This is a genomic window from Microbulbifer maximicatervae (SeqCode), assembly GCF_052468295.1.
The window spans coordinates 4,228,597-4,285,721 of the sequence record NZ_CP174340.1 but is presented as its reverse complement, the minus strand read 5'-3'; the positions used below and the strand labels follow the sequence as shown (position 1 = coordinate 4,285,721).

The window sequence follows — 57,125 nt, the reverse complement described above, 5'->3', positions numbered from 1 at the left end:
GTCGTAAATACCCTCAACCGTGCGCTGGATATTGGCCTCGTGAAGTTCTATGGACTTCTCCTCAAAGGGATAGGCCTGTTCCTCCAGTAGAATTTCGTATTGTTCCAATTCCAGCTCGTTTAGGTTTTTAGGGCGCTGTGAGTCCATCAGGTCACGGCTGAGCTGTCGGTACACTTCTGCGAGGCGATAGTTTGCTTGAGGGGTGAATTCTGCGATGCCAAATTCCAGGACTTTGCGGTAATCTGCCACGGTGGTTTGCATGGCCCGCTTTTTATTAGCGAGACTGGTCTTTAACGGCAAGCGCAGTGCCAGTTCAGCAAATTTCGCATAACTTTGTTCCGCCAGTTCACTTTGAGAATAAGCGGCCAGGTAACGCCCGCGGGGTGACTGCAGCGAGTTCTGTGCAAGTTGTTGTAGCCAGTAATTCCGCTTGGTGGGCTTTTTGGTCTGAGCGTAGATTTCGACCAGCTGAAATTGCGCTTCCAGACGTTGCTCAGCGGGCTCTGGCCACAATTTGCTGTAGTTGCGATAGCTTTCAATAGCCCTGTTGTACTCACCGGCTTTTTGCAGGTTTTCTGCTGCCATAAACAGGGATTGACGGCGAACTTCCCGATCCGGATCTGTAGCGGCTAATTGCAGTAATTCTGAGGCGGCGGCCGCTGGCATTTCCAGAGCTTCAAAGATAACGATGGCTTTGGCAGCCAGTGTCGGCGTCAAGGTATGCGCGGGATAAAACTGGCGGAAATCAGCGAGTTCTGTGCTGGCGCGCTGCCACTGCCCTAATTGAATAAGAAAATTAATCGCATCGTATTGGGCGGTGGCCGCAACCTCTGTGCGCCCGCTATCGCGGATACGCAGCAGGTGATTGAGGGCTTCCTCACTGGGAGCGGCATCTTCACTCTCGCGCTGGGCCAAAATGATTTCTGCCTGGCGATAGATGGATAACTGCAATTGGCGCAATGCGTCTTTGCGCAGCTTATCGTCTGGCTGGTAGCCGAGCGCGCGGGTATAGGCAGCCTCTGCCTGGGGATATTGTTTCAGGGAAAAATGGCTGTGGGCCAGTATTATTGCAATACTTAGTTGCTGTTGCCTATTGGCTGGCGGTTGCCATTGATCGGCGTGCTCGGCAGCGGCGATGGCTTCGGCAAAGCGCGATTGTTGTAACAACTTATCGGCAGCGGCCAGCTGTACTGGCAGAGCTCTCGGGTCTTGGGGCCAGCTCTGTGCAAATTTCAGGCTCGCTTCGATATTGCGATCGAGCCACAGGATTTTCTGTTCCGACTCTTGATCCGGAATTTGTTCATACACTCTGGCTGCACTGAGGATGGCTCCGTAGCCGGCTTCGGCAGCATACTTGGGATCTTGGTATTCCCAGGCGACCTGGCTGTAAGCGCGCCAGGCGGCGGGGTGATCTGCAGCCTGCTCAAGACACTCCGCCATCAGGAAAACCATGGATGGTGTGCGTGGATCTTGTGGAAAAGTCTGCGCGTATTCCTGATATAACGCGGCGGCGCTGCGATAGGCACCCAGTGATTGTGCGCTGACAAGGCGACGTTCTTTCACCTTATTCGCGGGTAGTTTTGTGACTTGCTGAGCCAATTCCTGAGCGCGGGCGTGGTCAAACTGGGCCAATTCATACAGCCATGGTTGCAGGGTTTTGGCCAACTCCTGTTGTTGAGTTTCACCTGCTGCTTGCCAGTAATCACTGTTCACACCATAGCGACGCACAAAGTCCCGCTTCGTGGGCAGAACTTCTTTGTGTAGTCTCCCCGCTTGTAAGGTTTCAACGGCGAGAAGATGAAGCTGTGGGGCTTGCTGGGTTTGTGGGTAGTGATTGACGAATTGTAAAAAGGTATCGGCACTATTGCGGAACAACTCTTTTTCCCGATACCAGGTACCGAGTGCACTGTATAGCTGGTGCTGATAGGGACGTGGCTCTCCATTGAGGTTAAAAGACTCAATGGCTTCAGCACCTCCCAGGTAGCTGAAGTTTAATGCGAGCCCGCGCAGGCTGTCTTCACGCAGGCGCTGCCGCCCAACAGGGAGTTCCTCCCCCTGTTCCTCACTGTGCAAAATATCCAGCGACTGGAGAAAAATATCTGTGGATGCGCGGTAATTGCTCGATTTAAATTCTGACCAAGCCAGCATATAGCGAGCATTATCCGTAAATGGACTCTGCCCCTGCTTGAGCAATGCACGGAAATCTCGGGCGGCACTGGGGTAGTCTTTGCGATTGAATGCCGCCTCGCCACGGCGGAACAAGACTTCGCCGATAAACGGTGAGTCCGGTGCGCTACCGGCTATCTTTTCCAATGCCTGTAAGGCCGCGGGCATTTCCCCATCCAGTGCCCGCGCGCGGGCTAAGCGATAGAGAATGTAATCATCTTTTGGGCGCTGTGCAGAGAGACTTTGGTAATAATCGACCGCGCTGGAGTAGTCGACAATGGTATCCGGATTGTCGGACTGTTTTTGCTCCAGTCGTTCCATTTCCAAGTCAGCCAGGCGCAGATGGATTTGTTGCCGAACCTTGGGATCGGCGTGGCTCTCCAGTGCCGTGCGGTAACTTTGCACCAGGTTTTCCAACGCGATAGCGGTTTGCACGGGCGGACTTTGCGGTGCCTCTTCCTGGGAGCTGGGCGGGTTGGCACGGGGCAGGTCAGCCAGGGTTTGTACCGGTTGATTGCCGCAGGCTGTCAGGGCACAGCAAATACCAATAGCCAGGGAGCGCAGGGTAAACACAGCTGCCGGATGCGGGGCGTTATTCATTGTCTGAGGCCCCGGTATTATACGTGTCACTGTCAGCCTGAGAGGTTGCGGGGATCGCCTGCATTTCAGCGTCTTGCAGACGTGCGATAGCCAGGCGTGTGTGGGCCATATAATTGTGAATTTGCTGCTGCTCCCTACCCAGCTGGGCGATAACCTCTCGGCGCAGGTCGGCTTCAATCAATTCGCTGGCTCGACCAATCGCCGCTTGCTGAGCTGGAATTTCGTCACCGGCGGTGACCACCCGATAGGCTAGTTGGCGCAGTTGTGGCCCCCGCTGTGCTTCGGTATCTGTTTTCTTGCGTTGTTCCCGCCCCCTGCGTAACTGATCTTCGAGCAGCTGTAGGGATTTTCGCTGCTGCCACAACTTCTCGTGATACTGTTCGCTGGCTTGCCAAAGCAAAATCCCCCGGGCTTTCGCCAGGGTTTCCGCTTGTTGTTGGCTGGCTTTGCCGCTGTCCTGGATTTTTTTAAGACGTTCTTGAGCGCCGGTGAGAATTTCCAGTAATTCGAGGGTTTCACTTTGTTCATTTGGAGTGGCGGTGGTCGCCAATAAAGTGAGTGCGTCGCGCTCCTGTTCAATATGCTCGAGAGCTGCCCTCAAATGATCATATTGCTGTGTTGCCATCTGCAACTGCTGGTCAAACTGGGCGCTATTGTAGTTATCAATAATCGTTGTACGGCGCAGGTGACGCTCTTCGATAAGGTCGGCAAATTGGGGTAGTTTATCTTGCCAGGTCTGTAGGACCTGGGTGAGCTGCTGCAGATCGCGCAGCTCGGTGAGCCGCAATTGGAAGTGGTCACTTTGTAGGATTGGCCGCAGAAAGTGTTGGTTATCGCGCAATAGGGGAGAGGCCTGGGCCAGTTGTAACCAGCCATAGCGCCATGCCTCGCGCTGAACAGGATCATAGGCCAGCGGTTCCGTCGCCAGGTCTTGTTGTAACTGGTGTAACTCAGTAAGCGTTTCCAGGTAATAAGCTTCAGCGCTTTGATATGCTCTGAGGGCTACAGAGCGATTTTCCAGTTTTTCGTAACCATAAGGCAGGGCTACCATCGCTTCCCGTGCGGCGGGACTGTAGCGGTGCTTATCCAGTAAAAATTGCAGCGCGTCTATGCCCGCTTGGTAGTCTTCACCATTGATAGAGGACCAAGCCATCCCCAGGAGTGCGCGAGTTGCCCAGGGCGTGTTGAGGCGAACCCTGGAAAAGGCTTCTTTAGCTGCGCTGTGTTGCTCCGCAAGAGCCAGGGCGTACCCCATACCAATATGGGCTTTATCAATGAGTATGGGGATTTCAGATGAAGGAATATCAATTGTTTCTGCAAAATCAACAGCGACTTGATATTCGTGAATTGCTGCAGGCAATTGGCCGGACCTGGCAAAGGCAGCGCCTAAGTTGATATGTCCCAATAACTTTTCTGCAGGGTATAAATCACTGGTTTCCAGTAATTTTTGAGCCGTGGTGAGGTCTTTATTGCGCAGCGCTAAGTTGAGAGGTAGAGAGGACTCCTCGGCAACCCCTGATTTTTCCAAGTGTGCTGCTGCGCTGGCAAAATCACCGTTCAGGTAATTTAATTCGGCCAGCTTTAACCAGGCAGTGCGGCGATATTTTGGTGCAGCCGCGACATTACTCTGCTGCTCAAAAAGTTCAGCTGCTCGTCTATGTAAACCAAACCCGAGGCTGATCCCGCCCTCTATCAATGCGGCGTTATCCCGGTGAATTTGAATTGAATCCCGCTGCTGAGCAACCAGCAGTGTGCTCAGGGCATCAAAGTAATTCCCTTGAAAATACTCGTAAAGCGTAGCGCCATAAGCGAGGTCTTGAGCCCTTTGGTATTTTTGTGGGGTTCGCTGCTCATTGCTGGGACCGCTTGTTTCGGCCACAGTATCAGCTTCCTGAGCGCAAAGGTTACTTGCGGCAAGAGTGAGCGCCAGGGATAGGATGCGGGTAAAAGATGGGTAGTACATGGCTAATCAGGGCGTTGGCCACTGCACCAACTCAAACTCCGGCTGTTGTTTTCCGGAGTTGTCTGAGATAACCAGTTCAATAACGGCGGGCTCATCACTTTTATTCAATTCCAACTTGGCTGCCCGCTTGTATTCGCGCCCTTCGGGCCCAAGGCCAGTTATAAAAGCAGAAATAGTGTAATCACCGGATTTTAGGTTGCCTTTGTAAAGCGGTTGAATACCACCGCGAATCAACGCTTCCCGCTGATGTTCCGTATACAGATGACTTGCACTTAACTTGTTATCGATGTGTAGCTTTACTGCATCCAAAGTAAAATAGTGGCCTACATCCATAGACACATAAAAGGCGATTTGGCTCTGTGCGGGATAGAGCAAATCTTCTTCAAGAATCAATAAATCCCTGTTTAATTTAAGTACATCGCGCTTTAATTCTTCCAATTTCTCCGCAGAGAAATCGCTTTCCTGAGCCTGCACAAACGCAGAGCCTAAAAGGCCGATAAATAAAATAAAGCACTGAAAGGGGCGTCTCATGGCAGACCTTTTGATAGGAATTGGCATTATTCTTTGGTCGGCGCAAATTATGTCAGGGGATCAACGATCTGATGTGATCTTGTTGGCAAATTTTCTATGAAGATAAAACGGATTACTCAAAGATTCTCCAAACCGCGACTGAAAAACAACTTCCGGTTACTATCTATAACTACTGCTTCAAATTGGGGCAATCGATTAATAAGTGCCAAGCCTTTCTCTTTTCCCAGAACAAACACACTGGTAGAAAGGGGGTCGGTATCAAAGCCGCGGGGGCCAATAATGCTGACACTAATCAACTTATCAGTGTCTTTTGCAGAAGTTTCCGAGGGTTTTCCTGTGGATGGATTAAAAATATGGTGCACTCTATCCTGCTGCTCATCAATAAAATAACGCTCGTAATCACCTGAGGTAGAGATAGCAATATCACGCAGGGGGATAACCGCAGCATTTTTACTTTTTTCACGGGGGTGGCGAATACCCACTAACCAGGGTTGCCCCTGTTTATCTCCCAGCATGCGTGAATCGCCACCGGCACTGACACTGGCGCAGCAAATGTCTGCCTGCTTGAGGATCTCAATTGCCCGATCAACTGCATAGCCTTTGGCAATTCCCCCTAAATCTATTTTTGTGTTTTCGTGGCCAAAACGGAGTGTATTGGCCTTTTTATTCAGTTTTAAGTGGCGGTAATTCAACGCTTCTAACAACGAGTCCGTCAGCTGGGCGTCTGCCTGTTTCTGCTGGCGAAAATCATAGTGCTTGCCCAGGGTGGCATAGCTGATATCGAACGCACCATCAGTGAGCTGACTAAACCAAAGGGATTTATCAATCAGGTTGGTGAGTTCTTTGGATATATTGACGTTCCCCCGGCCAGCTGTGCGGTTGACGAGAGATAGTTCACTGTTTTCCTTATAGGGTGAGAGCTGATCGTCAAGGCGATGGAACTCTGTCATGACCTCTTCAATAAGGTGCTCGGCTTCATTGCCGTCCTCGTGCCAAAGTTGCAGGCGAACCTGAGTCCCCATAATTGCACGTTCAGCGTAGTGCCACTCGGCCACAGAAGGAATCGCGCAAAGTGTGGCACCGCACAGTAATAGTGATTTAAAAAAGCGGAACATCACTTATCCAACTTAAATAATGGGGGCGAAGGCAGTCATGCTGTCTTGTAAGTTACTATCGCCGAGGCCATGGTTGGGAAATAAGGTGGAGAAATTACCTTGCTCTCCGTGCAGGGCCATATAATTGAGCACTACAGTTTCCACCAATAAATTGACGTTGTTAGCGGCGGGGGTGGATGTTGTTTCTACGTCACCGGAGCTGCGCATATAGCCGAGTTGCTGGTGGATCGCCTGTTCGTCCGCCGTGCCACCGAGTAATTGTGGTCGGCCCGCCGGGTTGTATACCAGGAAAAATGAGGCGGCTGTCTGTTGATCATCGCCAGTCCAGACGCCTTTGCCACGGCCCTCTACCGAGTCGTCCAGCATTCCGTTGGAGAAAACGGAACCATCACTAAAAACGTAAATCATCAGGGGCTGGTTGCGGCGGGCGGCATACTCCAGGCAAGCGCCAATACAGCGCCCAGCGCGCAAATCGCGAATCTCTCCTGTGGCGCGGTCTCCGGTATGGTAGTCATAGCCACCCATGGTAATAGTGCCTGCACCGGCATATCCATTGACGACCAGCTTCATCACTGAGGCGGTCTTTTGGAACTCTCTGTCTCCACTTAATTCTGAGCTGGTAAATACACCGGATGGCCCGACGATATCAGGATCGGATTCGGGATTTAAATCGGCCGGGTTGCCAAAGCGATCAGCCAGGTCAGCACTTTTCATATAGCCGCAACGCACCAGGTCTTTAATAACTGCATCGGTGCTGACTTTAGTATTCACGTTGCTGAGTTTCGCTTCGGAGATACGGTACATGGACTCCATCACTGCGACAGTATCCTCCTGGCTGAGCAGCCCCACCAGGTCTCCTACATCTACAAGGCCGGTAACGTCGGAAGAGCGATCCACTTTGGTGGGGCGAACTTCGGGGTTGATCATGGCGGAAGGAGCCATGGAGTTGCCACCGGAATCACTGGAGCTGGAACCGATCAGGGCCAGCAGGGAACCGTTGGCTCCCGCCTGGTTAATACCGTACATGGGATTGTGTGGGTTGTTGCCGGTGTCATTTTCTGAGCGAGCGGGAATAACTGCACCGTTGGTCGCCGATGCTGTGCCAGCAGCGATTTTTTCCAGAATGCCTCGCAACATACCGCTGTCACTATGGAAGGCGAGACCCAGGTCAGTATTGATAAATTCATCGCCCAGGGAGGGAACCATATCCCCGGGGAGGCCTTGCTTGTTGTAGCCGGCTGTGCCGAGAAAATCCATTTGTCCGCCCTCTTTACCTACCAGCACATTGGAGCCTGCGATATTTGCACCGCCGGCGAGATCGAAACAAATAAAAGGAATTTTACCGGCACCGAATGCACTGACGTCACAGGGCCCGCCATTGGTTTTTCGCAGTGCTTCCAGGTCTGAGGAAAGGGCTGCATGGGCACTACGGGGATTGGCAAACAAGCTGAAGACAGAGCCGCCCAGCACTGTTCCCATACCCGCTCGGAAGCCTTGAGCGAGAAAGTCGCGGCGTGTTACCGGGCGGTGGTGGTCCGGGTGCCGTAGGGGCTGGTCCAGATCAAAGTGTTTTTTCTTGCTCATAATATTCCCGGATATAGTTTTCGGTGTGCCGGCTCTTTATTGTGGAGGGGCTCTACCGGCGAAAGTTTTGCCGACAAAGCCGCTAGTCTTTTTTATGCGATCAGTGAATCAGGATCATGGCACTGCCCATGGCGGCAGCACATACGGCTTTCACCGTAGTTTCTGTGCGACCTGAATCGCAGCTGCTGCCACAGGCGGTCATGGTGTCGATAAGCGTGTCCAGTTCTGTCTCTACAGAGGCCAGGTCCGGGGCGCTGGCAAGCTGCGAGACGCTGCCGTCATGCCAGTTCATCTCGTGGCCAAGCAAACCTTCCATGAGCGGATCAATTATCTGCGCGCGTTTGCTGGCGCTGTCGAAGGCGGTGTCTGCGGAAGCGCTGAAGTCAAGTCCACTGAAGTAGCTGCTGCGCTCACTGGAGTCCACCAGGGTGCTGCAATACTTCACTGCCAGCTGGGTAATACCCATTTGCTGTGCAGCGAGGAATCCTTCAATGTCACTTTCAACCGGAAGCTGGCGTTTCACAGTTTCCCAGGTTTCATAAATATCCGGGTGGGACATGGAGACTCCGGTCGCCTGGGACAGGCTTGCATGGATTTGTTCAAATCGGCGCAGACCTATGCGCGATTGCGCTTCCAGATCAGCGGCATCCGCAGGTTCAGCTGGAGTGGCCTCAACCCGGTTATAGGTTTCGCTGCCGATTTTTTCGAAGGTCAGGAAAAATTCATCATCGAGGGGGCCCTTATCCAGAGTGATAATGGTCCCGAGCCTGGAAAGCTGCTGGCCCTCACCTGCTACGTAGCTATTGTCGACTGCAGTGGATAACTTGGACCAGGCCTGGCCCACCTCCGCTTCGCGGCCATTAATACCGATACGCATTCCCTCAATGGCGATTCCAGATGGATCGACACTGTCGTCGAGGCTGACAAAGGTGGGTTCACTAAACAGATAGGCATAATTATCAAATTGCTGCACAGTAAACATGACATAGCTTTCGGCAATGCCTGTGTGCTCTTCAACTTTGAATAACAGCAGATATTTTTCACCGACGCCGACTTCGTAGTTGGTAGCAATATCCTCTTCCGATAGGGCGCGGGAGTGAATTGCCAAAAGGCGAATGGAGCCTTCCCAACTGTTGCCGTTACTGACTTCGCTGCCTACTGCGAGAGCAAAGGTATCGTCCCAGGTAGAGAGTAAACCGGATTCACTTGGGTCTGGCTCCCCGGTATTTGCACCGTTAACGTAAAGCTTGCGTCCGTTAATTGGATCGTAAGTGGCCACCACATGCTGGAGACTGGCTTGTACAACCTGGTCGGCATCATCGGTTGCCAGGGCAGGCATACCGTCCGCATCGGTGTTGTCATTGCGGTTTTGCACGGTGTAACTGTATTGATCCTGGCCGAGAGTGAAGTTGCGAATATCATCGCCACCGGAATAGGTGACGATACGCGCGGGCCCATCCTGTGAGACGTTGGCGGGTGCCGCCCAGATTTCAATTGAGTATTCACCGGTGGCTGTGAGGGTATCGTAAAGTTTGCTGCTGGTTGCAGTAGCCCCCTGTGCTTTACCCCCCTTCAATTGCAGCCCCCAGGAGTCGATCCACTCCACATCGCCAGATAGGGCGAGATCAATTGCAGGGTTAACTCCGGAGGTATCGTAGGCAGTGGTGCCGCTGCCAGTTTTAAATTCATAGAGAGCAATTGCATTGCTCTCTATACGGCCGCCACTACTCGCAACAATGCCATCTGTGAGGCGCAGTGCCTTACTGATAACCCAGTCGGGGTCTACCTCGGTGACACTGATAGTGTCGGAAAAGGCTTGGATCGCATCAGTCATTTCCGCTTCGTTATCTGAGCAGTCATCCCAGCAGTTGTGAAATTCACTGCCCAGGCGCACAGAGAAACGGGAGTCGGCCGGAGAATCCAGGTTAATTTTACTGACCGCAGATGCGTAGGCGAGATCGACATCAGAGCTGGCAAAGTAGGGGGTTTGTGCCGTTGTCGCATCTTCACTGTGACAGTTGGCACAATAGCTGCGCAACAGAGGGTAAACTGTAGTGCTAAAGCTGCCGCTGGATTCGGGGAAACTTTTACTGGCACCCACCTCACGCTCGACAGGTGCGACAAGGGTGATTGTATTGCTTAGGCCGCCGCTAGCCCGAGCCCATTCCTCGATATAGTTGGTAATAATTTCCGCACAGGCATCATCGCTGGAAAGCCAACAATTGTGCCCACCACCAACCTTGGTTACCAAACGGGATTCATCGGGAACTGATAAGTTAATTAACTCACGCCCGGCATCGTAGGCAGCATTGATATCATCGCCGCGGACAAAATGTGGGCTCTGGTTATTTTCAATATGACAGCTGCCGCATCGATTTGTCGCCGCCAGGTTATCCCAGATGTACTGTTTATATTGATTGACATCATCGGTTTCAGGATCCGGTCCGGAATAGGCAGCGGTGCCATCGTTGTCGCTGGTATCCGGTTGGCTTTCGGTGCCCTCTCCACTGCCACCACTACAGGCACTGATTGCCAGGGCAGCACAAAACAGTGAAGCGATACGAAGCGTGCGAACTATCAGTGTATTTTCTATCACTGGGAGACTTTTATAGGTTTTCATTTTTTAATCTCCCGCGCAGTAAACCGCAGTGTCTGCGTATACCTGCTTAAGTTTGTAGCCGGTATTGCTGAAGTCATCGGTAATAGTTTCGATTCGGTTGCGGTCGGTAGAATCTTCCGGCTCGCGCAGACAAACTTGGCGAAACACCTTAGTTACTTGGCATTTGGCGAAAGCTCGGCTGTTAGACAACTCCTCTCCCAGGGATTTGATGCCGTTGCCGTTGCCGGATAAGGTGTCGCTCCAGCCCAGATGCATATTTATGCCCTCGCGCCAGTAGTTAACCCAGCTGTCGTCGGGAATAATAAAACCGTGGGGAAAATTGCCGCTGTTGATCAGATTTTTGGCCTTAACACGGCTGCCGGTTTCTGGATCTATATCACCGGCTGCGTTGTAATCCAGGGCTCCCTCTTCTCCATCGGGATCATTGTCTGCATCGTATACATAGTCGTAATAAGCGAATGCCTGTGCCATGGGGTCCATGCCGCTGTGGCAACCGATACAATTATTTTGGAATACCCGACTGTCGCCCCCAGGGCTGCGGCTTACATCCTGGCGAATACGATCCGGTGAGCGGGAAGTATCCTGCACCTGCTCCATGTCGTTACACAGGTGATTGAGCATGGTAAAGCGAAACATGGCGCGATTGGTTCCCGCACTAAAAAAAGCCTTGGCGGCGGCGCGGCTGGTAAGAATGCCGGCGGTGGCATCTGCGGGGAGACCATTGAGAGAGGATTGGGCTTCCTGCACCAGATTGTCCTGCAGGGAATAACCCCCGGCTTCCAGTGTCTCGTAGTGGTCGTTATTTCCCGTGTTGTAGGAGGGCAGGCCAGAAATATCACCGGTGTAGAGAATATTTGCCGAGAGCAGTTGGCGGAAGTCCATATCGTCCCGAACCATGCCGATTACCGTCGCAGTGTAGTCATTTAATGGTTCAAATACGTCCTGCTCCTCATTGGTCCAGGGAGTGGCCAGATTTTTTAGAGTGACATTATAGAAGGCGTCATTCTCCATTGCCGTATACGCCGCAGCGGTGGGATCACCGTTTTCTATATCCTCTGCCATATCCAGCAATACGCTCTCGCTGGGAATGGTTCCGGTGATACGGCTGTGAATTTGGAGAGCTTGGTCCTGCGATGCTGACAGGGCAGAATTACTCCACAAACCTACTCCGAGCAGTGCGGTTACCGTGGTGAGCCGGAGTACACGCGCTCGAGACGAATTATTTTTCATTGGACTATTTTTGTCGGTGAGATCACTGGGATGTGGCAAAGCAGTCTAAAAGCAGATTTCAACAATGTCAGAATGACTTTTAATATTTGCGTCCCAGTTGGCAAACTTTTTGTGCGCAACTTGCGAGAATTAGCCTCAGCGGTCAAAGCCGTATAAAAAAGTTCTTAGGCTAAGAGCACAAAAAAGGCGTGTGCTGCTCGTGCCAAACCCGGGTGGATAACAAAAATGAAATGTTTGCGTGCGCTACCGCTTTTATTATTGGTGGCGGCCTGTAGTGGCGGTGGCAGTTCCAGTGGTGGTGAAGACCAAGCCGAAGATCCCGTGGTGGAAGACTATCCTGTTGCTTTTGTACTTCGTCAATTAAGTAGTGACGATGATGGCAGCCTCCTTCAGGATAATATTTATGAGCCCGCGGAATTTTTTGCCGGAGCCCAACTGATTTTAAAAGACCGTGCAACCGCCAGTGCTGCAGAAACTGTCATTACTGCAAATATATTTGACGGTGATTACGATGTAAAAGACCTGAATACTTCAGCAGATGGCAGCCAGCTTATATTTGCGATGCGGGCACCTGAAATAGAAGACGCTGATGACGATGAGCAGCCTACCTGGAATATTTGGGTATACAACACCGAAACAGAAGAACTCAATCGGGTAATTGAGTCAGATTTAACTGCTGAAGAAGGCCAGGATATCGCTCCCGCTTTTTTACCCGATGGACGCATAATTTTTTCTTCTACCCGCCAGCGGCGCTCCAGAGCTCTTCTACTGGATGACGGTAAACCGCAATTCTCAGCCCTGACTGAAAATCGAGAGGAGCCGGCATTTGTACTCCATGTAATGGAAGCGGACGGGACCGATATCACTCAGATATCGTTTAATCAGAGCCATGATTTAAATCCAGTTGTACTGAGCGATGGACGGATCCTGTTTAATCGCTGGGACAATGCGGCAGGTATCGATAAATTAAGCTTATATACAGTAAATCCAGATGGTTCGGACCTGGCGGTTTATTACGGTTATCACAGTCAAAATACGGGTACAGAAGAGACTGAGGCCGCCTTCAATCGACCGCACGAAATGCCGGATGGCCGCCTTTTGGTAACGTTGCGCGCTCCCTCTGGGCTCACTTATGGTGGCGATCTCGTGACTATCGACGGCATTGTTTATAGCGAAGCCTACAGTGAGCCGGAGCAAAGTGGTGAAATGGTCGGGCAGGCTTCTATCACTGTCGGAGAAGTCACTACCGACGATACTATTTCTCCCCACGGTACTTTTGCTTCCGCATGGCCATTCTACGATGGGACAAGTCGTTTGCTGGTAACCTGGAGTGAATGCCGGGTTATCAATGAAGAAACCGAGCTGCTGGAGACCTGCCCGGATACTCTTGCCGAAGATGAAGAAGTTCAATTGGCGGACCCACTCTACGGCCTGTGGATTTACGATTATATCGCCGGCACCCAGCTTCCTATTGTGGTTGTGGAAGAGGGAGAAATGATATCCGAAGGGGTTACTCTGGAGCCTCGCACTGAGCCCACCTATATTCCAGACCCCGTCCCGGGAGTCGATGTCGATGCGGATCTGGTGGAGGAATCTGTCGGAATCCTGGATATTCGCAGTGTTTATGATTTTGATGGTGAAGATATTGCCGGAATCGAAACCTTGGCGGATCCCGCCCAAACCACAGCAGATTTTCGGCCTGCACGATTCCTGAAAATTTCCAAGGCCGTGGGCATTCCCGATGATGATGTTCTGGACTTTGATGGGGCAGCATTTGGCCGCAATGGTAATCAGGGCATGCGTGAAATATTGGGTTATACCCCAATTCAGCCCGACGGCTCCGTAAGGGTAAAAGTTCCCGCAGATATGCCCCTGGCAATTTCCGTTGTCGATGCAGATGGAAAACGCATTTTCGATAGTCATAACAACTGGTTACAGCTACAAGCGGGTGAAGTGCGCAGTTGTAACGGTTGTCATACTAGCGATAGCGAAGCTCCTCATGGCCGCACGGATATGCAGTTGGAATCAGCTTGGGTTGGAGCGCCGACCTCGGCAGCACCATTTGCCAATACTGAGCCCGCGCTACTGGCGGAAATGGGCGAGACTATGGCTCAATTATTGGCCCGTTATATTGGTGAGGCTGAACTTGAAGGAGATCTGCACTTTACCGATTTATGGACTGATCCTGCGGTACGGACTAAGGATGATGAGTTATTGCTTTCATACGGTGATTTGAGTACGGATGCACCGGTGGAATCCACTTGTTTAACAGAGTGGGAAAGTAATTGTCGAATCGTCATTCACTATGAACAACATATTCAGCCGCTCTGGGATTTCCCCCGTGAAGTATTGGATAGTACAGGAGCAGTAATAGCTGATTATACCTGTACAGTCTGTCACTCTCCTGTTGATGCTGCTGGAGCAACTCAAATACCCGATGGGCAATTAGATCTCACAACCTCGGCTTCCTCTGTTAATGATGCTTGGTTTGTTTCCTATTCCGAGCTGGTGGCCGATCGCGCTGAATTGGAGTTATCCAGTGGGGTGCTAACACCGCGGCTTGTACAGGAATTTGATGATGATGGAAATCCTGTTTACGAGGTTGATGAGGATGGTGAATTAGTTCTCGACAGTAACGGTGATCCGATTCCGGTAATGGTTACCGTCAATATTTCCTCTCCCTTGACGAGCTCTGCTCTTGAGAGCTCGTTTTTTTCTCTCTTTGAAAGTGGTGGCGCACATCAAGGGTACTTAGAAGATGCCGAGTTGCGCTTGATTGCCGAGTGGTTTGATATTGGCGCTCAATACTATAACGATCCTTTTGCGGCGCCGGCAGATTAAAGCATGTTGAAGTTACACCAAAATTCTATTGGCAGTTTCGCGGTATTTGTATTGCTGCTACTTTTTTCTGGGCAGGCTTCTTCTGGACAAACTTTGATGGAATCTGATTCTTCAGATGATACCCCACAAGAAGAATTGGTTGAGACTGAGACTGAGACTGAGACTGAGACTGAGACTGAGACTGAGAAAAAATATAAAGGCCTTGAGGATGCAGAGCCGGTTACAGTCGGTAATGCATTTATTAATATTTACCGAGGCCCGGGGCGCGGTTACCCGATATTCTATGTCGCTGAGTATGGTGAACAAATTTGGCTGCTTAAACGCCGCACCGACTGGGTAAAAGTGCTTACTTCACGCAATAAAAGTGGCTGGGTAAAAGTTGACGACTTACGTGAAATCTACGGAGAAAATGGAGAAATTGTTCGAGTTCCTCTGCCGGATTTTTCCGATGTTGACGACGGTTACTTTTACCTAGGTATGAATTACGGTGATTTTGCTGGAGCGGACTCTCTGGGAGTTAGCCTGGGCTACCAATTTACTGTCAATCTGGCTACTGAAATACGTGCAACCCAGGCGGTAGGTTCCTATTCAGACAGCCAAGTCTATCAGGTGGCAATGGTCCACCAGCCATTTCCACGTTGGAAAATATCCCCTTATTTTGTTTTGGGAGCCGGGATAAATGTTACCTCTCCAAACGCAACTATCGTTGCCACCGAAGATCGGCAAGATACAACGATGTTGGCGGGCGTAGGGTTGCGTACTTACTTATCGCGCCGTTTTGCCATCAGGGCTGAATACACAAATCACTACTTGCTTACTACGCAGGAAAATAATCAGGAGATAGTCGAGTGGAAACTTGGTTTCGACGTATATCTGTAGGCTCTGCGGCGCTTTCCGCACTGGTGGGGACCCAGGTATGCAGTGCTCAGCAGGATGATGAAGTACTTGCGGATATTGTCGCACCTGAACTGGAGCGGCGAGAGATACGTGACGCCCTGATAGATAGTGAAAATATAGAAATTGGTTTGTTTGCTGGTGTTATCAATGTCGAGGATTTTGGCTCAAACTCCCTGTACGGCACTTCAGCGGCCTACCATATCAGCGAAGATTTCTTTATTGAGGCCACCTATGCCCAGACTGAGTTGGGAGAATCCAGCTTTGAAAGATTGAGCGGTGCCGCACCGCTGTTGACTGATGAGCAGCGTGAACTCAGTTATTACAATACCTCTGTGGGCTGGAATATTTTCCAGGGTGAGTACTTTGTATTTGATGACTGGGCTTTTAATGCCAATTTTTATGTTGCGGGAGGTGTGGGAAATACCTCGTTTGCTGACGAGGAACACTTCACTTACAACTTTGGTGCAGGAGTGAGAATGCTTGCCAACGATTGGCTCGCAGTGCGCCTGGATGTTCGCGACCATGTTTTTGAGCATGAATTATTTGGCGAGGCCCAAGTCACCAATAATCTGTCTGCCCAATTGGGACTTACCATCTTTTTTTAATTGATCATCAAAAAATAACAAGGACTCTTCCATGAAATACCTGGCTGCTTTCCTGACGCTGCTTTTATCGATGTCACAGGCTTCCGCCGCAGAGCCCTCTAAGGATTTTACCTTGAGTTCCAACCAAGGCGGAAATTTGAGGCTTGCAGAGCAGCGCGGCGATGTCATTATGCTGAATTTCTGGGCTTCCTGGTGTGGCCCTTGTCGTCAGGAAATGCCGCTGTTGGATCAGCTACATGCTCGCTATGAAGCTGCTGGCTTCCAGGTTTGGGGAGTCAATGTGGATGCACAGCGTAAGGATGCGGACTCGCTATTAGCGAAAATTCCAGTGGATTTTCCGATTCTTTTTGATAGCAAAGGGGAAGTGAGCAAAATGTATGGTGTTGCCGCTATGCCCAGCACCGTATTTATTGATCGTGATGGCAACGTTCGCTATATCCATAAAGGTTATCGTGATGGGGATGAAGCTGCCTATAAAAAAATGATTAAGGAATTGATTCGGGAGTAGTGTCATGCGTGCACTATTGCTAGTTTGCACTTTCTTGATGAGTACAGGTTGCACTGTTAACCCGTGGATTGCACCCTACGAACGGCAATTTCTTGCGGATCCTATTATGGGCTTTGAGCAGGATCCGGTAGCTGCTCGCTATATGAATCACGTGTATGAAGCTCGCGAAGCTGCGCGTGGAGCTGAAGGAGGCAGTGGAGGTGGATGTGGTTGTAACTAAGCTTCTATCTCGCTGGGGCGGGTTGGCATTTTTGGCACCGCTCGCTGCCGTGGCCGCAGTGCTTCCCGAAGAGCGGGCAGATAATATGTATCACGCCTATAGCGGTGGTGGAGTGACCATTGATGGGCCTTCAGTATTGATTCGCCAGAATGTTGGCAACAATGTTTCCCTGTCTGCCAATTACTATGTGGACATGATTTCCGGGGCCTCTATTGATGTGGAGGCCACGGCCAGTGAGTATTCGGAGCAACGGGATGAGTACTCTTTGGGCGCTGACTACCTGGTGGATAAAACTACGATCAGCGTGGGGTACACCAACAGTTCTGAGAATGACTACGAGGCACAAACCGTTGCTTTCGGCATCAGTCAGGGTTTTTTTGGCGATTTAAGTACTATCGACCTGCGGGTTAGTTACGGAAGTGATGATGTGTTCCGCAATGGCGACGATAATTTTGCCGAGGAAGCGCAACACCGTCGCTACGCATTTAGTTGGAATCAGATTCTCACGCAAAAGCTGATTGCAGAGGTGAGTGTCGAAACTGTATCGGATGAAGGGTATCTCAACAACCCTTATCGCAGTGTTAGGTATCTCGATCAAGCATCTGGAACAGGATTTAGCTATCAGGCCGAGGTTTACCCCAGAACTCGTAACAGTGATGCGGTTGCCCTAAGGGCCAAATATAGATTGCCCTATCGCGCAGCGATTAAAGGGGAGTATCGACACTATGCGGATAGTTGGGGAATCGTTGCAGACAATGTAGAGTTTCGCTATACCCATCCTTGGAAAGAACAAGACGAGTGGGTTTTTGAAGGAAAGATCCGTTACTATCAGCAGAGTAGTGCAGATTTTTACAGCGACCTTTTTCCCTATCTCAACGCTACCAACTTTCGTGCTCGTGATAAGGAATTGAGCAATTTCACAACCTTGGCCCTTGGCCTGGGAGTTTCCTATGAGTTGCCACGGCGCTGGTCTCTATTAAATCGCAGAAATACAATTAATCTTTACTGGGATCATATTCTATTTGACTACGATGACTTTCTTGATGTCACAGTACACGGTTCAGCTACATCTATCAGTCCCGGTGACGAACCCGCTTATAGTTTCTCTGCCAATGTAATTCGATTATTTTGGTCGGTCCGTTTTTAGGAATGGGGGCCTCTGCGTTCTGTTTTTCAGTAAAAGAACAAGATGCAGAGGCTTTATAGTTTGAGTCAAATTTGACTGTTGATTTATTGCATAGAGTAATCCCGAAGAATTTTTCCAATCCTTATACGATAGTTGTCAAATAGTTGTTTTTTGCCTAGGTGTTGTGCATCACAATGAGCCTTGTGATTTTTCCAACTCACTACAGATTCTTCATCCCGCCAAATAGAGAGTGACAAAATTTTTTCTGGCTGATTGAGGCTTTGAAATCTCTCGACTGAGATAAATCCATCGAAGCTGATTAGGTGTTCTTTTAGATCCGCTGCAACGGCCAGATATTTGTCTTTTCCTGAAGATTTTGGTGTAACTTCAAATATGACGGCGATCATCAGTGACTTTCCTGTGGGAATTTCAGGTAGGTTTCTGGCACAGCATTTAAAAAGCTTCGCTTCTCTTCAAGAATAAACTTCTCTCTCGTCGCAAACTGAAAATTTTCACTGCCCTGAGGAGACTGCTTAAGCAGTTTTCGATATTGTTCATAATGAGCCAAGCTATCGAAATTAATAATACCAAAGGCCTGAAAGTTGGTGCCCTCAGAAGGTAGAAAATATCCTAATAGTCGTCCGCCACAATTGGGAATGATCTTGCCCCAGTTCTCAGCATACTGCCGGAAAGCATCAAGCTTAAACGGATCGATCTTGTATTCAATAAAACAGGTTACAGTCATCTAAGTTGCCTCTATTCATAATTTGCTGGCATTCTAGATGGTTTAATTTTCTATACTTCGGTGGTCAGCGAACTGTTGCGGGGGTAACCATGGAACCTGACATTTCGGTAATATCCAGCTTGATTGGGGATCGGGCACGCTCAAAAATATTGATGGCGCTTTTGAGTGGAAAAGCACTGACAGCAACAGAGTTAGCCTGTGAGGCTGATGTGACTGCACAGACTGCAAGTAACCATCTGTCCAAGCTGGTAGATAGCAAGCTGCTGATAGTTCGCAAGCAGGGTAGGCACAAGTACTTTCAGCTGGGGAGTCATCAAGTTGCCGAAGCGCTAGAGGCACTGCTCAATCTGAGTAGCACCCTGGTACCTCAAAAAGTTACCACTGGGCCCGCAGATCCAGATTTAAGGAAGTCCCGCATCTGCTATGACCATTTAGCAGGAATGACTGGTGTTCTATTGTACGAGGCCCTCTTGGCTAGTGAGTTGCTCTCCGAGCAATCACAGCAAGTTTCCTTGACTAAAGAGGGTGAAATATTTTTTCAGGAGCAAGGGGCAGCCGTAGCTAGCTTTAAGCAGCGTAAGCGCCCTGTTTGCAAGTCATGCCTAGACTGGAGCGAGCGAAAAAGCCACCTTGCAGGCAGCTTGGGTCAATGGATACTCGAAGATGCCTTGGCAAAGCAGTGGGCGGTTAGAAGAGCGGACTCCAGGGCGATTACTTTCTCCCAGAAGGGGCTTTTACTGTTCTCGAAGCGTTATCAGATTGATCACTCCAAGTTGCTATAAAATTATTTGTCAGCTCGTTATCAGATTAAAGGAAAGCCCCGTTAACCATATCAACTGTGCTCCATAGCTGAGTCGTTGGTGCAGACCGGGGTTGGTTTTTTCTTCGTAGGCTTTTTTTAAGGTAACAGTAAAATAGATAGAAGCGAGCAAGCAGGCTGTACTAAATAGCCTGAATTCTATTGAGAAGTAACTAATGAAAGTACTTAGCAATGGCGCAATGAGTAAAGACAACAACATAAGCATCCCCGCCCAGGAGTGTATCTGGCATTCAAGACTAGGGGTTTTTGTATAGGGATCTGCATCCATAGGAAAATAACCCGCAACCCAGGTTCCAATACCGTGGATGATAATTAAAACTCCAATGATGGTAAGTACAACTGGGGCCTGTTCAATTTGAATTATATGCAGGCCAAATAAGAAGAATAATATGCCAAGTGGGTAGTTGTTAATGAGGGGGGAGAGCTTCTGGGTTGGGCTTCCAACGGCTCCTAGTTCGCTACAGAATTGTCTTGAATGGCTATAGCCAGAGTATTTTGCTCCTGCCAATGTAACACCTACAACCATCCATACCAGCGAGATAAACCCCAAGTAAGCAAACACTGTATGAGCCCCGACTGGTTATGTTGGGGCAGAAGATAGCACTAGATAAAAAGTCCTTTCAAGTTAATCCTTGTCTTCAAACGTGCCAGGTTTATTGCTATTTCAACTTTATCTAAAAGCGATTCTTGCCATAAAGATAGGTGTTTTTGTCCTTATTGTTCATATCGTTTTAATTAATTTTTTATTAGTTTAAGTCTAATAGAGTAATTAATTTTTTATACTAGATCAGGTGCTGGAAAAGGAGTTGAGGGGGCGAAAATGGATAATAATGACAGCAAAAATTTTTCTAATGCCATAGAAGTACTATCCCTGGCAGCGCGGTACGCTGAGGAGTATGTTTCCGATATTCGCGATCGCCGCGTAAGTCCGTCCGCCTTTGATATTGATCAAATGCAATTTTTTAACAGCGACTTGGCCCGGGCTGGGGAACCGGCAGAGGCTGTTGTCGAGAGCCTGCATCGTTATGGTTCTCCGGCAACAGTTGCCAGTACCGGTGGGCGATTTTTCGGATTGGTGGTAGGTGGGGCTACGCCAGCTTCTATGGGCGCGGCGGTAATGAACGCCGTTTGGGACCAAGTGGCGGTTCTGGAGGCGTCGGCGCCTTCTGCAATTTATCTGGAGCGTATTGCGGCAAACTGGATATTGGAATTGTTAACCTTGCCGGTGGAAAGTAGTGTGGGTTTCACCACAGGGTCATCTATGGCCAATATGGTATGTTTGGCTGCTGCGCGAAATACGCTTTATCAAAAGTTAAATATTGACCTGGCAAAAAGCGGGCTAGCCGGTGCGCCGCTACTGCGTATTGTTGTTTCTGAACAGTCCCATGTCACAGTTCACAAGGCGCTCTCTATTCTTGGGTTTGGTATGGACCAGGTGATTAAAGCGCCCTGTGATGAACAGGGGAGGGTGCGTGCAGATACTTTTCCCGAGGTTGATGAAACCACCATTATTTGCCTTCAGGCGGGCAACGTAAACTCCGGCAGTTTTGATCCGTTTGTAGACATAATTCCCGAAGCTAAATCCAAAGGTGCCTGGGTACATGTCGACGGTGCCTTTGGTTTGTGGGCAGCGGCATCTCCAGCGAAATCAGTGTTGACTACTGGAGTAGAACAAGCAGATTCCTGGGCTGTAGATGCTCATAAATGGCTAAATACGCCTTATGACTGCGGTTTGGCAATTTGTCGAAAGCCGGGGTCTGTACACAATGTGATGACAACCCAGGCGCCATACTTGCAAGTGGGATCGCTGGTGCCCCCCAAGGATATGGTGCCAGAATTCTCACGCCGGGCCAGAGGGGTGGAAGTGTGGGCGGCGATTCAGGAGATGGGCCCGAAGGGAGTAGCGGCGATGATTGATCGCTGCTGTATCCATGCCCAGCATCTGTGCGAAGGCTTGGCAGAAATGGGCTATGAGATCCTTAACGATGTAGTGTTAAACCAGGTGGTGGCAACTATTGGCACTGCGGAAGACATTCAAGAGATAGTCAGGACCATACAGGAGGAGGGCGTATGCTGGTTTGGAACGACTACCTGGAGAGGAAAAACGGCCCTGCGTATTAGCATCTCTTCCTGGGCGACTACCGATAATGATATTGCCCTCACCCTGGATGCTATTTGCCGGGCGACGGAGGCTCAGATGTCCAGATAACCCTTTGTGTGACATGAAATACTAGAGGCCTTCTAAAGTAAATAGCACTTAATATTTGCATTTTTTAGGTTAGGCAGGGATATTGGTGAATTACTAAGAGGTTTTCTTTTTTCTACCTTTGGGTGTAGCAGCCAGTTTCAGTGGCGAGCGCCGTCTATCCTTGTTGAATGGGCGCGGATCTGGGCCATTATTTTCAAGCTTTTGCTTGCGGTATTACTATTTCCGCCAACTCAGCCACTTTTTCAGCACATAAAGGTGAGGGGCTCGGGTAGAACGATGACTTTTTGGCTGGTTTTAATTCTTTTTTTAATTCTACTCTGGCTTCTGTGGATGGCGTTTTGTAGTCCCAGTTTAAGTCGCAATGAGCTACTGAAATTCTCTTTTAATCAACTTACGCTGGCTGGTGGTTTATCCGTTAATTATCGCGAGATGGGGCCTGTTGATGGCGTTAATATACTTTGTCTTCACGGTGGTGGTGATTCACTGAGCGCCTGGAATGCCTGGGCGACAAAATTGGCAGAAAAATATCATGTTATTTTGGTGGACTTACCTGGGCATGGATTGACCGACCCGTTACCAGGAGGCACTTATACACCTAAGCATTTTGCCGATTTTATTGCAGAATTTGTCGCAACCCTGAAACTTAGGGACTATGTGATCGCTGGCCATTCATTTGGTGGAAATGGGGTTTTACGCTATTTAACAGGACATCCGAATATACCCAAGGCCGCTATTCTTGTCTCTCCCGGTGGTTATAAATGTGGCAAGGGACTGGAAATGCCTGCTGGTATTGCTCGATTTGCCACCAGCCATTGGGGGCGAAAAATGGTTGCGCACATTGGTAGTCGTGGATTATTGAGAAAAATGCTGGCTTCCAAATTTTTCTACAATCCGCAGGCTCTGCCGGGGGAAATGTTGGAACGAATCTATTTGCTTTCCCGCTATGAAAAGAATCGCGGTACAGCGATCAATTTGGTTGCTAATGCCACAATCAATTTCCAGCCGTTGCCGGACTTGGAGACTATAAAAATTCCAGTTTTATTTATCTGGGGGGCAGAAGATCAAATTATTCCCTTGTCCGTAGGAAAGTATTTCTCTGACAAGTTGCCTAATGGAGAGTTAATCGTGTATCAGAAGATGGGGCATATGTCCCATGTCGAAAATGCTGAACAAAGTGTCACCGACGCAATGGAGTTTTTGCAGCGTCAGGGGCTGTGACAATACAGTGGAAAATTTAAAAAAGAGGCCGCAGTGCGGCCGAGTTTGGGGGGATGAAAATCAAGAGCGCCTAATTGATGACAACCAGGCCGGCTTTCACTATGTCGTAGTGACTGAGTTCTGGTACCTGCTGGTGTAGGTCGCTTTCCAGTCGATCGATGGATTCCAGTTGTGTACACAAGCGGTTTGCAGACTGCTCAATACTTTTACCGCGCTGTTCCAGTAAGCGCTCCGCCTCTTCAGTGGCCTGTTCCTCAATGCTATCCCCGCCGGTAAAGGCAGCTTTGAAGGCATGCCAGGCAATAGTTCCCGCGGACTCCATAGCGAGGCGTTCGATACGGGGTTCAAACTCTTCGGAGATGGTTTTCTCTATATAGTTACCCATTTCCTCGTTTCCCAGCTGGTAGATCTCGCCCTCTCGATTGAGGCGGTCCTCAGTGCGCTGGATCAGGTCGGCGGAAAACTGTTGGAGTTCGAGGATATCCGGGTGGTCCGGCCCGGCGAGGGTGCTGATGGCAATGGATAGGCCATCCATTGCGATATCGACCGCCTCAAGGGTGAGTACCAGTGTGTCACGACCGGCGATGTGAAGCTGTTGACGGTACTCCTGAAGCAGTTGCTCCTGCTGAGAATTGAGGGGCAGCAACTCACCATCCACTGATAGCTGGTTGGGCAGCTGAAATGTCACCAGTTTTCCGTCTTCCCCATCGACGGTGAAAAAGTCCGGGCCTACTTCAATGGCGTAATCTGTGGACACGTTGCAGTCGTTGGTATCGACATGAAAAGAATCGTGGGCCATTGCCTGGGTACTGATACCGAGGCCTATCAGGGTTGAAAGTGCGATTGGCTTCCACATATGCCGGTTTCCTATTGTGTGTCTTTTCAATGTGACGCGCCTGAGTCGCCGAACAGATGCAGGCAGCTTGAAATATTTTTCATTTTTTCCTGACGCAGGCCCAGGGAGTGATGGCCAAGCGTGGATGTTCCAGCGGGTATTCTGTATTTTTAGCCCATAACACTTAATAAATTGAGGGTATTCAATGTCCATAAGCAGGCACATTGCCGCACTGTGCTTCTTGATAGTCAGCACAATGGCACAGGCCGGGAGCATCGCGGAGTACACCGCAGGCATGCATAGGCACAGCGGCTTCCACGACTTTTACTGGGACGAGGCTAACGGCCGGGTGTTGCTGGAGATCGATGAGTTTGAGCGCGAGTTGCTCTTGCTCACCGGGCTGGCCCAGGGACTGGGTTCAAACCCGGTGGGCCTGGATCGGAACCAAGTGGGTGAGAGCCGCTTGGTGAAGTTCCAGCATTCGGGTAATAAGGTATTACTGCATCAGGTGAATCTGAAATACCGTGCCCAATCAGCAAATGCGGCTGAGCGCCGCGCGGTTGAGGAAGCTTTCGCTTCGTCCGTACTCTGGGGCTTCAAGGTGCTTGCTCAGAGCGATAAGGCAATACTGGTGGACTTTACGTCCTTCCTGTTGAGCGATCAGCACGGCATTGCTACACGTCTCAAGGGCGCAGAGCAGGGCAGTTACAGTGTGGATAAGAGCAAGTCAGCAGTTTATCTGCCCCGCACAAAAAACTTTCCCAAGAACAGTGAGTTTGAGGCCCAGTTAACTTTTGCTGGATCAGCTCCGGGAAACTATCTGCGCGAAGTGGTTCCGACCCCTACATTGGTGTCCCTGCGCCAGCATATCTCCCTGATTGAATTGCCAGATAACGACTATGAGCCCCGCCGTTTTCACAGCCGCAGCGGCTACTTCCCGTTCGCTTATCGAGATTACGCTACAGCGATTGAAGAGCCCCTGGACCAGCGTTATATCTACCGTCATCGACTGGAGAAGAAGGCGGGTAGCGATGAGGTTGTGGAGCCGATTGTTTACTACGTAGATTCTGGAGTGCCTGAGCCGGTGCGCAGCGCCCTGATCGAAGGGGCGAGCTGGTGGGACCAGGCATTCGCTGCAGCAGGATTTAAAAATGCGTTTCGCGTAGAGATTCTGCCGGAGGGCGTCGATCCTTTGGATGTTCGCTATAACGTGATTAATTGGGTACACCGCTCCACTCGCGGTTGGTCCTACGGTTATTCGGTTTACGATCCCCGCACCGGCGAAATTCTAAAAGGCAATGTTACCTTGGGGTCCCTGCGTGTTCGCCAGGACTTTCTGATTGCTCAAGGGCTTGTACAGCCCTACCGCGGCGACACCGTCAGTACTGAGCAGCTAAAGAATATGGCCCTGGCCCGTATCCGCCAGCTATCCGCTCACGAAGTAGGCCACACCCTGGGGCTGGCGCACAACTTTGCTGCCAGTAGCGAAGAGCGCGCTTCAGTAATGGATTACCCGGCTCCGCTGGTCTCTCTGCTGGGAGGTAAGTTGGACCTGACAGATGCCTACGCCACTGGCATCGGCAGTTGGGATAAGTTGGCGGTTCGCTACGGCTATGGCGAGAGCGATGATGAAAAAAGTTATCTCGACAGTGTTATCGCTGAGGCCGGGGAACAAGAGCTGCGCTTTATTTCAGACCCGGACTCCCGCACCATCAATAATGCTCACGCAGTCTCACACCTTTGGGACAACGGCACCGACCCATTGATGGAATTCCAGCGGATGGTCGACTTGAGGCGTCATGCCCTGGATAACTTCTCTGCGGCGGCAGCGCCGTTATCCGCGCCCCGCTCTGACCTGGAAGAGACCCTGGTGCCTGTGTACTACGGTCATCGCTACCAGGCGGAGGCTGTGGGCAAATTGATTGGTGGTTTGGACTATGACTATGTCTACAACGGTACTGATCAGAATAGCTATACCCTGGTGCCCGCAGAGCGACAACAGCGGGCAATTGATGCACTGTTGGATACACTTTCGCCGCAGTTTCTCACCTTGCCGGAGCAGGTCTTGCAGCTGATTCCGCCCAAGTCCTATGGCTACGAACGTACTATCGAGAGCTTCCCCTCATATACAGGGGTAGCTTTTGATGGGGTGGCTCTGGCGGAAGCGGCTGCTGGGCATACGCTATCAATCCTGATGGACCCGCAGCGCGCGGCGCGAATGAATCAACAGAGTGCCCGCAGCAGTGAGGTACCGGGGTTTGCTAGCCTATTGCAGCGTTTGAGCGCACTGGCTCTGCAGGGTGAGGGTTATACCGGTCTGCAGGCGAGTGTGCACCAGCGGATTAATCACGCCTATATCGAGCAGTTGATGTTACTGGCCAGTAATGCAAAGGCAGACGAATCAGTGCGGGCCAAAGCGCATTTGGAGCTGGCAAAACTTCTTCAGGAAATTGGTTCTATGCGGCTGTTTGGCGATGATCCTGAGGGCTATAGTGCGCACTATTACTATGAGGCACAGCGCATCGATGCCTTTAAGCAGGGTAAGCTGGAAGTAAAACCTGGTGCGGTTAAAGCATTGCCGCCAGGGTCTCCGATCTGATCTGAAATGGATAAAAGGGGGTGGCTGTAAACGCTCACCCCCTTTGGGCATTAACCGCGAATAAACTGGGATTTCTTTACCCAGTGATTGCCTCGGTATTGTCGAGTGGGTGTTGGGTTTTTCTTCGCCCAGAAAAAGTGGCGGTTAAACTGAAATTCCGCATCGTAACCCTCCGCCAGCGCTGCCAGGGGCATGGCTTGCCAGCTGGTCTGGCGACGTTTGCTGGTTGCCTCCAGCAGGTACTCTTGATCGTTCAAGATGGCCACTACCCAGGCGTGACCCTGACCTTTATGGGTTCCGAGTGCCACCCGCGCATCAACTCCCAATTCGATCAGCCAATCTGCCAGTAAAATAGCGTGGTCTTCACAGTCACCACGCTTTTGGTAATAGGCCTGCCGGGATGTTTGCCAAATGTCTGACAAACCGGCGTATTGCAGGTGATCGTATTGGTACTCTTTATTCATAGCCAGTGTATAAAGAGGCACCCAAAGCTGTTGAGTCTTAAAGGGCTTGAACCCCACCAGGTAGCTGTTGGCAAAGTGGTGTTGCTGGTCCAGTCCCCGGGCGGACGCTGTCGCCGCCTCAATTCCCTGCCAGTTCCACACTGAGACATTAGCGCTCTCTTCCAGTGAGCGTTTGTCGACTACTTTCTGGATGGTTTTTTCTTCCAGCGGATAGCGGGTACCCACCACTCGCACTACACCTTGTTGTGAGTCCACAATACTGGCTAACTGACTGCCGCTGCTACCAAAGCTCCGTAAATTATCGGAAAGGGGGATTTCCGGTGTGCTTTTAGTTGGCGGCTCCTGTGTATTCGCTCGCCGTACAAGTTCAGGGGTGATCAGTGCGAGGGAAAGTATTAGTGTGATAGCCAGCCACTTGCGCATAGTGCTATCCCTTGAGGCCAAACGAAATAATGATGGCAACAAATATCAATATGGTTGATGCAAATATAGATACGGCGATATTGCCATTTTTTAGCTCGCCTTCGATATCTACAGAGCGAAGCAGTTTCTTATCAATGGTAATCAGTGCGGTGATACCAATAAATAACGCTAGCAGCGTATAAATCAGGTTAATACCCAGGTTAAACAGGGTTGCCGTTAAAAATTCCAGTTCCATAAATCCTTCAGGCTAATTATGACTATTAGTGACTGTTAATGGAATAATTTAAGCATAGGGCCTGATTGAGTGCAAAGGATGACCGACCCAGATAAACCGACAGCTTAATTTACAGGTGATTATCAACCTTAATTGGCAATCCGGACTTGTTGATTAGTATTTTATTTGGCTGGGTTGCAATTGGGGAATAGCTCTAGACGAAGAGTTGCTCCGTCGAAGGGCTTTTACGCTTAATTTATCGGGAAAGCCTTTTGAAGAAGTGTATTTATTAGCTCGGTGTTATCCAGGCGGGAACCTGGATAACACACCGAGTTTGATTAGTTATCAATCTCGGTCATTTCATTCAATACAAACTCTTCAACGGCGCCCTCGGTTGCCTTCATATAGTCTTCCAGGTGCTTATTGTTCATGTGGGTTTGCCACAGATCGCGAGTTTCCCAATTTTCATAAAACAGGAAGTGTGCAGGATTGTCATTGTCTTGATGAAGGTTGTAATTAATGCAACCAGCTTCTGCTCGTGTTGTATTAATGAGTTTTAACAATTCAGATTTCACCAGGTCAATTTTTTCGGCCTTGGCTTTAATGTTGGCAACGATAGTGAGCCTGCTCATGTGAACGCCTCTTTGTTTCAATATGTGTTGGATTAAGGTTTGTACTCTTTTCCTTGATCCTTTCAGAGGAGACCTAGTGAACAGCTTAGCTGTCTCCTGGGTAAGGACTGGGATGTCGAGCTGATGAAGTCATTCTAGATCTAGATTGCATCGCTAGAAACACTATAATCTTTGAATCTTTATCAAAAATATATTGAAAATATGCAGCTTGAAGACTTGAGGGTCATTCTTAAAGTGGCCGAGTTTCGCAGTATCACTGCGGCCGCCGCCAGTCTCGACTTACGCACTGCAACTGCCAGCGCAGCGATCAAGCGTGTGGAGAGCGCGCTAGGAGCGGACTTGTTTATTCGCACGACGCGGCAATTGCGGCTATCCAGTGCTGGGGAAAGGTTTATTCCCAAATGTGAGGAGGCCCTCCTGACTTTGGACCTCGCCCGGCAAAATCTCAAGGAAGACAGCGGTCAGATAGATGGCGAGCTTCGCATAGGTGCATCCTCGGACCTGGGAAGGAACCTCGTAACTCCTTGGTTAGATCAATTGTTGCAGGAACACCCGGGGCTGAGTCTAAGGGTGAATATCAGTGATAGCCAAGTGGACTTTTACCGGGATCCTGTGGATATCGCGTTGCGCTACGGCCCCCCAGCGGATGCCAACCTGTATGGTTTTAAGATTTGTGACGTGCCCCGTTTATTGTGTGCAACCCCGGCCTACTTACAGGAAAAGGGTTCCCCGAAAACACCGGAGGATCTCTCCGCACATAATGGCCTTTTTTATCAGCTTCACGAGATTGTGCACAATAATTGGGAATTTTTTCGGGGCGAAGAGATATACAAGATACGTATGTCTGGGAACAGGTCGTCAAATGACGGTGACCTGGTGCGACGTTGGTGTACCTCTGGCTATGGACTTGCCATTAAGTCATGTCTGGATATGTCTGCGGATTTACTTTCCGGTCAGGTAGTGGCCACTATGCGAGACTATAAACCCAAGGCAACGGAGCTATGGTTGGTATCTCCGGGGAGGCAGTCAATAACACCGACGGTACGATTAGTGCGCGACACTTTGAGAGAACGGTGTTCGGGGGTTTTAAAGCAGCTGCTCGCTGAGGGATTACTCTCTGAGAGCGATTTCAGTACGGGGGTGGATATATCTTGAGTCCCAAATAGTTTCTTAACCCTGTGGCTATCTATAAAAACTCTCAACAGGTTTTTCTCGGTTCTGGCAAAGGAAAGGGGAGCTTTGCTCCCCTTTCTTATTTAAGCCCTAGTTAATCCGAATGGGATCAGGAGCCGGAGCAGCCGTAGGTATCCAGGTAGTCATAGGCTGCTTTTGCCTGGACGAGGCCGTAGCCGTAAGCATTATCTCTTCCCGCATCACCGAGATCTTCCGCTGTGGCCGTAAGGGCGTTGCGGATCTCTGTATTGCTACAGTTGGGGAAGTGGCTCCATACCAATGCGGCAACACCGGCAACGTGTGGGGTAGCCATGGAAGTGCCATTGAAATATTCGTAGCTTGTAGCCTCATTTTCCAAATCTACGCTGGCACTCAGCTGCGTGAGCAGAGTTGCACCGTCAGTGTCAGAGATACCAACCGAGGGAATAGTGGTTACAGTATCGCTCAGGGTTGCGCTGGAGAGTAATCCCTCTTCATTGTTGTAAATAATCGCTCCGATACCACCACCGGACTCACAATTTAAAACTTTCTCCGCAAAGCTGATATTGCCTCTCGCAATTAGGCAAATCTTACCCGCTGCACTGGTGCAAGCGGATTCAGCCGTACCACAGTCTTCCATTGAACCGGTGATTGCACCAGCTGGGGTGCCTGATATTGGGGCTGATTCGATGTCAACACTGCCGACGGTTAAGCTAGAGATTCTGCCAGTATCAGTGGGAACAGAAGATAGAACCTGTACTCCGGGGGCGGAAAGTTCTACCTGGTCAGTCTGCTGAGAGGAGGACCAGATAGCTTTATCGCTATCGATAGCACCGACGGATACAACGGAAGAGTATGAGGCTGGATAGGAGTGCGCGGTGTTGCCGTCGTTTCCGGCTGCCGCGATGGACAGGATTCCCTGGCGATTTAGGTTGTTAAAAGTTCGTCTTTCGAGGAAGTTGGCACTTTCACCGCCCAGACTCATATTGATGACGTTGGCACCATTGTCGGCACAAACCTCTGCAGCTGCCATCAGAGAGGAGGAGTAGGCCCAGCCGTCGCCATCAAACACTTTTACAATATGCAGGTTAATATTACTGCTGGGCATCACGCCAACGACACCGGTACCATTATTCATCGCAGCGATAGTGCCGGCCACATGGGTACCGTGACCGCTTTGATCTTCATACCAGTTACCTGCGCCGCTTGGGTCACTGGTACCAGTGACGGCGTTTCCGGACAAATCTTCGTGAACCAGGTCGTAGCCGGAATCAATAATACAGACTGTGCGGTTGCCGGCCTGAGTATCACCTAGTTGATCTGCCTGCACCATGGTAATCCCGTAGGGGGTTTCCTGGGACATCGGATACCGCTTAACGTCTTCTTCAATAAAAGCAACATCCGGGTTCGAGCGCATTTCTTTTAGGGTTGTTGCAGACATATGTGCTGCCATCGCATTCTGGCGGCGTATTTCAACAGCCTGTCTTCCGCCTCTCTTCTTCATAAAGGACTTAACGGATTCGCCTTTTCCCTGCTTGAAAGTCACGATATAACGCTTGTCCTCAGCAGTGGCGTTGCCGGTCACGGCGAGCGCTAAAATGCTGGCTGCAAATACAGACAAGGATTTATTCATTGGATGCTCCTGAAGGTTTCTATGTTTATTGTTGCTTTTGTCGACGTTCTAATTTCAAGTTTTTTAGTTGTTGATATTTACTTGAGCGTCGAAGAGGGGAATTTATCAGGCTTTTCTTGTCGTATGAATAATTATTTTTTGACTGCTGTTGTTTTTGTTTTCTTATTGAATTTATATTTTGTTTTATTTTTATCTTTTTAAGGATGTTTTTAATTTTTTTTAAGTGTGGTCGTAGCTTTTATTTTTTGTTTGCTAGATTTTTAGGCTGCTTCTATTTCTGTGGGGAGTTATTGGGGTTTTAAAGTTGAAGCTCCGAGAGTCATCTTGATACCTAATAATGGAAATTGTGAGTTGGAGCAAAGAATTCTAGTTTGAATGCAGCATGTCAATTATTGTTGACTAGATGAGTAGCATTAAGGTGTGTTTCTATTTTTCATCGGTATTCATCCGTTTGGAACGATATAAGGCGGCCAGTCATACATGAGAGTACAGGCTGGCCGCTATCGCTAGCTTTTATCCCTCTTCAGTCGAAGTTGCGCCAGATAAATCCTTATCTACTTTGAACTCGGTAACTGATCCCATACCAAGTTTACCAATTTTATCTTTTATCTTGGTTTTGTCTCCAACGATAATCCAGGTAAATTGATCAACCTTTAAGGTATCTCGAGCAAGTGAATGGATCGAAGGTAGATCGACATTGCGAACTTCATTTGCATAACCTTCCATATAATTCAAAGGTCGATCGTAGGTAACCATTCCAGAAATAGCTCCTGATACAGCTCGAACTGTTTCAAAACGGCCGGGTAATTCATTGATTCGCTTGTCTTTAATTTTCTGCAGCTCGTCTTCTTTTGCTGGAGAATCGCCGACATAGGCTTGGAGTTCTTTATAAAGCTCTTTTAAAGATTCACTGGTCTTGTCCGTTTGAACTGGTGCATAGACTAAGAGCGGTTGCTGTCCTTTGGCCCCAGTCATAAATGAATAGGCTCCATAAGCCCAGTGCTTATCCTCCCGCAAATTCATATTAATTCGCGCGGTAAAAGTGCCTCCAAATATATCATTCATCATATGTAAGGCTTCTCGCTGTGGCATCGTTTCCGACGGAGCCAGGAGACCGCCAATAATTATGCTCTGTTCAGCTCCCGGTTTATCAATTAGATAAATTCTGGTTTTTTCTGGGTGCGCAACCTGTTGTAGATTCTTTGTAGGTAACGGCTCTTCGGGTGCTTTCCAATCCGCAAAGTGCTGCTCTAATTTTTTTGTCAGATCACCCATGCTGATATCTCCGACTGCAACCAGAGTGGCATTATCGGGGCGCATCCAGGTTTTGTGGTAATTTACCAGATCTTCACGGTTCAGGGAGCTGATAGAGCTTTCTGTTCCCGAACCGGTGAGAGGAACTGCATAAGCATGTCCTTCACCATATAAAAGAGGTGGCAGATTCCGCAAAGCCATGTTTACCGGCTGGGTTTTTTCCTGCTGGATTCCTGCTATCCACCGAGCACGTTTCCGCGCAATCTCTTCATCGGAATAGGCTGGATGCATTACGATATCGGCAAACAAGGATATGGAGCTATCGAGATTGTTTTTTAATGCGTTGAGCCGTACAGAAGAAGTATCAATGTTCGAACCAGCCGAGATTCTGGCCCCTAACATTTCTGCTTTGGCATCAATCTCTAAGGAGCTTAATTTTGTAGTCCCTTCCTTTAGCATGGACATGGCATAGCTAGAGGTTCCCAATTTAGCACCTTGGTCTGCAGCGTAACCGGCATCAAACATAAGGCGAATATCGACTACTGGCGCAGAGTCGCGTTGGGCAAGTATCACTTTTAGACCGTTAGAGAGTTTCGTGGTCTGTAATTCTGGAAATGGGATGCTGGGGAATTCACCGGTATCGGGTAATTTAGACCTATCTGCACCAGTCTCGGAAGTAGTGTATTTGGGGAAAGGGTGTACTTCCAGATTATAATCACCACTGGAAAGCCATTTTACTGCGGCTTCTTTTACCTTTTGAGGGCTGGTGTTTTGCATTTTGGTTAACGCTTCCAGGTAAGCGTTGGGATTGTCGAGGTAGAGTTCACCCCGAGCCAAAATTACGCCCTTACCGCCCCAGCCACCTACCTGCTCGAGGTTGCGTGCTTGGGATGCATAGTGGCTCATATTAACCCTTGCAAGTTCCTCTTTGCTTGGCCCTTCCTTGAGAAAACGTTGTAGTTCTTCCTCAATGGCGGCCTCTACTGTTGCGAGTTCAACCCCGGGCTTTACATCGGCAACAATAGGGAAGATGGAAGACAATTCAAATTCATGCAGCCCAATATTAACTTTGGTAGCGATTTGATCTTCGTATACGAGGCGTTGGTAGAGTCGGGAGTTTTTTCCATCCCCCAAAACTGCTGCTGCCAGAGCAATAGCTCCAGCATCGTCGTGAGCTAGATTAGGGGTATTCCAGACTTTATAAAGACGCGATTGAGCAACTTGATCAAACATCTGCTCACGGCTGGACTGATCTCGCTTGGCAATCCACGCTTTTTTCTTGATAAGAGGAGGGCCGGAGGGAATGTCGCCAAAAAAATGGGCTGCTTTTTCTTTTGCTGTTTCTACATCAATATCACCGGCAAGTACTAGTACGGTATTAGCTGCGCCGTAATACTGTTTAAACCACTCGTGAACATCTTCAAGAGAAGCTGCATTCAGGTCTTCCATTGAGCCGATGGTGGTCCAGGAGTAGGGATGCCCAGCTGGATAAATTGCTTTCTGCATCCGCTCCCATACTTTCCCATAGGGCTGGTTCTGGCCCTGACGCTTCTCATTCTGCACAACGCCACGTTGCTCATCGAGTTTTTCTTGAGTAATTGCGCCCAATAGATGACCCATTCGGTCAGATTCCATCCATAGGGCCATGTCTAAGGCGTTGGTGGGTACTGTTTCGAAGTAATTTGTGCGATCCAGCCAGGTGGTACCATTCATGCCAGTTGCACCAGCTAGTTCAAACGGTTTAAAAAACTCATCATTATAGTTTTCTGAACCATTGAACATCAGGTGCTCAAACAAATGTGCAAACCCTGTTCTTCCAGGTTTTTCATCTTTTGAGCCAACGTGGTACCAAACGCCCACGGAAACAATAGGAGCCTTGCGATCCTCGTGGACGATTACACGCAGGCCGTTGGGCAGAGTAAATTTCTCATAACCTATTTTTAGGGACTCAAACTTATTTTCTAAATTCTCGGAGGCAAACAAATCTTTCTTGGCCTCGAGGTTTTTATTATTTTGGGGAGCGTCACTGCAAGCTGAGAGCGCTATAGCTAGCGCTAATGGAATGCTGTACTTCCGTGCCGTTTTCATAATAGTTTCCTTGTCCCTTTTTCCTGTAGGAGAGAGTTATCGTTCCATGGCTTTAATTTTTTATATTTCTAAACTGGCATTAGGTGATTTTCTTTGCGCTCCCTTTAAATTAGATTTGGAGCACCAAACCAGCATTGGTAAACCCTGCATTGATATAAGCAGAGAAAAGTTGCCAGAAAGTCTGATAATAAATGGCTGGCTTGGGGCTTAGCAAATTTAAGTTGTACTTTTTGGGCGTACGACTCAGTAGGCTTGGCGTATGATTTCAATACCCGGAAGGATTGCTCGATTCCAGGCAGCGTCAACTTCTGGCGAGTATTCCTCGTCGTGCTGCCTAATGGTGGCGAGTAGGGCGTCGAGCCAGAGGCGATACCATTCTGGGCGGATATTGTAGCCGTTGCGATCGTGACTTTTACCCAGAGCGCGCAGCTTGGTGTCTGGCATGCCGCGTGAATAAAGCACTAGCTGCATAATGCCGTTACGTAAAAGATGGCGCTGGGCTTTCATATCTGTATTGGCAAAGAGCTGGCGAATATCTGTAGAACTTCCCATAAAGCGATCATAAAAATCCACAAAAAACTGTTCTTTATTGCAACAGCGTCCATAGCTTTGAAAAACGATATCACTATCCGTTGGTTGCATCGTTTTGGTTACCTCTTATGTTGGCCACCCTTAGTTTTTACTATTGAGCGGCCTCTGTGATTAATGTGCATTTTGGAAGGGGGCGGCGATTCTATCGATCGAGCTTGGGTGCGGGAAGAGTAATTTGACTGTAAATGCGTGTTATCTGGCGTAATTAAAAAGTAGTTCTCAATCGGCGAATTACTAAATCGCCATTGTCACTCTGGGTTCAAATCAGCTTACACCTCATCGCTAGATGCCGATCGTGAGCCCCAGAGCATATGTATGGACCCTTATAGCTACTTAAATAGCGGAGCGATTGCGGCAGGCTCGTGAGGAAATCTAACGTTGCGATAAAGCTGTTTGAAAATTGGCTCCAGGTGTCATCTTAAATGGGAGTGATTGCTCGCTTACAGCGCAAGTCAAGGGCGATAAGCATCGACTACAACTGATTATATGACCCAGAAGACAGTAACAACTGCGCTAATAATGCGTAGATTGGCTGTTATAACAACGTATTCCCCTGTTTTTAATATCGGCATCGATAGGTTCCAGTTGATATAATCGCCGCCCACATTTTTCAGTTAATCGAAGTAGAAGAGGATTGGCTAATGGCGGTCAAACTGATGGCAGATCTCGATCTCGCTGGTAAGCGCTTACTTATCCGTGAGGACCTGAATGTACCGGTTAAGGACGGTCGTGTAACTTCCGATGCACGTATTCGCGCGGCACTACCGACGATAAAAGCCGCTATCGAAGCCGGGGCTAAAGTGCTGTTGATGTCCCACCTGGGGCGCCCTACAGAGGGGGAGTACGCGGAAGAATTCTCCCTGGCCCCTGTAGCTGCACACCTGGGTGAGCTGTTGGGCCGTGATGTGGCGCTGGTCAAAGAGTGGCGCGATGGCGTTGAGCTGGCCGATGGGGAAGTTGCCCTGCTGGAAAATGTACGTTTCAACAGTGGTGAAAAGAAGGACGATGAGTCTCTGGCAAAGGCCTATGCCCAGTTGTGCGATATCTTCGTGATGGATGCCTTTGGTACTGCCCACCGGGCCCAGGCTTCCACCCATGGTGTGGCTAAATTTGCCCCGGTTGCATGTGCCGGTCCTCTGTTGGCTGCTGAGCTGGACGCATTGGAGAAAGCCCTGGCTGAACCGGCGCGCCCGTTGGTTGCTATTGTTGGTGGTTCCAAAGTTTCTACAAAATTGACGGTACTCGAAAGCCTGGCTGACAAAGTCGATCAGCTGATTGTTGGTGGTGGTATTGCCAATACCTTCCTGGCAGCCAGCGGCAAGCCAGTGGGCAAGTCCCTTTGCGAGCACGATCTGGTAGATACCGCCAAGGCCCTGATGCAGAAGTGTGATATCCCTGTGCCAACTGATGTAGTCACAGGTAAAGAATTCAGTGAATCCGCTGCAGCAGAAACCAAAAGTGCCGATGCTGTGGTTGAAGACGATATGATTTTTGATATCGGTCCGAAATCCTCCGAGCAGCTGGAAGAAATTCTCAGCAGTGCGAAAACCATTATCTGGAATGGTCCTGTAGGCGTGTTTGAATTTGACCAGTTTGGTGGCGGTACCGAGCACCTCTCTAAAGCCATTGCCGAGAGCGCAGCGTTTTCTATAGCTGGTGGCGGCGACACTCTGGCAGCTGTGGATAAGTATGGCATTGCCGACAAGGTTTCCTATATCTCCACGGGTGGCGGTGCCTTCCTTGAATATGTTGAAGGTAAGAAGCTTCCAGCGGTCGCTATACTGGAAAGCCGCGCACAAGATTAAATAACGAAAAATAAGGCCTGTCGCAATTTGCAGGCAGGTCATAAAAGCAAAAATTCAAATACTACGAGTAGACGAGAAAGGAATTAATTATGGCTCTTATCAGCCTGCGCCAAATGTTGGACCATGCCGCAGAGCATGGCTACGGTGTACCTGCATTTAATGTAAACAATCTAGAGCAGATGCGTGCGATTATGGAAGCGGCCAAAGAGACCGATTCTCCAGTAATCGTTCAAGCCTCTGCGGGCGCCCGCAAGTACGCCGGCGCTCCCTTCCTGCGCCACCTTATTCTTGCGGCTATTGAGGAGTTCCCTGAGATCCCGGTAGTTATGCACCAGGATCACGGCACCAGCCCCGCCGTTTGCCAGCGCTCTATCCAACTGGGCTTTAGCTCAGTGATGATGGACGGCTCCCTTGAGGAAGACGGCAAGACCCCGGCTTCTTACGAATACAACGTAGATGTCACCAAGCGCGCGGTGGATATGGCCCACGCCTGTGGTGTTTCTGTTGAAGGTGAGCTGGGCTGCCTGGGTTCCCTGGAAACTGGTATGGCGGGAGAGGAAGATGGTGTTGGCGCTGAGGGCAAGCTGTCCCACGACCAGCTGCTGACCGATCCGGAAGAGGCCGCTGACTTCGTACAGAAAACCAAGGTGGATGCCCTGGCAATTGCCTGTGGTACCAGCCACGGTGCTTACAAGTTTACTCGTCCGCCCACCGGGGACATCCTGGCCATCGACCGTATCAAAGAGATTCACGCTCGTATTCCTGGCACCCACCTGGTAATGCACGGTTCCTCTTCTGTACCCCAGGAGTGGCTGGCTGTAATCAATGAGTTTGGTGGTGAGATCCCGGAAACCTACGGCGTTCCTGTTGAGCAGATCTGTGAAGGTATCAAGTACGGTGTGCGCAAGGTCAATATCGATACCGACCTGCGCTTGGCCTCGACTGGTGCCACACGTCGCTTCCTGGCTCAGAACCCATCTGAGTTTGACCCGCGTAAGTTCTACAAAGCCGCTATGCAGGCGATGAAGGAAATCTGTATCGCTCGTTATGAGGCGTTTGGCACTGCTGGTAATGCCAGCAAGATTCGCCCTGTTAGCCTCGATGTTATGAGCGAACGCTACGCTGCCGGTGAGCTGGAGCCGCAAATCAAGTAACAGTCTTCCACTGTTGCGAAGAGGTGGGCTCTATGCCCACCTTTTTCTTTTCAGGTTGTCTTTCCCGCTACGATATCACTACCCCTACCGCCAAAATGCAGTACCATTGCACTAATGGATACTTTGCAAGACCTCAGCACCTACGATAATAGTCCGGTAATAAAGCGCCCGGACTACTCGGCATTGCGTCAGAAGTTGCCTGAACTGGATTTCGGCGCTGACGAAACCCCTCTGTGCAAAGAGCTGCGGGATTATCGTAATTTTTACGATTTGCATTTTCCCCGAGCCCATAAGACCGGGGTAGGCACTTTTAAAGTTGCCGGATTTGAACTGGTTTCACAGTATTGGATGGTCGAGAAACCCAAGGGCACCTTGTTTATTTGCCACGGCTATTTTGATCATACGGGTATTTATGGCCCGGCAATCCGCTTTGGCTTGGAGCGGGATCTCAATGTAGTGATTTTTGATTTCCCCGGACATGGTTTATCCAGTGGTGAGCGTGTTGCTATCCATACTTTCCTGCAATACCGCCAGGCGTTTGATGGACTGTTGGAAATTGCGCGAAATAAGTTGCCCGGGCCCTGGCATGCAATGGGCCAGAGCACCGGTGGCGCTGCACTACTGGCCCATCTGCAATACAGCCGCTGGCAGCCTCTGGATAAGGTCTTTTTGTTGGCTCCCTTGGTAAGGCCGTCAAACTGGGCCTGGCTAAATCGCTGGAAATATTATGTGGGCCGCCTGTTTATCCGCGAACCCGGCCGGGCCTTTACGATTAATACCCACGATGTGGAGTTTTCTCGACGTCAGGCACTCAGGGACCCCCTTCAATCTCAATCAATCTCTATGAGCTGGCTCAGGGCGATGGTGGATTGGTTGCAGACATTTCCCCGCACGGCACGCAACCCGCGCCCGATCCTTTTGGTTCAGGGAACGGATGATAAAACCGTTGATTGGCGTTATGGTCTTCATGCTGTTCGGAATCGTTTTCCCAATTGCCACCGGGTATTGATACGCGGTGCCCGGCACCAGATGATTAACGAAACCCAACCTTATCGCCATCAAATATTAGCGGCGATGGATGAGTGGTTAACCAAATAGGCTGTGAGCGATAACTTGTATCGCTCAACTCGCAGAGTTTTGACCTGCACTTTTCACTCGGAAAGCCTTAGCGAATCTACTTAGTTAGAAGAAATGAACGCTCTGTAAATTTCCCCGATAAGGTCGAAGACGCCATCCATGCCTTATGCGGCGGTGCCCAAGTACAATATGTTCTTTCCTTCTCCTTTGGTCAAAAACTCTATTAATACTCCTCATGAGGCCAGCGCCAAGCCAGCCAAATAATAGCTAATTTGAGAATAATCTCGATAAATCCCAGATAGAAGTAGAAATACCAGGTGGACATTAAAAATGTTACAAATAAGAAAATAATGAAAGCTGAGGATGTAATAATATTTATCCAGCGAGAGATAGATGGTTTAAGTAATAAAGTAAGGGCAACCATAATACAGGGGAGTGACACAATGATTGATACAGTAAGTAGTGACTCTTGTGTGACCGCTCCAAATGGCCCGAACCCCTCAATTATTCTATCTATTTTTCCTGTCCTAAATAGCCCAAAGAAATCCCCATAGATGTAAAGTAGTACTACTGAAGCCCATAGCCCGGCTATTTTAATCTTAACATCTATATGACTGTCAGTGAGCTTGGTCGATGTGCTCTTTAAGTTGTCTTTATCGTTCATGACATTCCCTCGATCTTACTGGTAGATAACTTTTGATTTGATTCGGTAATAGTTGGTGGAGTTCTAATGCCCATAATTAGTAACCATAGACAGGTTCCGATCTCCCCTAGAGAGGCGGGTACTCTAATAAAAGCGGGGATTTGATATTCAGGGAAAAGTAAATTTGTGCAGAACCTTACTAAATAGCTAAGGCATCCTGCCATTAACAGTATGCCCAGTATTTTTGGTAGTAAGTTTGATTTGTAGACCAGGTATCCGAAAGGAAGTAACCATAATCCCCAGAGAACATGGATTATTTGGATTCCGTTACTATACGATTTTAATAACAATAATACCTGGGTATAAATTTGTTCTTTTTCAAAAGTTAGGAGATATTCTGCTCCGCTAAGAAGTGTGAGAGCATCAACTTTGTTAACTATATTGAGTAGAGTAAATGGAATACTGGTGAGAGCAAAAATAACCATTAACAACGCACATCCTCTATTTACAGGTGCAAATGTGTGATATAAAGCTAGTGGCAGTATTGAAAATAGTATATAGAGAAGTATCCCGCCTAAAATTCCTAATCTATATAGAAATTCATATTCCAGGATGTTTTGCGCTGTTAATGATGCATTTTCCCACGCTGTGGGAATTTTAGAAGGCACATATACTAAAGAAAATATTCCCAACAATATAGTAAGTAAATAAATAAGCCCAGAAAGTCTGGCATATTCTTTTTGAGTCATTTTATATCCTTGTAAAATCAAATTGACAGATAGAGAGCCAATAGTCGGTTAGGTCCTAGTCGCGGTACCTATATAAAGGGGACTGCGATGAAATTCCAACCACGGTAATCAGCTGGAATTTCATAAGAAGAATATGGTCAGCAAAGACGTACTTATGGTGTTGTTCCGTTGTGAATAGAGGTAAAGATTCTGTATCGCTAACGGTACTGAGACTATTGGGTGTGCGGTACTAGCTATTGACGCCATGGTGGTCTCTTTAGAGTCACTGTATGCAAAGAAACCTATTGGAATATTGAGTTGTGCGCTACCCAGCTAGGCATAGGCTGCGGAAAGCGTGGTTTGAAGTGCGGAATAGTGAGATAAGTGATTTGGAATGGTATGGCCATCCAGAAGCTTTGTGAGCCACCAACCGTATGCGGCTCACACTGTTTAGCCTGCTGTTAATCGGGTTGTTGACTGGCTTTCTTGGATTCGGAGGGACTCGGTGTGGAGGCTGGCTTCTTGCGGGGTTTATCACTTTTCTCCGAAGTCTGTTTTGCACTTGTGGGAACTTTGTTAGTAGGGTATTCAACCTTACAGGTACCCTGTCCATTGTCCGATAGCACAATTTCATCCAGGTCATCCATTACCCGAATTGGGCCCGAATAGAATTTACGCATTCCCTTAATAAAGCCGATCTTGTCAGCTTCAGTAACGGGGGGTGGTATTAGGTGTGTTAAGGCAACCGATTTTACTCCCGCTTTGGTTGCCATCTTGGCAATGTCCAGAGTATTGGAATGGTAGTGGATAATTTGATTTGCCTTCTCATATCGCAAACGAGCGCGACGGTTATCCCCGGTTTGCTTCAGCTTGCTGATGTATTGGGCATAGCTGAGAGCCTCAGAAATCAGTAGATCGGCATCCCGTTCAATTGGCTCTAGCGCATCGAAAACATGGGTATCACCAGTAATGATGACTTTACAGGGGCCAAAACGTATCTCGTAACCAAATGCGGGAAAAACCGGTTCGTGATGTACGGCAAACACAGAGACATAAGTATCCCTGTGGTGCCACACATCTTGTACGACCTCGCTTTGATCCCCGGCAATATTCACTAGGTGGGGAGTGGCGACCGCTAGGACTGGATCGAGAATTCCCTGCCTATTTGCCGATCGAAAAAGGATGTCCGGCCCAAAACTCTTGTTAATTCCATCCAAAATGCGATGGATGCCGTAGGGTCCGTAGACATTAATAGGCGAGTCGGCACCAACAAACCAGGACTCGTTGATCACCATGGCCAAACCACCAAAGTGATCCGAGTGCCAGTGGGTAATAAAAATGGGGTCCAGCTGGGCGAGATTAAGGCCGAGCTGGCCAATTCTTGCTGTAGCTCCTTCGCCGGCATCGACGAGGAATAGTTTCCCACTGCTGCGAATAGCAACGCAGGCGGGATGGCGCAAGTATTGATAGGCCGGATCTGGCGTGCCAGTTCCACAAAAGTAGATGTGCATTTTGCCATCATCTTCCACATAAGGTGGGTAACGCTTCAGAGATTCAGGCTGCTCGGCCAGGCTTGAAATCGCGAAAAACACCCCGAGGGCAAGAGTGGCAAATATATCAACGATCAGTCGCATGGTTTTATAGATTCCAGTCAGTACGGAAAATACATACCAAGGATATGCAGACATTTTTAAACGTACAAAAAGATGATTAAAAATTTTGGTCAAGTCTGTAGATGACGTGGACTCAGGCCTTGTAAAGGATCAGGATTTAGGCTGCTATTAACTTAGTTTGTCATCAGGATTTTTATAGACGGTGGTTGGCTGTCCTTCCAGGCCCGAGTAAAAGAGAATAATAGTTACCGGAGTATCACCATCATTGCGCCCATAATGCCATTTATCGGTAACTTCGATAAATGCCTTACCCGCCCCCAGAGTAAGCGTTTCCTTCTGTCCTGGGAGTACAATGGTTAAAGTGCCCTCTGCTACATAGACACCGTTTAGCACTGGATGCTTGTGTACGGGCATCTGTTCGCCCACCGGAATAGTAACGCTAACAATCGTTAATTCCGGTTGCCCCGGTTTCATTTTTGGTAGGGAATGTCCTTCCCAGTCCTTTGTAGAGGAAACTAGTGTTTCAAACTTTACGTCGTTGGTTTTGTCCTGGCCAAATATATTTTCCGAGATAAATGTAAGTGTCAGAATGGCAAGGAAAAGGAGGTGGCGGCTCATTGAACTTTCCGGCAATCTTATGGAGATTTATGTAATTCTTGTTCAAGAATTAATGCTGTCCAATAAATTCGCGAAAATCTCTACGGACCAACATCGGAGAAAAAATTGGCTTTCAAATGCCCCCTACTAACAAACTGATTACATTTGGCGGAATAGATGCAGGTAACGCCGGCTTACGGGGAGTATTTCCTCCCTATTTAGCAGGGTAATTTGAGCGGTATCTCCGTCCCTTATTACGTGGCGGATGGCCTTTAAATTGACGACAACAGAGCGATGAACCTGGGCAAAGAGTTCGGGGTCAAGTTGGTGGGTTAGATCCTTTAATGGTGTGCGAATACAGGCCTCCAGATTGTTGTTGCCGGATTCGCTCCAGGCTACCAGGGTATACTTCTCATCTGAACGCAAATAGTGCACATCTTCTACCGGTATCATCCGCAATTGCTGGCCTATGGAAGCGTGAATCCAACGCAGGTATGGTTTGTCTTCCTTGGATTGAAGCTGTCTCGCTAATTGCTCGAGTAACTCCTGTTGATGACTGACGGGTTTGCAACTGCTGAGCCTTTCCCTAAGCCGCTCGGCGGTATCGGCGAGCCGCTCAATCTCTACCGGTTTTACCAGGTAGTCCAGTGCACCCTGCCTAAAAGCTTCCACGGCGTAGTTGTCGTATGCGGTAACGAAAACTAAATGGGCCCGACGCCCGATACTCTGGGCTGCCTCAATACCGGACTTACCCGGCATATGGATATCCAGAAAACAGATATCGGGCTGTTTTTCTTCAAATAGTTCTACGGCTTCACGACCATTGCGGGCCTCCGCAACAACCTTTAGCTCCGGCCAAACACTTTTGAGTTTGCGGATCAAAGACTGGCGCAGTAGTGGTTCGTCGTCAGCTACTAGGGCGGTAGTGGGCGTGGCACTCATATTTGCTCCTCGGCGGGGAATACCAATTCGGCACAAAGACCCGTGGGCTGTTGGCCGATCAAACGCAAGCCTGCACTATCGCCATAGGTGAGTTGTAGCCGCTCTCTCAAAGTTGCCAACCCTGTCCCGAGACTGTTGGAATTGTCCTGGATGCCGATACCGCTATCGGTGACTGTGGCAATACAGAGGCCCCTTTCCAGTTTTATTTCAATATCGATACGTCCCCCTTCCTCACTGGGGTCTATGCCATGGCGGACGGCATTTTCAACCAGTGACATCAGAGACATGGGCAGGCAAGACTGACTTCGCACCTCCTCACCAGCCTTGATAGAAAATTCCAGGCGATCCGGCATACGCATTTGCATCAGGCCCAGGTAAGCCTGCACCAGAGTAAGCTCTTGCCCGACGGTACTTTGCTCCGACTCAAGTTTCGGTACTGCGGCGCGCAGGTAGGCAATCAGGTTGTTCAGTAGTGCGGGTGCCTGAGGGGATGAAGACTCTACCAGCTCTTGCACATTGGCGAGTGTATTAAATAAGAAGTGTGGGGCCACCTGGGATTGCAATAAACGCAGCCGCGCATTGAGCGCCTGGTGCTCCAGGGCTCCCCGCTGCCGCTCAAAAAGTTGCGCCTGCTCTCGTACAGCAATATCCCGCTGGCGCAACAGCGCAGACATAGCGAGCCAGGGCCCGAATAACATGCCGGTCACCGCTATCAGGAGAAAACTCCAGTGTCGGCTGTGGTCCTGCCAAAGTGGAAGTGCCCCCGGTTCTGTCAAGGCAGGGGACAGGATCAGCAATGTCAGTGGAATAGAGATTGCCACACCCACCACCTGTATTACCCAGCGAGGTAATCGTTGAGGCAAGTTGCGCGGCCATTGCTCGAACAGGCAAAAAGTAACCAGTGCTGATATGGCAGCTGTGCTGGTTTGCAGTAGGAGCTCTGTATAAGCACCTTTCCAGCCGAAGCTGAGTAGCAGGGTCCAAAGCAGAGTAGCGAGTAAAACAGTCAGCGACCGCTGCCTGCTGGGTAGCAGTCGCACTTGAGGTGGGTTGGCTGTCGGCGAGTAATTCATGATGGCCGCCTTCGGTTAATTTCAGCGGCCATTCTTACACAGGTTTTACCGTTAAAGCGCTGCTTTACCTTGTAGATGCAGCTTTCTACGCTGTGCCAGTGCATCGACAGAGTAGAGCGCTAGCCCCAGCCAGACAAACATAAAGGTGGTGAGCTTTTCTTCGCTGAAAGACTCGCCCAATACCTGGGTGGCGACCACGAGCATCAGTGTGGGGCCGATGTATTGCAGGAAGCCCAGTGTGGATAAGTTGAGCCTGCGCGCGGCAATCGTGAACAGCAGCAGGGGAACCAGGGTAATGGGGCCGGCAAAGAGCAGTAAGCTGTTTAACTCCAAGCTGTTGTTCAGCAAGTTGCTGGTGGGACTGCTGCTCCAAAACAGGTAGATCACGGCCACTGGCAATATAAAGAGAGTTTCTACCGCGAGGCCGGTAAGGCTTTCCACAGGGGCCTGCTTGCGGGCCAAACCGTATAGCGCAAAGGAGCAGGCCAGGAACAGGGCAATGATCGGTATGCGACCAAACTGCCAAAGCTCATAGGCAATGCCGGTAGCTGCCAGTGCCACAGCGATCCATTGCAGTCGCCGCAACTTCTCCCCCAGGAACAGGACCCCCAGCAAAATATTGATCAGTGGATTGATGTAGTAACCCAGGCTGCCCTCGAGCAAGTGGCCATTATTGATCGCCCAGATAAACACCAGCCAGTTGCCGCCGATCAATACCGTGGTCAGGGCCAGCATCCGCATCTTCTTGCCGTCGCGCAGGGTTGCCAGAAAGTCCGGCATTTTGCGTACAATCAGCAGAATACCAATAGCGAGTACCAGCGACCAGATACTGCGGTGGGCGAGGATCTCCGCAGCGGGAATATCCTGTAATTTATTGAAGTACAGTGGCGCCAGCCCCCAAATGAGGAAGGCGGAAATCCCGGCGAGAAGGCCGGTTGAGGCGGAATCATTACTACGCAAGGGAGCACCTGCTGTGGATAACTCTGGCTTTGGTTCAGGGGTGGCACGTGGATGTGGTCACCTGGGCCTGAAGCAAAAGAATAGGTCTGGCCATTGTAGAAGCGGTGGCCGGGGGGGATCAATCTTTTTTACCGCGAGGAAGGCTCCGATTGGCGTGTAGTTGGCGGGTATTTGTGGGTACCCGCCAACGACCGAAAGGCTTAGAAAAGCACGCGGCAGCGCAGGGTGCCGGGGATACTCTTCAATTTTTCCAGTGCCAGATCAGAATACTCTGCGTCCACATCGATCACTACATAGCCCACTGTCTCATTGGTTTGCAGGAACTGTGCGGAGATATTGATGGCATTTTCTGAGAACACCTGGTTGATAGCGCTCAGTACACCGGGCACATTCTTGTGAATATGCAGTAGGCGGTGGGTATCCAGGTGACCGGGCAGTGCCACTTCCGGGAAGTTCACAGAACTGGTGGTGGTGCCGTTATCGGAGTAGTGAGCGAGTTTCTCCGATACTTCTGTACCGATATTCTCCTGTGCCTCCACAGTGGAGCCACCTACGTGAGGGGTCAGCAGCGCCTTGTCGATTCCGCGTAGGGGAGAGACGAATTCGTCGCTGTTGCCACGGGGCTCAACCGGGAAGACATCGATCGCCGCACCGGCCAGGTGATTGCTCTTCAGAGCCTCTGCCAGGGCATCAATATCTACCACCGTGCCGCGAGAGGCGTTGAGGAGAATACTGCCGGGCTTCATCTGCGCGATCTGCTCGGCGCCCATCATCATTTTGGTGGAAGGCAACTCTGGTACGTGCAAGGAGACCACATCGGATTCTGCCAACAATTCCGGAAGTGAGTTTACTTGGGTGGCATTGCCCAGCGGCAACTTGGTAATCACATCGTAGAACCTGACTCGCATCCCGATAGCTTCGGCCATAACAGAAACCTGGGAGCCGATAGCACCGTAGCCGATAATGCCCAGGGTTTTGCCCCGGGCCTCATATGAGCCCACCGCTGACTTCTGCCAACCGCCGCGATGACACACTGCGTTTTTCTCTGGAATACCGCGCAGCATGAAAATAGTTTCTGCAATAATCAGCTCGGCAACGCTGCGAGTGTTGGAGTAGGGCGCATTAAATACCGCGATACCCAGTTCCGTCGCCGCCTGTAAATCCACCTGATTGGTGCCGATGCAAAAACAGCCTACGGCTACCAGTTTGGACGCATGTTCCAATACTTTGCGGGTTAACTGGGTACGCGAGCGAATACCGATAAAGTGCGCATCGGCAATTTTCTCGATCAATTGATCTTCAGGCAGGGAGGTCTTGAGGTACTCCACATTGGTGTAGCCTCGGGAGCTGAGTAAGTCGACGGCGGACTGGTGTACGCCTTCCAGCAACAGGATGCGGATTTTATCTTTTTGCAGGGACTTCTTTTGATCGGAACTGTGCGCAGCCATAAACTATCTCTTCACTGAGTGCGAATAACAGGTGCAAAGTGCTTAGATCACTTCTTCGGGGGTGCCGCAATTTTGGCGAAGGCGCGATCATAGCACATGCAGCCTCCAAGGCTTTATTCGAAATTTCTATCCTAACTATCTTGTTTATCTATGTACCAACATCAATTTACCTGTGGCAGTGAAGTACCGTTTGGTTTGGGGAAGGTTGTCTGTGTGGGGCGCAATTACGCAGACCACGCGGCGGAGTTAAATAATCCGGTGCCAGAAGAACCCCTGCTATTTATCAAGCCGGCAACAGCCGCGGTACCTATGGTAGAAACCATCCATTTACCAGCGGGGCGCGGCAGTTGTCACTTTGAAGGGGAGCTTGCCCTGTTGATTGGTAAGCGCTTGAGTAATGCCAACGTGGCAGAAGTCCCTGGGGCCATTGCTGGCTTGGGCCTTTCCCTGGATTTAACTTTGCGCGACCTCCAAACGAAGCTGAAAAAAGCGGGCCATCCTTGGGAAAAGGCCAAGGGGTTTGACAAGTCATGCCCTCTTTCTCCCTTTGTGAAACTCGATTGGTTGCCGGACTGGGACAAGCTCAGCTATTCCCTATGGCTGAACGGTGAACTGCGCCAGCAGGGTAAAACCGAAAATATGCTGACACCAATTCTCGATCTGGTGGCCTATGTCAGCAGTTACTTTACCCTCGAACCCGGTGATGTGGTTTTGACGGGCACACCGGCGGGAGTGGGCGAATTACACCACGGCGATAATCTGGCGATGCAGTTGGAAGATGATTGGCTGCGTGTGGAAACGCAGGTGGCCTAGGGAGCCTCTTAACCGCTATCCATGCCAGAGGTATCACGGAGTTATTCAGAGGCTCCCTAGTTTAGAACGGCTTCAGCCCTTTGATTTGTGATCACATTTTCGATATAACCGGGAAAACTATCTCCAAGTTAAATGAGGTGTGTCATGTCAGCGAAAAATAATATCCCCCAAAACCTGCAGGAATGGCAGGCTCTGGCGGCCTCACTGAAGATCGAGGGTCGTGCCTTTATCAATGGCAGCTATGTCGATGCCCTTTCCGGTGAAACTCGCGCCACTTTTAATCCCGCAAATGGTGAAGAGCTGGCGCAAGTTGCCAGCTGCGATCCAAGTGACGCGGATTTGGTGGTAAAGGTGGCTCGGGAAACCTTCGAGTCTGGTGTTTGGTCGAAAATGCCGCCAATGCAGCGCAAAAAAATTATGGTGCGCTTTGCAGAGCTGATTGAAGAGAATCTGGTGGAAATTGCCCTGCTCGAGAGCCTCGATGCGGGTAAGCCGATTGGCGATACCATGGCCGTGGATGTCCCTGGAGCGGCCACTACGATTCGTTGGAGCGGTGAAGCAATCGACAAGATTTACGATGAAGTGGCCCCGACCGGCCCCGGTGAGCTGGGCTTGATTACCCGTATGCCTCTGGGGGTGGTGGCCGCCATTGTGCCCTGGAACTTCCCTTTATCCACCACCGCCTGGAAACTGGGGCCGGCCCTGGCCACCGGCAACAGCGTTATCCTGAAGCCCGCGTCTAACACACCGCTGACAGCGATTAAGCTGGCGGGCCTGGCTAAGGAAGCGGGCCTGCCGGATGGCGTGTTAAATGTGCTACCGGGACCGGGAAGTAGCTTGGGCAAGGCCTTAGGTCTGCATATGGATATCGATTGCCTGACCTTTACAGGCTCCACCGAAGTAGGCAAAACCCTGACCGAGTACTCAGGTCAGTCCAACCTCAAGCGTACTTTCCTTGAGCTCGGCGGTAAAAGCCCGAATATTGTATTTGCCGATGCAGATCTGGATAAGGCGGCAGAAGCGGCGGCCCTGGCCATTTTCTACAACCAGGGGGAGACCTGCACCGCCGGATCGCGTCTGCTGGTTGAAAAATCTATTGCCGATGAATTTATTCAAAAGGTGGCTAAAGCTGCAGAGTGCTTTAAGCCCGGGCATCCTCAAAATCCAAGTACCCGTATGGGCGCTCTGATCGATCGCAGCCAGTTTGATACGGTTGAATTTTACGTGGCCAAGGGCCTGGAGCAGGGTGCGCAATTGGTTTGCGGCGGCAAACCGGTAGATGAAGTAGCAGGCGGTTACTACTATGAGCCAACGGTATTTCGCGGTGTTACCGGTGACATGACGATCGCCCGTGAAGAAATCTTTGGCCCGGTACTGTCTGTTATCGAGTTCGAGACAGAGGAAGAAGCACTCGCCATTGCCAATGACTCAATCTACGGCCTGGCGGCGGGTATCTGGACCAATAACCTGGGGCGTGCCCACCGTATGGCCCGGGATATATACGCCGGCTCTGTTTGGGTAAATAACTATTTTGGCGGTGATATCACCGTACCATTTGGTGGTTTTAAGCAGTCTGGAAATGGCCGCGATAAGTCGCTACACGCGCTGGATAAGTACTGTGAACTCAAGTCCACCTGGATTGATTTGAGTTAGCTTCTCAGATTTGAGGGCCGGATTCCCGGTCCTCATGCATTTTTCCCACTCACCCCGGAATTGCCACTAGACATACAGGGCTCCGGTGTAGTCAGTGTTTATCTCCCTCTACCTTAATACCAGCAGCCGGATCGACGCGCAGTGGATTTTCTGGCGTGAATTATCTAGTCAGCTATACCTAACTTATTGCCCTGAGAAAAGTTTGGGGCGACACTTTCAGGATATGAGTATTCCAGTTCACGAGTTTTATAGCGTGCAGGGGTGCTGATTTGAACAAAACTACCGTTCTATTTGTGGCTTTAAGTGTCATTGGTGCGACCTATGCCCATGCTGAAAAAGCGCCAATTTTTGGCGAAATAGCAGGGCTTGTTAGCGCAGAAAAAATTTATACGAGTATGTCTCACAATAACAATCTCAAGCAGAGGCAACGAGAGTGGATCAGGCTATTTGTCAATCGTGGTGATCAAGTCAGAAAAGGGCAGAAAATTGCTGAGCATCGCAATAGAAAAGGAAAAGTTGTCCTTGAATATATTGCCAATCGCTCAGGCAGAATTCTATTGAACAGCCGTTCAGCAGTTGACTCCGTAGAGTCTATTCTGGAGATCATTACGGTTGGAGAAGAGAAATACTGTGAATATGAAAATTGTGGTTTGATCGGTGTGCGCTGAGAATTTTCAGGAATTGCCTGCTTGGCAGAAGCAGGGTTTGTTTGCAGATTAATAGCTGTGTAATCTGGGGATTCCTGATATTTGTGCGGCTCAATTATGAAACTTATTTATACCCATGAAAACCGTTTGTTGGTTGAGTTGGCAAAGAGTCGACTTGAAGTTGCGGGAATAAAAACACGATTAAAAAATGAATATGCCCAGGGGGCTACTGGTGAATTAGCCCCCAACCAGGTTTGGCCAGAATTATGGTTAGAGCGTGACCGCGATTTGGAGCGGGCCCGACAGGTCCTGGCTGAGGCTGAGGTGGATTCGAATAGCTGGTTCTGCCAGGCATGTGGGGAAGATAACGGTGCAGCTTTTGATTACTGCTGGCAATGTGGAGAACCCAAGCCAGCAGGAGCTGACTAAAGCGGAGTTTTGTGGGTCGCATATCACAATGCAAGTACTTCTCAACATTGATGTCGATGACTTAAACCGGGCGATTAATTTTTAACGAGATGCATTTGGCCTCTACGAAGGTCGCCGCCTGGGAACGGATATGATTGAGATGCTCGGTGGCACTGTGCCTATGTTTCTACAGCAAAGGGATTCGGGGATCTGGCCGATAAACAGTAAAAAAAATATAGGTAGCTATGATCGGCACTGGACGCCGGTAAATATGGATATTGTTGTAGAGGATTTGCTTCTGGCAATAGAGCAGGTGGTCGATGCTGGTGGACAGATACAGGGTGAAATTCAGCAAAAAGAATGGGGAGTTAAGGCTTCATTAACTGATCCCTTTGGAAATGAGTTCTGTCTGGTGCAGTTTGATGGCGGCGGTTCTGATACTATCAGCTTGTAAGAGAGTAGCCATTCAAATACTTAAATCTATCGCTTTTCAATTAATATGTTCTTGTTATCTTAACTCGTAAATTTATGGCTTTTTCGATGACTAAAGTATGGATTATGTAGTGATAATTCGTAAAAGATTTACAGGTGTCTTATGACTGTTACGTCCCATGGTGTGTCTATCGGTTTGGAACAGAAATCCGATTATATTTTCCTTACTGTGAAGGCCCGTGGTAAGTTGACCCATGATGATTACGAAACTATGGTGCCAATGTTGACCGCAGCAATAGAAAAAGTTGAGCACCCAAAGATAAACGTATTTATGGATGCTCGAGAATTGGAGGGGTGGGAGCCTCGGGCGGCTTGGGATGATTTTAAGTTGGGTATTGAATACGGCCGGGAGTTTAACCGGGTTGCCGTACTTTCAAATAAACGCTGGCTAAAAGTCGCCGGAAAAGTAGGTAGCTGGTTTATTGGTGGTGAATATCGAACATTTGAATCAGAAACTGAGGCGAAAGCTTGGCTGGAGGAAGATACCTAAATTTTGAGGTGATAAAGCCAGAATAGAAAAATAAAATATTTGTCCATTAAAGGCTTATTAAATATTAAATAATAAATAATAAATTATATAAGGATTAGATCGTATGTTTGAGTGGATAGCCAGCCCTGAGGCCTGGATAGCATTGGCCACGTTGGCGGCGCTGGAGATAGTGCTGGGCATCGATAATATTATCTTTATCTCCATTTTGGTTGGACGGTTGCCTCCAAAACAGAGAGAGCCCGCGCGCTTTATTGGTCTTACCCTGGCAATGGTGACCCGGTTGGTTCTGCTTTTCTCTATTGTATGGATTATGGGCTTGGTCGAGCCACTATTTAGCATCTATGGCATGGAAATTTCAGGTCGCGATATTATTTTGGTTGGCGGAGGGCTGTTCCTAATCGCTAAAGCTACCCATGAAATTCACAATAGTCTCGAGGGTGAAGAGGAGAGTGCATCCTCGCTCGGCAGTGCGGGATTTTGGATGGTGCTACTACAAATTGCACTATTGGATATTGTCTTTTCCTTGGATTCTGTAATTACCGCTGTGGGATTGGTCGACGAGATCTCAATCATGGCAATAGCGATTATTCTGGCGGTAATCGTTATGTTGGTAGCGGCTAAACCAATTGGGGATTTTGTTGATCGTCATCCTACCGTGAAAATGCTGGCACTATCCTTCTTAATTATGGTGGGCTTAACTCTGGTGGTTGAAGGGTTTGATGTCCATGTACCTAAGGGATATATCTACTTTGCCATGGCGTTTTCAATGGCTGTGGAGTTCCTCAATTTGCGCATGCGCAGTAAGAAAGCCCGTAAGACCCCACCGGTAAAGTTACATCACGCTCTACGTGAGGATAGTTAAAATAGTGAGAGGGTGGAGGTGTTCCTCCACCCTGGATTACTGTCTGGTTTGCAATAGTACCCTTAGTTACTATTTTTAAGCTTCAATATTAAGTAAGTAAGGCCCAGTGCGAGAGTGGCAGTAGATAACCCCAAAAGCTCGCCAGCATTGACCTTATCCAGATCTAAAATAATAAATTTTCGGGATAAAGCTAAAATAGCAATAAGTACAACAACTTTGGTTTGAATAATACTTTGTTGACGTGTAACTACATATTGAAGTGTATGGCTAAATTCCAGTGCAATCAGTAAAGTAATAATCTCGCCAAATATCGTTTGAAATACTTTATGGTCCAGAGGGTCCTGCATTCCCACCAGCAGCATATTGTATACTGAATATCCCAGGCGACTGATCGCGACTATTACGATTACAACAATAATAAAAGTCAAAATTAAGGCAATCAGGCTTTCAAATTTTCGATAGTAGTTGTGAATTGCCTTATCTGTAATCGAAGTTTTTTCTTCTGGGCTGTCCATGCCTTACTTCTCGTTAAACTTATAAAATTAAAGATAGTTTCTGTCAGTGAGCTTCTTAATCTAATCCTGATTTAATTTCCCGTTTTAGTAGTGAAATTACCTTGCTACTTAGCGGCATCATTCGATGTAGTATCACTGGAACTTCGTAGGATGCTCCCAAGCCCAGGATAGCACTACTATGGGGCATAATGGTTATGTCATAGGGTGTCCAGATTGAAGCCGGCTCGGTAACCTCCAATTTTTGAATGCTCAAATTCAACGCGCGTAAGAAATCACTGCCAATCCGCAATTGTTTCCCACCTTTGTAAGGAAGAAAGTTTGCCCAGTAACTACCATGGTGGGGAGAGGAAATTGATATAAATTTATGCACCCGCTCCAAACCATTAAGGGCTTGTAAATAATACCGTGCGATTATCCCTCCCATGCTGAATCCCACCAGGGTACAGGTAGTTTCTTTATCTACGATATGCTCCAATTTTGCGAGAAGCTGGGACGAAAGGTGTTCCATACCATGCCAGCCAGAGTTATAGCGTAGGTGGATATAGTGTACGTCATAATTTTCGGCAGCTAATTCGTGCTGCATTCTAAGTAAGGAGGTTCCTCGATCAAAAATTCCAGGTATTAAAAGAACAGTTCGGCTTTTACGTTTCATTCTTGTCGCAGGAGAAGTGATGCGTTAGGAAAAGCTTCAATCGCAATAGTTATTTGTCTGCCAAAAACTATTGGGAGCTTGATAGAGAAGTGTAGTTGCAGAACTATTGTTGGATGCCACAAAGTCGCAAAGTAGTCTTAAGGGATAAGTTGGAATGCTGGCAACTATGTCTTTTATTTATATAGATGCCGGTATCTAAAATAGAAAAGTAATTCAAGCGTCTGTTTGAGGGTTTCCAAATAAAAATATTAATATTTCATCGAGTCTAGAATTCCATGATTTCTCATCATGGGCATGACCCTCAAATACTTGGGTTTGCCAATTTGAAGAGGAATACCCTTTCTGGCGCATGATTTTATCCACAGCCCGTTGCAGAGGTGGGTAATAAGCATCCAGGGTTTCTGTACCATGGTCAAAATAAAATCGGTGACTTCCAGGCTTAGGTAAATTTGCCTCTAGATAGTCGCGAATAGCCTCAGCTATCGGTAGTTTGTCGTCGGGGTTAATCCCTGGCCAATGGGTGGATATAGCTGCAGCCGTAGAGAACACTTCGGGGTACTCTGTGACCGCATAGAGTGATATTAATCCCCCCATACTCGCGCCGGCAATAAAGGTGTCGCTGGGATCATCACTCACAGCGTAATGACTATCAATATAGGGTTTAACCTTGGTCACCAAAAATTGTAAGTAAAGATCTCCACGCAATTCGGCTTGGTTAAATGGATGTTGGACCTGTGAAGCTTCTTTAGGCAAAAAACTCCGAGCTTTCTGGGGGAAGTAGTCACCGTGGCGAAGTGTCTCAATGTTATGGATAGCGACAACTATGAAGGGACGTACCTTCTTTTCTGCTATTAACCGAGAGGCGACTTCATCCATGCCCCACTCCTGACCATTCCAGGTGGTTTTACTGTCGAACAGCATCTGTCCATCGTGCATATAAAGGATGGCATAGGGTTTTTGTGTGGGATATTGATCAGGCAGCCATACACGAATAGGACGTTCAGCAAGCCCTTCCTGTGTCAGGGAGGGCAGTGTTTCAAGCTTTCCTGCCGATACTTGTACTTCTTTAGGAGCTTCTTCAGCTGTACACGGTGGTATTAGACTGAAAAGAAAACCGAATAATAAGATCTTATAAATATCCATAGCGCCCTTCCTTTGGGGTTTAGATAAAGTTCTACTCTATCTATAAAACCAGTGGCAGGGCTCCTCCCCCTAAGGGGCTGACTTTGGTGTTGAGTCTTCTTTAGAAATAACTGCGGACATCCCAGGTTTCACGTTTATCATCCAATTCGAGCATCGGTCTCATTATAGAGCTATGCCCCTGTCCACCTAGAACGAAAATTTTGGTACCCGGTTGGGCGACGGCTTGGATATTGGCATACATACGGAAGTTTCTGGACCACCATTTGGAGGATAGATCGGCCCCGATAAAGTTATCACCCTGGCCAACATCATTGAGCATTACATAGGAGCCTACGTTTACTTTATCTTCAGTGGGGTCATTGTGCTTGTCCAGAATTTCCTCCAATGACAGTGAGGCATGCATCTCATTAAATCGAGTGCCCCAAGCCTTCAAAAATTCATCAGTTATTTTTTTTCGCTCGGGCGAATTACTTTCTAGATAGGATAAAAGTTCACCATAGGGGAGATCTTGGCTAGCATCATAGCAGATGACTTTAGACAGACCGGCCTTCTTGGCTACCCTGAATCCCAGCTGTTCGCTTTCTCCTCTATTTAGCTTGTGCTCACCTTTGACATATTTGGCAAAGCGCTGATTCATTTTACTTTCGTCATTGGTGTGGCATTCCAGAAGAACATGTGTTGGCGAGTCGGCGGCAATCCGTGAGGATAGGTCCTCCAAATACCTTTGACTTTCTTCGGTATAAACATCAATAACTTGTGTTTTCACCACATCTTTACTGGGTTTGCTGAAGTGGCTAAAGTGAAAGCTACCAAAAAGCATAACTTGTGCGGGTTCTGTAATTTCTACTGGCTCTGCATAGGCACTTAGACCAATAAGTCCCAAAGAAAGCATAATTGAGCCAGTGATTTGTCTTGTTAGGTTTTTCACTTAATATCCTTATTTTATTATTTAGCTTCTATAGTTTGGCTAAGTACTACACGAAATGAATAAGTTTGAATTTGACAGCGATAAAACAGCTTAAAATTTAATGCTTTAAATTGGTAATGCCTGCTTATAATAAGATAAATAAAGTGATTTTTCTGATCTGAAAAATTTTTTATTAATTTATTGCGGTGGGACTTGAGAACTCAGGGCTATTTTAGTAATAGCCCCAAGTTGGTACGGTATCATTGTTAATGTATGTTTACTTAAGTACCACTTCTTAATCTGGTCACTTCAACATCTGCATTACGCATTTTAGCTGATTGGGCTACTTCCTTGCTGACAATAGTCTTTCCTATCGGAGAGAGTGAAATTGCCGCAAGCTTAAGGTGCTGCAAACCAAAAGGTATACCAATAATGGTAATAAAACAGGCAATAGCATGCAGAAGGTGGCCAATAGCAAGCCAGATACCAGCCAATAGGAACCAGATAATATTTCCGACTAGACCAAAGCCACTTGTCCCAATATCACCGCGCAGGGTGAGTTCTTCTCGGGAAATTGCCTCCTTACCGAAAGGGAAAAAAGAAAATTTGCCGATTACAAAGCAGGCTCTTCCCCAGGGAATACCAATAATACTGATAAAGGCAATCAGCGAGCAAAACCACCAGCAGAGTCCCATAAAGACACCGCCAAGGATAAACCAGAGGAAATTTCCAAGTGTTCGCATAACTACCCCTACCAATTCGGTAAAATTTATTAGTGCAACGGTAATCTACTGATGTTACCGCAAATCCTAATCGCTATATCATTTTAAGGAGCCTCTGAATAACTCCGTGATACCTCTGGCTTGCAGAGCGGTTCACAATCAAGGCGCGGCTTCGCTGGAATGTCTAGACCTTTCAAGAAGTCGCAACGCGGAGTGTGAATCGCTCTGCAGGCCCCGAAGGGCGCGCCTTGAAGGCCACAGCTGCTGCGTTGCAGCTCTTGCAAAAGGCTACGGCCATTCGCGGCGAGTTGCGCCTAACATCTGCAGCCTTCAAGACCCGCAGAGGCATTACGGAGTTATTCAAAGGCTCCTGGAATTACAGTAGTTAGACGCAAATACCCACGCTTTGGATTCATTTATGGGTATTTTTGTCGACCCTTGCGTGACTAAGCAGTCAGATTGGTTGCCGGCTTGGATTTTGCCCTTTGGGTATGAAGGTTACGGTATCAGCTCATTTGCCGGAGCATTACTATTTAGCAAACGATGACATTGACTACTTCCTGTTACTGGTAGACCTGACTGCAATATACCCAATTGATCCAAGACAGTCGCTTGGTCCCAGTAAATATGCTCAGAGCTGATTTTTCTATTGGAGAAGCTAATAATTCCCACATGGGGGACTGATAGCTTCTTCCCTGTTGCTTCGATACCAGGTGCGAACCAATCCATACGAATAGAATGGGTAAAGTGAAGAATAAACTCATCCACTAAGCTGTCTTTGCCCACGGTGCGGGAAAGAAGCTGTAAATTTATATCCGCTGGCATTTGAGGAATAAATATATCCCTATAAAATTTTCGTAAGGGTTCTTTTCCCGTTGCGCCGGTATTAACCGGTACA

General features: G+C 48.8%; 54 protein-coding genes (2 of these 54 only partly in view). 23 read left to right on the top strand and 31 right to left on the bottom strand.

The window, feature by feature from the left end; genetic code table 11:
• From ACJJIQ_RS18960 to ACJJIQ_RS18930, 7 genes are all read right to left on the bottom strand, one after another.
• On the bottom strand, positions 1–2,766 hold the 5' portion of the coding sequence (locus tag ACJJIQ_RS18960; protein ID WP_445362732.1) for a tetratricopeptide repeat protein. It extends 99 nt beyond the left edge of the window; 2,766 of the gene's 2,865 nt are visible here — the first part of the coding sequence; it begins with the start codon at positions 2,764–2,766; its stop codon lies beyond the left edge, outside the window.
• Positions 2,759–4,729 (bottom strand): ATP-binding protein, encoded by a 1,971-nt coding sequence (locus ACJJIQ_RS18955; RefSeq protein WP_445362731.1) that lies wholly within the window; start codon positions 4,727–4,729, stop codon positions 2,759–2,761. Before ACJJIQ_RS18955 ends, ACJJIQ_RS18960 begins: the two co-directional genes overlap by 8 nt.
• A gap of 6 nt (positions 4,730–4,735) precedes the next feature.
• Positions 4,736–5,260, bottom strand: coding sequence for an AraC family transcriptional regulator (locus tag ACJJIQ_RS18950; RefSeq protein ID WP_413663680.1), 525 nt, complete (start codon positions 5,258–5,260; stop codon positions 4,736–4,738).
• 116 nt (positions 5,261–5,376) lie between these two features.
• Positions 5,377–6,375, bottom strand: coding sequence for an FAD:protein FMN transferase (locus ACJJIQ_RS18945; protein ID WP_445362730.1), 999 nt, complete (start codon positions 6,373–6,375; stop codon positions 5,377–5,379).
• 12 nt (positions 6,376–6,387) lie between these two features.
• On the bottom strand, positions 6,388–7,959 hold the full coding sequence (locus tag ACJJIQ_RS18940) for a hypothetical protein (protein ID WP_413663678.1): 1,572 nt from the start codon (positions 7,957–7,959) through the stop codon (positions 6,388–6,390).
• Between the two features lie 100 nt (positions 7,960–8,059).
• Positions 8,060–10,579 carry a LamG domain-containing protein gene (locus ACJJIQ_RS18935; RefSeq protein WP_445362729.1) on the bottom strand — a complete coding sequence of 840 codons (2,520 nt, stop codon included), beginning with the start codon at positions 10,577–10,579 and terminating at the stop codon, positions 8,060–8,062.
• A 3-nt stretch (positions 10,580–10,582) separates the two neighbouring features.
• Positions 10,583–11,809 (bottom strand): hypothetical protein, encoded by a 1,227-nt coding sequence (locus tag ACJJIQ_RS18930; RefSeq protein WP_445355469.1) that lies wholly within the window; start codon positions 11,807–11,809, stop codon positions 10,583–10,585.
• A gap of 225 nt (positions 11,810–12,034) precedes the next feature.
• Between ACJJIQ_RS18930 and ACJJIQ_RS18925 the strand changes: the two genes are divergently transcribed.
• Genes ACJJIQ_RS18925 through ACJJIQ_RS18900 form a run of 6 tightly spaced genes read left to right on the top strand, consistent with a single transcriptional unit; the run spans position 12,035 to position 18,027 of the window.
• Positions 12,035–14,650: an HzsA-related protein gene (locus ACJJIQ_RS18925; RefSeq protein ID WP_445362728.1), complete on the top strand. Its 2,616-nt coding sequence runs from the start codon at positions 12,035–12,037 to the stop codon at positions 14,648–14,650.
• Positions 14,651–14,653: 3 nt separating this feature from the next.
• Positions 14,654–15,529, top strand: a complete 876-nt coding sequence (locus tag ACJJIQ_RS18920; protein ID WP_445362727.1) for an outer membrane beta-barrel protein — start codon at positions 14,654–14,656, stop codon at positions 15,527–15,529.
• Positions 15,499–16,152, top strand: coding sequence for an outer membrane beta-barrel domain-containing protein (locus ACJJIQ_RS18915; protein WP_413663673.1), 654 nt, complete (start codon positions 15,499–15,501; stop codon positions 16,150–16,152). The genes ACJJIQ_RS18920 and ACJJIQ_RS18915 overlap by 31 nt, the downstream gene beginning before the upstream one ends.
• A gap of 31 nt (positions 16,153–16,183) precedes the next feature.
• A complete protein-coding gene (locus ACJJIQ_RS18910; RefSeq protein WP_413663672.1) occupies positions 16,184–16,660 on the top strand; it encodes a TlpA disulfide reductase family protein in 477 nt (158 codons plus the stop codon).
• Positions 16,661–16,664: 4 nt separating this feature from the next.
• Complete coding sequence (locus tag ACJJIQ_RS18905) at positions 16,665–16,880, top strand: DUF4266 domain-containing protein (protein WP_413663671.1); 216 nt, start codon at positions 16,665–16,667, stop codon at positions 16,878–16,880.
• Positions 16,816–18,027, top strand: coding sequence for a DUF3570 domain-containing protein (locus ACJJIQ_RS18900; protein WP_444940493.1), 1,212 nt, complete (start codon positions 16,816–16,818; stop codon positions 18,025–18,027). The genes ACJJIQ_RS18905 and ACJJIQ_RS18900 overlap by 65 nt, the downstream gene beginning before the upstream one ends.
• An 83-nt stretch (positions 18,028–18,110) precedes the next feature.
• Here the strand turns inward: ACJJIQ_RS18900 and ACJJIQ_RS18895 are convergent, their stop codons facing one another.
• Together ACJJIQ_RS18895 and ACJJIQ_RS18890 are read right to left on the bottom strand one after the other, a co-directional pair.
• Positions 18,111–18,413, bottom strand: a complete 303-nt coding sequence (locus tag ACJJIQ_RS18895) for an antibiotic biosynthesis monooxygenase family protein (RefSeq protein ID WP_444911726.1) — start codon at positions 18,411–18,413, stop codon at positions 18,111–18,113.
• Positions 18,413–18,751 carry an NIPSNAP family protein gene (locus tag ACJJIQ_RS18890; RefSeq protein WP_444895805.1) on the bottom strand — a complete coding sequence of 113 codons (339 nt, stop codon included), beginning with the start codon at positions 18,749–18,751 and terminating at the stop codon, positions 18,413–18,415. Before ACJJIQ_RS18890 ends, ACJJIQ_RS18895 begins: the two co-directional genes overlap by 1 nt.
• 89 nt (positions 18,752–18,840) lie before the next feature.
• On the opposite strand from ACJJIQ_RS18890, the gene ACJJIQ_RS18885 reads away from it, so the two are divergent.
• Positions 18,841–19,533, top strand: coding sequence for an ArsR/SmtB family transcription factor (locus ACJJIQ_RS18885; RefSeq protein WP_445362726.1), 693 nt, complete (start codon positions 18,841–18,843; stop codon positions 19,531–19,533).
• Positions 19,534–19,542: 9 nt separating this feature from the next.
• On the opposite strand, the gene ACJJIQ_RS18880 is transcribed toward ACJJIQ_RS18885, so the two are convergent.
• Positions 19,543–20,133 (bottom strand): DUF998 domain-containing protein, encoded by a 591-nt coding sequence (locus tag ACJJIQ_RS18880; RefSeq protein ID WP_445362725.1) that lies wholly within the window; start codon positions 20,131–20,133, stop codon positions 19,543–19,545.
• Between the two features lie 258 nt (positions 20,134–20,391).
• On the opposite strand from ACJJIQ_RS18880, the gene ACJJIQ_RS18875 reads away from it, so the two are divergent.
• Both ACJJIQ_RS18875 and ACJJIQ_RS18870 read left to right on the top strand, forming a co-directional pair.
• Entirely contained in the window at positions 20,392–21,780 is a 1,389-nt protein-coding gene (locus tag ACJJIQ_RS18875; RefSeq protein WP_445362724.1) for a pyridoxal phosphate-dependent decarboxylase family protein, read from the top strand.
• A gap of 201 nt (positions 21,781–21,981) precedes the next feature.
• Entirely contained in the window at positions 21,982–22,998 is a 1,017-nt protein-coding gene (locus ACJJIQ_RS18870; RefSeq protein ID WP_445362723.1) for an alpha/beta fold hydrolase, read from the top strand.
• A gap of 70 nt (positions 22,999–23,068) precedes the next feature.
• Here the strand turns inward: ACJJIQ_RS18870 and ACJJIQ_RS18865 are convergent, their stop codons facing one another.
• Positions 23,069–23,854 carry a DUF2884 family protein gene (locus ACJJIQ_RS18865; protein ID WP_445362722.1) on the bottom strand — a complete coding sequence of 262 codons (786 nt, stop codon included), beginning with the start codon at positions 23,852–23,854 and terminating at the stop codon, positions 23,069–23,071.
• Positions 23,855–24,038: 184 nt separating this feature from the next.
• On the opposite strand from ACJJIQ_RS18865, the gene ACJJIQ_RS18860 reads away from it, so the two are divergent.
• Complete coding sequence (locus ACJJIQ_RS18860; protein WP_445362721.1) at positions 24,039–26,432, top strand: zinc-dependent metalloprotease; 2,394 nt, start codon at positions 24,039–24,041, stop codon at positions 26,430–26,432.
• A 50-nt stretch (positions 26,433–26,482) separates the two neighbouring features.
• On the opposite strand, the gene ACJJIQ_RS18855 is transcribed toward ACJJIQ_RS18860, so the two are convergent.
• The 3 genes from ACJJIQ_RS18855 to ACJJIQ_RS18845 all read right to left on the bottom strand — a co-directional run bounded on the left by ACJJIQ_RS18855 (position 26,483) and on the right by ACJJIQ_RS18845 (position 28,165).
• Positions 26,483–27,319 (bottom strand): transglutaminase domain-containing protein, encoded by an 837-nt coding sequence (locus ACJJIQ_RS18855; RefSeq protein WP_445362720.1) that lies wholly within the window; start codon positions 27,317–27,319, stop codon positions 26,483–26,485.
• 4 nt (positions 27,320–27,323) lie between these two features.
• Positions 27,324–27,554, bottom strand: a complete 231-nt coding sequence (locus ACJJIQ_RS18850) for a DUF350 domain-containing protein (RefSeq protein WP_108734840.1) — start codon at positions 27,552–27,554, stop codon at positions 27,324–27,326.
• 317 nt (positions 27,555–27,871) lie between these two features.
• Positions 27,872–28,165: a putative quinol monooxygenase gene (locus ACJJIQ_RS18845; protein WP_444940497.1), complete on the bottom strand. Its 294-nt coding sequence runs from the start codon at positions 28,163–28,165 to the stop codon at positions 27,872–27,874.
• Positions 28,166–28,336: 171 nt separating this feature from the next.
• On the opposite strand from ACJJIQ_RS18845, the gene ACJJIQ_RS18840 reads away from it, so the two are divergent.
• Complete coding sequence (locus ACJJIQ_RS18840) at positions 28,337–29,320, top strand: LysR family transcriptional regulator (protein WP_444926165.1); 984 nt, start codon at positions 28,337–28,339, stop codon at positions 29,318–29,320.
• 127 nt (positions 29,321–29,447) lie between these two features.
• Here ACJJIQ_RS18840 and ACJJIQ_RS18835 read toward each other — a convergent pair whose 3' ends face one another.
• On the bottom strand, positions 29,448–30,950 hold the full coding sequence (locus tag ACJJIQ_RS18835) for a S8 family serine peptidase (protein ID WP_445362719.1): 1,503 nt from the start codon (positions 30,948–30,950) through the stop codon (positions 29,448–29,450).
• A gap of 513 nt (positions 30,951–31,463) precedes the next feature.
• Positions 31,464–34,187, bottom strand: coding sequence for a M16 family metallopeptidase (locus ACJJIQ_RS18830; RefSeq protein WP_445362718.1), 2,724 nt, complete (start codon positions 34,185–34,187; stop codon positions 31,464–31,466).
• Positions 34,188–34,338: 151 nt separating this feature from the next.
• Here ACJJIQ_RS18830 and ACJJIQ_RS18825 point away from each other — a divergent pair, with 151 nt between their 5' ends.
• On the top strand, positions 34,339–34,503 hold the full coding sequence (locus ACJJIQ_RS18825; RefSeq protein ID WP_445362717.1) for a hypothetical protein: 165 nt from the start codon (positions 34,339–34,341) through the stop codon (positions 34,501–34,503).
• Between the two features lie 32 nt (positions 34,504–34,535).
• Here ACJJIQ_RS18825 and ACJJIQ_RS18820 read toward each other — a convergent pair whose 3' ends face one another.
• Positions 34,536–34,934: a globin gene (locus tag ACJJIQ_RS18820; RefSeq protein WP_413663658.1), complete on the bottom strand. Its 399-nt coding sequence runs from the start codon at positions 34,932–34,934 to the stop codon at positions 34,536–34,538.
• 590 nt (positions 34,935–35,524) lie between these two features.
• Between ACJJIQ_RS18820 and ACJJIQ_RS18815 the strand changes: the two genes are divergently transcribed.
• From ACJJIQ_RS18815 to ACJJIQ_RS18805, 3 genes are all read left to right on the top strand, one after another.
• The gene (locus ACJJIQ_RS18815; RefSeq protein WP_413663657.1) at positions 35,525–36,688 is read left to right on the top strand and encodes a phosphoglycerate kinase; all 1,164 of its coding nucleotides are present in this window, start codon (positions 35,525–35,527) and stop codon (positions 36,686–36,688) included.
• 89 nt (positions 36,689–36,777) lie between these two features.
• On the top strand, positions 36,778–37,842 hold the full coding sequence (gene fba, locus ACJJIQ_RS18810) for a class II fructose-bisphosphate aldolase (RefSeq protein ID WP_282930878.1): 1,065 nt from the start codon (positions 36,778–36,780) through the stop codon (positions 37,840–37,842).
• Between the two features lie 114 nt (positions 37,843–37,956).
• Positions 37,957–38,940, top strand: a complete 984-nt coding sequence (locus ACJJIQ_RS18805) for an alpha/beta hydrolase (RefSeq protein ID WP_413663656.1) — start codon at positions 37,957–37,959, stop codon at positions 38,938–38,940.
• A 202-nt stretch (positions 38,941–39,142) separates the two neighbouring features.
• Here the strand turns inward: ACJJIQ_RS18805 and ACJJIQ_RS18800 are convergent, their stop codons facing one another.
• The 8 genes from ACJJIQ_RS18800 to serA all read right to left on the bottom strand — a co-directional run bounded on the left by ACJJIQ_RS18800 (position 39,143) and on the right by serA (position 46,923).
• Positions 39,143–39,583: a DUF6326 family protein gene (locus ACJJIQ_RS18800; RefSeq protein ID WP_413663655.1), complete on the bottom strand. Its 441-nt coding sequence runs from the start codon at positions 39,581–39,583 to the stop codon at positions 39,143–39,145.
• The gene (locus ACJJIQ_RS18795) at positions 39,580–40,311 is read right to left on the bottom strand and encodes a DUF4386 domain-containing protein (RefSeq protein WP_445362716.1); all 732 of its coding nucleotides are present in this window, start codon (positions 40,309–40,311) and stop codon (positions 39,580–39,582) included. Before ACJJIQ_RS18795 ends, ACJJIQ_RS18800 begins: the two co-directional genes overlap by 4 nt.
• Positions 40,312–40,751: 440 nt before the next feature.
• Positions 40,752–41,924: an MBL fold metallo-hydrolase gene (locus ACJJIQ_RS18790; RefSeq protein ID WP_444926161.1), complete on the bottom strand. Its 1,173-nt coding sequence runs from the start codon at positions 41,922–41,924 to the stop codon at positions 40,752–40,754.
• Positions 41,925–42,071: 147 nt separating this feature from the next.
• Positions 42,072–42,521 carry a cupin domain-containing protein gene (locus ACJJIQ_RS18785; protein ID WP_413663652.1) on the bottom strand — a complete coding sequence of 150 codons (450 nt, stop codon included), beginning with the start codon at positions 42,519–42,521 and terminating at the stop codon, positions 42,072–42,074.
• Positions 42,522–42,659: 138 nt separating this feature from the next.
• Positions 42,660–43,442: a LytR/AlgR family response regulator transcription factor gene (locus tag ACJJIQ_RS18780; RefSeq protein WP_413663651.1), complete on the bottom strand. Its 783-nt coding sequence runs from the start codon at positions 43,440–43,442 to the stop codon at positions 42,660–42,662.
• Complete coding sequence (locus ACJJIQ_RS18775) at positions 43,439–44,515, bottom strand: sensor histidine kinase (RefSeq protein WP_413663650.1); 1,077 nt, start codon at positions 44,513–44,515, stop codon at positions 43,439–43,441. The genes ACJJIQ_RS18780 and ACJJIQ_RS18775 overlap by 4 nt, the downstream gene beginning before the upstream one ends.
• Before the next feature lie 51 nt (positions 44,516–44,566).
• Positions 44,567–45,475, bottom strand: a complete 909-nt coding sequence (rarD, locus tag ACJJIQ_RS18770; RefSeq protein WP_445362715.1) for an EamA family transporter RarD — start codon at positions 45,473–45,475, stop codon at positions 44,567–44,569.
• A 200-nt stretch (positions 45,476–45,675) separates the two neighbouring features.
• Positions 45,676–46,923, bottom strand: a complete 1,248-nt coding sequence (gene serA, locus ACJJIQ_RS18765; RefSeq protein WP_282930886.1) for a phosphoglycerate dehydrogenase — start codon at positions 46,921–46,923, stop codon at positions 45,676–45,678.
• A 150-nt stretch (positions 46,924–47,073) separates the two neighbouring features.
• Between serA and ACJJIQ_RS18760 the strand changes: the two genes are divergently transcribed.
• From ACJJIQ_RS18760 to ACJJIQ_RS18730, 7 genes are all read left to right on the top strand, one after another.
• The gene (locus tag ACJJIQ_RS18760) at positions 47,074–47,736 is read left to right on the top strand and encodes a fumarylacetoacetate hydrolase family protein (protein ID WP_445362714.1); all 663 of its coding nucleotides are present in this window, start codon (positions 47,074–47,076) and stop codon (positions 47,734–47,736) included.
• Positions 47,737–47,880: 144 nt separating this feature from the next.
• The gene (locus ACJJIQ_RS18755; protein WP_445362713.1) at positions 47,881–49,389 is read left to right on the top strand and encodes an aldehyde dehydrogenase; all 1,509 of its coding nucleotides are present in this window, start codon (positions 47,881–47,883) and stop codon (positions 49,387–49,389) included.
• 269 nt (positions 49,390–49,658) lie between these two features.
• Positions 49,659–50,057, top strand: coding sequence for a hypothetical protein (locus tag ACJJIQ_RS18750; protein WP_445362712.1), 399 nt, complete (start codon positions 49,659–49,661; stop codon positions 50,055–50,057).
• 96 nt (positions 50,058–50,153) lie between these two features.
• On the top strand, positions 50,154–50,465 hold the full coding sequence (locus tag ACJJIQ_RS18745; protein WP_444895823.1) for a putative signal transducing protein: 312 nt from the start codon (positions 50,154–50,156) through the stop codon (positions 50,463–50,465).
• 130 nt (positions 50,466–50,595) lie between these two features.
• Complete coding sequence (locus ACJJIQ_RS18740; RefSeq protein WP_445362711.1) at positions 50,596–50,898, top strand: VOC family protein; 303 nt, start codon at positions 50,596–50,598, stop codon at positions 50,896–50,898.
• Between the two features lie 141 nt (positions 50,899–51,039).
• Complete coding sequence (locus ACJJIQ_RS18735) at positions 51,040–51,426, top strand: SpoIIAA family protein (protein WP_445362710.1); 387 nt, start codon at positions 51,040–51,042, stop codon at positions 51,424–51,426.
• Between the two features lie 103 nt (positions 51,427–51,529).
• Complete coding sequence (locus ACJJIQ_RS18730) at positions 51,530–52,288, top strand: TerC family protein (RefSeq protein ID WP_445362709.1); 759 nt, start codon at positions 51,530–51,532, stop codon at positions 52,286–52,288.
• A gap of 62 nt (positions 52,289–52,350) precedes the next feature.
• On the opposite strand, the gene ACJJIQ_RS18725 is transcribed toward ACJJIQ_RS18730, so the two are convergent.
• The 5 genes from ACJJIQ_RS18725 to ACJJIQ_RS18705 all read right to left on the bottom strand — a co-directional run bounded on the left by ACJJIQ_RS18725 (position 52,351) and on the right by ACJJIQ_RS18705 (position 56,248).
• The gene (locus ACJJIQ_RS18725) at positions 52,351–52,803 is read right to left on the bottom strand and encodes a phosphate-starvation-inducible PsiE family protein (protein WP_282930894.1); all 453 of its coding nucleotides are present in this window, start codon (positions 52,801–52,803) and stop codon (positions 52,351–52,353) included.
• A 55-nt stretch (positions 52,804–52,858) separates the two neighbouring features.
• Positions 52,859–53,386: a lipase family alpha/beta hydrolase gene (locus tag ACJJIQ_RS18720; protein ID WP_445362708.1), complete on the bottom strand. Its 528-nt coding sequence runs from the start codon at positions 53,384–53,386 to the stop codon at positions 52,859–52,861.
• Positions 53,387–53,668: 282 nt separating this feature from the next.
• Positions 53,669–54,598 (bottom strand): alpha/beta hydrolase, encoded by a 930-nt coding sequence (locus ACJJIQ_RS18715; RefSeq protein WP_445362707.1) that lies wholly within the window; start codon positions 54,596–54,598, stop codon positions 53,669–53,671.
• Positions 54,599–54,698: 100 nt separating this feature from the next.
• Positions 54,699–55,526: a DUF5694 domain-containing protein gene (locus ACJJIQ_RS18710; RefSeq protein ID WP_445362706.1), complete on the bottom strand. Its 828-nt coding sequence runs from the start codon at positions 55,524–55,526 to the stop codon at positions 54,699–54,701.
• A 260-nt stretch (positions 55,527–55,786) separates the two neighbouring features.
• Entirely contained in the window at positions 55,787–56,248 is a 462-nt protein-coding gene (locus ACJJIQ_RS18705; protein ID WP_445362705.1) for a YccF domain-containing protein, read from the bottom strand.
• A 194-nt stretch (positions 56,249–56,442) separates the two neighbouring features.
• On the opposite strand from ACJJIQ_RS18705, the gene ACJJIQ_RS18700 reads away from it, so the two are divergent.
• Entirely contained in the window at positions 56,443–56,616 is a 174-nt protein-coding gene (locus ACJJIQ_RS18700; protein WP_445362704.1) for a hypothetical protein, read from the top strand.
• Positions 56,617–56,725: 109 nt separating this feature from the next.
• Here ACJJIQ_RS18700 and ACJJIQ_RS18695 read toward each other — a convergent pair whose 3' ends face one another.
• A protein-coding gene (locus ACJJIQ_RS18695; protein WP_413663637.1) for a nuclear transport factor 2 family protein crosses the window boundary here: on the bottom strand, positions 56,726–57,125 show its 3' portion. Its footprint extends 125 nt past the window's final position; 400 of the gene's 525 nt are visible here — the last part of the coding sequence; its start codon lies off the right edge, out of view; it ends in the stop codon at positions 56,726–56,728.

What these genes read in the sequence shown, in the direction of transcription:
- ACJJIQ_RS18900 (WP_444940493.1), top strand. Translation starts at nt 16,816, where the DNA reads ATGAAGCTCGCGAAGCTGCGCGTGGAGCTGAAGGAGGCAGTGGAGGTG.
- fba (WP_282930878.1), top strand. Translation starts at nt 36,778, where the DNA reads ATGGCTCTTATCAGCCTGCGCCAAATGTTGGACCATGCCGCAGAGCAT.
- ACJJIQ_RS18705 (WP_445362705.1), bottom strand. Translation starts at nt 56,248, where the DNA reads ATGCGAACACTTGGAAATTTCCTCTGGTTTATCCTTGGCGGTGTCTTT.
- ACJJIQ_RS18930 (WP_445355469.1), bottom strand. Translation starts at nt 11,809, where the DNA reads ATGAAAAATAATTCGTCTCGAGCGCGTGTACTCCGGCTCACCACGGTA.
- ACJJIQ_RS18935 (WP_445362729.1), bottom strand. Translation starts at nt 10,579, where the DNA reads ATGAAAACCTATAAAAGTCTCCCAGTGATAGAAAATACACTGATAGTT.
- ACJJIQ_RS18910 (WP_413663672.1), top strand. Translation starts at nt 16,184, where the DNA reads ATGAAATACCTGGCTGCTTTCCTGACGCTGCTTTTATCGATGTCACAG.
- ACJJIQ_RS18905 (WP_413663671.1), top strand. Translation starts at nt 16,665, where the DNA reads ATGCGTGCACTATTGCTAGTTTGCACTTTCTTGATGAGTACAGGTTGC.
- ACJJIQ_RS18815 (WP_413663657.1), top strand. Translation starts at nt 35,525, where the DNA reads ATGGCGGTCAAACTGATGGCAGATCTCGATCTCGCTGGTAAGCGCTTA.
- ACJJIQ_RS18850 (WP_108734840.1), bottom strand. Translation starts at nt 27,554, where the DNA reads ATGGAACTGGAATTTTTAACGGCAACCCTGTTTAACCTGGGTATTAAC.
- ACJJIQ_RS18790 (WP_444926161.1), bottom strand. Translation starts at nt 41,924, where the DNA reads ATGCGACTGATCGTTGATATATTTGCCACTCTTGCCCTCGGGGTGTTT.
- ACJJIQ_RS18725 (WP_282930894.1), bottom strand. Translation starts at nt 52,803, where the DNA reads ATGGACAGCCCAGAAGAAAAAACTTCGATTACAGATAAGGCAATTCAC.
- ACJJIQ_RS18730 (WP_445362709.1), top strand. Translation starts at nt 51,530, where the DNA reads ATGTTTGAGTGGATAGCCAGCCCTGAGGCCTGGATAGCATTGGCCACG.
- ACJJIQ_RS18720 (WP_445362708.1), bottom strand. Translation starts at nt 53,386, where the DNA reads ATGCAGCACGAATTAGCTGCCGAAAATTATGACGTACACTATATCCAC.
- ACJJIQ_RS18745 (WP_444895823.1), top strand. Translation starts at nt 50,154, where the DNA reads ATGAAACTTATTTATACCCATGAAAACCGTTTGTTGGTTGAGTTGGCA.
- ACJJIQ_RS18800 (WP_413663655.1), bottom strand. Translation starts at nt 39,583, where the DNA reads ATGAACGATAAAGACAACTTAAAGAGCACATCGACCAAGCTCACTGAC.
- ACJJIQ_RS18845 (WP_444940497.1), bottom strand. Translation starts at nt 28,165, where the DNA reads ATGAGCAGGCTCACTATCGTTGCCAACATTAAAGCCAAGGCCGAAAAA.
- ACJJIQ_RS18755 (WP_445362713.1), top strand. Translation starts at nt 47,881, where the DNA reads ATGTCAGCGAAAAATAATATCCCCCAAAACCTGCAGGAATGGCAGGCT.
- ACJJIQ_RS18955 (WP_445362731.1), bottom strand. Translation starts at nt 4,729, where the DNA reads ATGTACTACCCATCTTTTACCCGCATCCTATCCCTGGCGCTCACTCTT.
- ACJJIQ_RS18920 (WP_445362727.1), top strand. Translation starts at nt 14,654, where the DNA reads ATGTTGAAGTTACACCAAAATTCTATTGGCAGTTTCGCGGTATTTGTA.
- ACJJIQ_RS18940 (WP_413663678.1), bottom strand. Translation starts at nt 7,959, where the DNA reads ATGAGCAAGAAAAAACACTTTGATCTGGACCAGCCCCTACGGCACCCG.
- ACJJIQ_RS18805 (WP_413663656.1), top strand. Translation starts at nt 37,957, where the DNA reads ATGGATACTTTGCAAGACCTCAGCACCTACGATAATAGTCCGGTAATA.
- ACJJIQ_RS18925 (WP_445362728.1), top strand. Translation starts at nt 12,035, where the DNA reads ATGAAATGTTTGCGTGCGCTACCGCTTTTATTATTGGTGGCGGCCTGT.
- ACJJIQ_RS18895 (WP_444911726.1), bottom strand. Translation starts at nt 18,413, where the DNA reads ATGATCGCCGTCATATTTGAAGTTACACCAAAATCTTCAGGAAAAGAC.
- ACJJIQ_RS18865 (WP_445362722.1), bottom strand. Translation starts at nt 23,854, where the DNA reads ATGTGGAAGCCAATCGCACTTTCAACCCTGATAGGCCTCGGTATCAGT.
- ACJJIQ_RS18950 (WP_413663680.1), bottom strand. Translation starts at nt 5,260, where the DNA reads ATGAGACGCCCCTTTCAGTGCTTTATTTTATTTATCGGCCTTTTAGGC.
- ACJJIQ_RS18825 (WP_445362717.1), top strand. Translation starts at nt 34,339, where the DNA reads ATGGCTTTAATTTTTTATATTTCTAAACTGGCATTAGGTGATTTTCTT.
- serA (WP_282930886.1), bottom strand. Translation starts at nt 46,923, where the DNA reads ATGGCTGCGCACAGTTCCGATCAAAAGAAGTCCCTGCAAAAAGATAAA.
- ACJJIQ_RS18860 (WP_445362721.1), top strand. Translation starts at nt 24,039, where the DNA reads ATGTCCATAAGCAGGCACATTGCCGCACTGTGCTTCTTGATAGTCAGC.
- ACJJIQ_RS18735 (WP_445362710.1), top strand. Translation starts at nt 51,040, where the DNA reads ATGACTGTTACGTCCCATGGTGTGTCTATCGGTTTGGAACAGAAATCC.
- ACJJIQ_RS18760 (WP_445362714.1), top strand. Translation starts at nt 47,074, where the DNA reads ATGTACCAACATCAATTTACCTGTGGCAGTGAAGTACCGTTTGGTTTG.
- ACJJIQ_RS18780 (WP_413663651.1), bottom strand. Translation starts at nt 43,442, where the DNA reads ATGAGTGCCACGCCCACTACCGCCCTAGTAGCTGACGACGAACCACTA.
- ACJJIQ_RS18775 (WP_413663650.1), bottom strand. Translation starts at nt 44,515, where the DNA reads ATGAATTACTCGCCGACAGCCAACCCACCTCAAGTGCGACTGCTACCC.
- ACJJIQ_RS18835 (WP_445362719.1), bottom strand. Translation starts at nt 30,950, where the DNA reads ATGAATAAATCCTTGTCTGTATTTGCAGCCAGCATTTTAGCGCTCGCC.
- ACJJIQ_RS18885 (WP_445362726.1), top strand. Translation starts at nt 18,841, where the DNA reads ATGGAACCTGACATTTCGGTAATATCCAGCTTGATTGGGGATCGGGCA.
- ACJJIQ_RS18795 (WP_445362716.1), bottom strand. Translation starts at nt 40,311, where the DNA reads ATGACTCAAAAAGAATATGCCAGACTTTCTGGGCTTATTTATTTACTT.
- ACJJIQ_RS18890 (WP_444895805.1), bottom strand. Translation starts at nt 18,751, where the DNA reads ATGACTGTAACCTGTTTTATTGAATACAAGATCGATCCGTTTAAGCTT.
- ACJJIQ_RS18855 (WP_445362720.1), bottom strand. Translation starts at nt 27,319, where the DNA reads ATGCGCAAGTGGCTGGCTATCACACTAATACTTTCCCTCGCACTGATC.
- ACJJIQ_RS18820 (WP_413663658.1), bottom strand. Translation starts at nt 34,934, where the DNA reads ATGCAACCAACGGATAGTGATATCGTTTTTCAAAGCTATGGACGCTGT.
- ACJJIQ_RS18740 (WP_445362711.1), top strand. Translation starts at nt 50,596, where the DNA reads ATGATTGAGATGCTCGGTGGCACTGTGCCTATGTTTCTACAGCAAAGG.
- ACJJIQ_RS18945 (WP_445362730.1), bottom strand. Translation starts at nt 6,375, where the DNA reads ATGTTCCGCTTTTTTAAATCACTATTACTGTGCGGTGCCACACTTTGC.
- ACJJIQ_RS18875 (WP_445362724.1), top strand. Translation starts at nt 20,392, where the DNA reads ATGGATAATAATGACAGCAAAAATTTTTCTAATGCCATAGAAGTACTA.
- ACJJIQ_RS18785 (WP_413663652.1), bottom strand. Translation starts at nt 42,521, where the DNA reads ATGAGCCGCCACCTCCTTTTCCTTGCCATTCTGACACTTACATTTATC.
- ACJJIQ_RS18715 (WP_445362707.1), bottom strand. Translation starts at nt 54,598, where the DNA reads ATGGATATTTATAAGATCTTATTATTCGGTTTTCTTTTCAGTCTAATA.